Here is a 57,096-nt window from a genome sequence, read left to right as displayed (position 1 = left end):
ACTTCGATCATTCGCCGGCGTTCCACCACTGCCTCAAGACGATCTTCGAAGGTTCGATCCACGAGGCCAATCGCTGGCTCAAGACGAACGGACGCACGCTCTACGTGCCGTTCGGGTAAGGTGCCACGGCGGCGCCCTCCCCGCACACGCCGCATTTGCAAACGCGCGCGTAACGCCTAGATAGCCTACCATGTCCCTGTTCAAGCGCTCCGGTTACTGGAAAGACGTCAGCCCGACCGGCATGGTCGGGGACTTCGTGGAAGTTTGGAAGCAGGCCGGCCACAATCGCTGGCGCATTGCCGCGGTGTCCGCCGCCTGCACGTTCGGCGTATTCTACCTGATGACCACGCAGGAGGGCAAAGCGCCGCACCTGCCTCCCAAGGTCACCTACATCTCGGTGCTCAAGGCCCACCGCACCGACGCCGAAATCGCGGCCGAGAACGCCGCCAACCAGGCCGCCAAGGAAGCGTGGGCCCGCGAGCAGGCGCGCCGCGACAAGGACGTGCGCGAGATGTACAAGACGATCGGGCGCATGTCGGGCATGGACGTCGACAAGATGGCGCGCGACGCCGACGCCGAGGACGCCGCCCGTGAAAAGGCCGAGCGCGACCGTGTCGAGGCGACCTTGCGTCGCTCGGGCGTCGCCAACCCCAAGCTGGCGCCGGACCCCGCCGGACAGTGAGCGACGACGCCCGCTGGCTCGCGGCGGCGGCCGCCCTCGCCGCGCGCGCACGCCCGCTGAGCCGCCCCAATCCCGGCGTCGGGGCGATCATCGTCCGCCACGGCATCGTCGTCGCCCGCGGCTGGACCCAGGCGGGAGGCCGCCCTCATGCCGAAGCCGTGGCGCTTGCCGACGCCGCCGACGCCGCGCGCGGCGCGACGCTCTACGTCACCCTGGAACCTTGCGCGCACCCATCGATACGCGGTCCGGCCTGCGCCGACCTCGTGAGCGCATCGGGCCTGGCGCGCGTGGTCGTCGGCTGCCTCGACCCCGATCCCCGAACGTCCGGTGCCGGCATCGCCCGCATCCGCAAGGCCGGGATCGCGGTCGACGTCCTCGCCTCCGAGCCCTGCATGCGCAGTCTCGCGGGATACCTGGCGACGAAACGCCTGGGCCGTCCCGAAATCACGCTCAAGCTCGCGCTCTCGCTCGATGGCTGCATCGCGCTGGCGAGCGGCGAGAGCCAGTGGATCACCGGAGCCCAAGCCCGCGCCCACACCCACGCCATGCGCGCCCGAGCCGACGCGATCCTCGTCGGCGGCGGCACCTTTCGCGCCGACCTCCCGCGCCTCGACGTGCGCCTGCCGGGCCTAGAACAACGCAGCCCGCAGCGCTGGGTCCTCACGCACGGGACGGCGCCAGAAGGCTGGCACGCCCTGCCCTCGCCCGAGGCGGTCGCCAAGATGGACGGCGTGCTCCACCTCTTCGTCGAGGGCGGCGCGAAGGCCGCGACCGCATTCCTCGCGGCCGGGCTCGTCGACCGCCTGCTGATCTACCGCGCCCCGGTGCTGCTGGGCGGCCGCCCGGCCCTCGGCGATTTCGGTCTTGCCGGCCTTGCGCAGGCCCATGGCAAATGGCGTCTGGCCGAGCGGCGCGTGCTTGGCAGCGACACGCTCGAAGTCTACGACGCGCGCAATCCTACAGAGAGCTAGTCCATGTTCACCGGAATCGTCACTGCCATCGGCACCATCCGCGAAGCCCGCCAGAGTGGCGACTTACGCGCGGTCATCGCCTGTCCGTTCGACCCCGCAGGCATCGCCATGGGCGCCTCGATCGCCTGCTCGGGCGTGTGCCTCACCGTGGTGGACAAGGGCGGCGCCGCCGGCGACGCCTGGTTCGCAGTCGACATCTCGGCCGAATCGGTGGCCCGCACCGTGGCGGGCCGCTGGGACCAGGGAACCTCCCTCAACCTCGAACCCGCGCTCAGGCTGGGGGACGAACTGGGCGGCCACATCGTCACCGGACACGTCGACGGCGTGGGCACCGTTGCCAGCATCACGCCGGTTGGCGATTCGCGTCGTTTCGTGATCGCCGCCCCCCGGGAACTCGCGCCCTACCTCGCGCCGAAGGGCTCGATCACGGTCGACGGCGTCTCGCTGACGGTCAACGAGGTGAGCGACGAGCCGGACGGCACCTGCCACTTCACGCTCAACATCATCCCGCACACCGCCGAAGTCACCACCATCGGCACGCTCGCGGCAGGTGACGGGGTGAACCTGGAGATCGACGTCCTGGCGCGCTACCTCCAGCGAATGCAGTCTCTGCGGGCATAGTACAGCCGCGCCGGAGCCGGAGGGATTGCCCCATTCCATCCCGGCCACATGCCGCATCGGCCTCTTCCACCTTGCCGTGCCGCTCCCCGGCGGCAACCGCAGGCCCGTTCGCGGGTTTTCGGGAGCCGAGCACTGGTGGAGGAGGAACGACCATGGGCAGAACGCTGCTTGCCTGAACCGTTGAGCGAAGAAGCGCGCCGCCGGTCCGATGCGATCCGCGTCGCGCGCGTGATCTGCATCGCCGGCGTCGTCTACGTCCATGCCTGGACCGGCCTCGACGGCTACACCCTGGACCTCGTGCGGGGGACCCCGCAGGAAGTGCTGCGCTGGGTGCTGATGGAGGTCTTCGGGCGCAGCGCCGTGCCCCTGCTGGGGCTGATTTCCGGCTGGCTGGTCGCCGGATCGAGCCGGACGCGCGACTGGCGCAGCCACATCACCCGCAAGGCACGCACGATCCTGCTGCCGATGGCGCTGTGGAACATGCTCGCGATCGTGCTGGTCTCGGGAGCCGCGTGGCAGTTCGGGCTGGCAGCGCCAGTGCCACAATCGCCGGGCTGGCTGCTGGAAGAGATCCTCATCGTCACCCGCCCTCCCGACATCAACGTACAGATGCCGTTCCTGCGCGACCTGTTCCTGTGCATGGTGGCAGCGCCGCTGCTGGTTCGCCTGCCGACGCGCGCGCTCGCCCTCGTTGCGATCGCCGCCGGGACCTGCCAGGTCCTGGGCATCGGGCCGCCGGTGATCCTGCGCGCCTCGATCCTGATGTTCTTCACCCTCGGCGTGATCGCCCGCCGCACCGACCTGGCCGACCGCGTGGCGTCGCGACCGCTACTGCCGGCCTTGCTGCCTTTCCTCGTACTCATGCCGATCCACCTGTACATAACGGTCGGCGACGTCCGGCCCTTCGATACTCTTCGCGAAGCCGCGCTCGACCTGGCGGTGCGGATCGCCGCCTCGCTCGCGGTCTGGCGCCTGGCCTGGGCCATCGCCGGGACGCGCATGGCGCCGGTGCTACAGAAGATCGAACCCTACATGTTCTTCTACTTCTGCGCGCACCTCATCCTGCTGTGGCTGTTGGGCCCCGTGATCGGGGGACTGACGGGCAAGCTCGGCTCGCCGCTCTATCCGATCTACCTGCTGGCGCAGCCGTTCTTGATCCTGGGCGCGGTGATCCTGATCGCCCGGCTTCTCCTGAGCGTTGCACCCGGCGCGGCTAAAGTGTTCAGTGGCGGGCGGCTGACGCGGTCGACGCCGAAAGTCGCGGGGTAATTCCGCTCACGAGTGCTGAAACAGCGGCCCCGGCATGAGCGTGAGCGAAACGAGGCCCCACAGCGCGATCGCCACCAGCACGCCGCCGATCCACTGCGTCAGGTTGGTAGAGGCGGCGCGCCGCGTCACCAGCGCACCCAGCGGCGCGGCGACGACGCCGCCGATCAGCAGGCCCGATGCGGCCAGGGCGAAGGACTGCAGCCCCAGCGTGCCGATGAACGCCGAGAGCACCGTTACCGTCACGAAGAACTCGGCAGCGTTCACGGTGCCCACCGCCATGCGCGGGGTCATCCCCTGCGCAATCAGGCTGCCCGTCGTCACCGGCCCCCAGGCGCCGCCGAACGAATCGAGGAAACCGGCGAGCAGGCCCAGCGGCCCGACCATGCGCATGCGCCGGTAGGCCTGCGCCCGCCGGGACCCGCGCCAGATCAGATAGAGCCCGATCGCGGCGAGATAGACCAGCACCACCGGCCGCACGAAGTCCAGGTGCAGGTGGGTCAGCGCCCAGACCCCCGCGAGCCCCCCGGCGATGCCTGGTATCACGAGGCGTGCGAACAGCGGCCAGTCGACGTTACGCTGCAGGGCGTGGGCCATGCCCGAGACGCTGCTGGTGAAGCCCTCCACCGTATGCGTGACCGAGGACGCCATCGCCGGGGGAAGGCCAAGCACGACGAGCAGCGAATTGGCGATGACCCCGAAGGCCATGCCCAGTGCGCTGTCCACGAGCTGGGCGAGGAACCCCGCGATGATGAACGGCGCCAGTTCCGCCCACGGGATCGCCGAGAAGTCGATCATGCCCCGCCTCCCTTGCGAAGCCGCGACTTGCCAAAACGACCCGCCGGCGCGGTGAGCAGGAACAGCACCGGGAAACTGAGCGCGAAGAACGAAAGCGCCCCGCTCACCACCGGCTCGGCCCCTGCCAGCCAGGGCAGCACCGCCGCCCAGATCGCCACGGCGAGGACGACCATGAGCGTGCGCTCCTGCGCGCGGTCGTCGAGGCCGGTCAGCTCGGAAGCGACGCGGCCTTCGAACAGGCTGCGCAGGCCCACGCCCACCGGACTGCGGCGATCGACCAGCATGCGGGGAAACGAGGCCTGGGCCAGTGCCCCGAGCCCGGCGGCGACCATGCGCAGGCCCACGGCGCTGGCGAAGCGGCGGAATTCGGTGTTGCGGTCGGTGATCGAGCGAAGGCCGGCGCGTCCGCCGAAGACCATGTCGGACAGCGCAGTGCTCTCGGCCGGGAGCGGCGTCCGCTCGCGCGCGGCGTCCTGCGTCGCGACCACCCATTCGAGGATCGCGGTCGGCACGTCCATGCCCGTGGCGCGCTCCAGCCCCTGGAAGCCGGGGGCGGAGTTGGCCTCGCAGATGCGGTAGCCGTCCTCGTCGAAGAGGATGTCGATGCCGGTGATGTCGAGTTCCAGCACGTCGGCGGCCTGCACTGCCAGCTCGGCCATCTCCTGCGGCGGGTTGTAGGCCACGCCGACGCCGCCCAGCGAGACATTGGACTTGAACCCGCCGGTCAGCGAGCGCCGCTCCATCGCCGCGACCACCCGCCCGCCGACCACCAGCACGCGCACGTCGCGCCCGTGGCTGGCGCGCACATAGTGCTGGAGGATGAAGTCGGCCTTCGCCTCGGCGCTTTCGAGCAGCCCTGCAAGATCCTCGAACTGACTGCGGTCCTCGCACTTGAGGACACCGGCACCGCGCGTGCCCTTGAGCGTCTTGACGATCACCGGGAAGCCCAGCTCGCGCTCGACGAGGTCGACGTCGACCGGGAACGTGCCCAGGATCGTGCGCGGAATCGGCAGGCCCGCGCGGTTGAGGGTCTGGAGGGTGTGCAGCTTGTCGGACACCATCTCGATCGTCGCCGGACTGTTGACCAGACGCACGCCGCGGCGCTCGAAGTGGCGCAGCAGGGCGAGCGTAAAGTAGTCGGTCTCGGCGCCGGTGCGGCAGATCACGAAGTCGGGCCGCTGCACGCTCTGGCCCTGGTACTTCATCGCCCAGTCGCTGCCGGTGCCCACGACCAGCTCGAACTGGTGGGGGCGGAAGACGTGCAGCTCGATACCCATCGCGCCCGCCGCCTCCTGGAAGCGGAAGACCTCGGGCACTTCCGGGATTGCCGGGTCGAGTTCATGCTGAAAGAGAATCCAGCCGCGCAATGCGTTACGTCCCCGATAAGTCGCTGACAGGGCGAGTGATGCGAGCCGCCGCGCGTGCGGTTGACCTGCCTTGCGCTCTCATCGCCTGCCACGCACCCGGTTGCAACCCCGCGAGTTGAACGTGCCGCCTGAACAAGGCGTCCCGCTGCCAACGTCTGTCTTTGTCCCTTCACCTGCGCCGCGCCCGTCCCTAGATTGCCCGGGAACCGGCAGGAAAGGCCCGAGCGCTTGCAGACAATCGACAATGCCGCCACCCCGGACGGGACCGTCCACGCAGACATGGTGGCGATCCCCGGCGGGACTTTCACCATGGGGTCGGAGCGCTTCTATCCCGAGGAAGCACCGTTGCGCCGGGTTTCCGTCGACGCCTTCCGGATCGACCGGACGCCGGTGACCAACCGCCAGTTCGCCGCCTTCGTCGCGGCTACCGGCCACACCACCGTCGCCGAGATGGCGCCCGACCCGAAGGACTACCCCGGCATGGCGCCCGGCATGGCCCGCGCCGGATCGCTGGTCTTCCACAAGACCGCGACGCCGGTAGACACCGCCAACCCCGCCAACTGGTGGCGCTTCGAGTTCGGCGCCTGCTGGCGCCACCCGCTCGGCCCCGGCAGCGACGTCGACAGCCTCGGTCTATGGGACCATCCGGTGGTCCAGGTCGCCTATGCCGATGCCGAGGCCTACGCCGCATGGGCGGGCAAGGACCTGCCGACCGAAGCCGAGTTCGAATTCGCCTCACGCGGCGGGCTCGAGGGCAAGGACTATGCCTGGGGCGACGAATTGAACCCCGGTGGCGCGATGCTCGCCAACACCTGGCAAGGCCTGTTCCCCTTCGCCAACCAGATGCTCGACGGCTGGGAACGCACTTCGCCGGTCGGCAGCTTCCCCGCGAACGGCTACGGCCTGTTCGACATGATCGGCAACACCTGGGAATGGACGCGCGACTGGTGGAGCGACAAGCCGGAAGCGCCCAAAGGCAAGTCCTGCTGCGCGCTCGACAATCCGCGCGGAGCCAAACTCAAGGACAGCTTCGATCCGGCGCAGCCGGGGGTGCGGATCGGCCGCAAGGTCATCAAGGGCGGGTCGCACTTGTGCGCCCCCAACTATTGCCAGCGCTACCGCCCCGCCGCCCGCCATCCGGAGATGGTCGATACTTCGACCACCCACATCGGCTTCCGCTGCGTGGTGCGGGGAGGCCAGGGTTCGTCCGCTTGAGGCGGAGGCTCACGAGCCCGCACCCGATCCACGTTTTGTTTAGGAAAATCCCCTAAGCGACCGGAGCAGGTTGGTAGGGTCGGGAATTCATGGGGGCAGACGCGCATACTATGCTGTTGCTGACAGGCGGCATCGCCTTCGTCGCGGCGGCATTCCTTCTCATCGAATGGCAGTCGCTGCGCGAACGCTTCCTTCTGAGCTTCGCCGCCGGCTTCCTGTCGATCACGGTCGGCTGCTCGCTGGCACCGCTGCGGGAGACGGGCTCGTTCGTGCTCGGCATCTGGCTGTCGAACTCGATGTTGCCGTTGGCGCACTTGTGCTTCCTCCACGCCACCGCATCGTTCTCGGGTCGCAGGCTGGCGCGCTCCTGGTGCCTCGTTCCCTTGGGCTGCTCCATCCTGATGGCGCTGCCGGGCATGGGCGACCAGGCGCTGTCGCTGTTCAATGCCGCCGCCGTCGCGCTACTGTCGATCGCCGCCGCACGGCTCCTGCTTGGCAACCAGCGCAAACCGAACCGCTCCGAGACGCGGATGCTGGTCTGCACCTTCCTGTTTCACGGCGGCTTCTACGCGCTCAAGGCGACGTGCGCCTTCGCTCCGGGTGCATTCGTCGATCTTTCCCGTTACGCCGGCACGATGATCCCGATCTCGCTGTTCGAGGGTGTGCTCGTGGCGGTCGCGCTGGCTATGTCGATCGCGAGTGCCCTGCGGCGCCGGCGCGAAGACCACGCCACCCGCCTCGCCGAGAGCGATGCGCTCACCGGCCTGCTCAACCGTCGCGGCTTCGAGCGACGCGCCGACCGGCAACTGGCGCGGCCGAGCGACGGCGGCGCGCTGCTGCTGATCGACATCGACCACTTCAAGACGGTCAACGACTGTTTCGGCCACCAGGAAGGCGACCGGCTTCTCGTTGCGCTGGGCGAGTACCTACGGGCCCGCAGTCCCGTGGGCGCGATCGTCGGGAGGCTGGGCGGGGACGAGTTCGCGGTGATGCTGCCCCGCCTCGACGAGGCCCGGGCGCTGCAGTTCGCGCAGGACCTGTGCGCCGGTTTCGGCCAGCGCGTGGGACCGGGAAACTGCGGCACCCTGAGCATCGGCTGCGCGACCTTCGGAGCCGGCCCGGGCGACTGGTCGGACCTCCATCTGCAGGCCGACCGCGGCCTCTACGTGGCCAAGAGTGGGGGCCGCAACCGTGCCGGCATCACGAGGCTCCACGCCAACGGCCCGGAAAGCGCCAGCAGCTTCCTCTTCCCCCTCGCGGCCAACGGCTGAGCACGGCGCCCCGGCGTCGGCCATTTCACGCAAATCGGCGTCGACCGGGGAACCGCGAGACGCGCAACGGGTTGTTCCGTCCACGGAAGGTGTGCGGGGATGCGCCTACCGGACCGCGAAGGGACAATAAGGGGAATGGCGCGCAGCGAAGAGCAGGGCGACGGGTTCATGGGACTCGGGGGCGATCTGGCGCGTCGCATCGCCAGGCACGACTGGGCCGCGACGCCGATCGGTCCGATCGCGCAGTGGCCCGTCAGCCTGAGCCACACCGTCGGCATGATGCTGCCCTCCCCGGTTCCGATGGTACTGCTCTGGGGCCCTGACGGGGTCATGCTCTATAACGATGCCTACTCCCGCTTCGCGGGCGGGCGCGATGCCAGGCTGCTCGGCTCCAACGTGCGCGATGGCTGGGACGAGATCGCAGAATTCAACGACAACGTGATGCGCGTGGGCCTTGCCGGAGGCACGCTGAGCTATCGCGACCACGCCCTCATGCTCCACCGCGACGGTCGCCCGGAGCAGGTCTGGATGGACCTCGACTATTCGCCCGTCCGCGGCGAGGACGGGCAGCCCGCGGGCGTCATCGCCATCGTCGTCGAAACGACCGAGGCGCACCTGGCCAGCGAGGCGCTCAGGCAAAGCGAAACCCGGCTGCGCTTCCTCGACGACCTGGGCCGCGCCGTCGCCGACTGCCGGAGCGCCGCCCAGGTACTGGAGATCACCACCCGCCTCACCGCCGAACACCTGGGGCTGTCCAACTGCGCCTACGCCGACATGGACGGCAACGGCGACGGCTTCACCATCCGCGGCGACTGGCATGCGCCCGGCTCGCCGTCGATCGTCGGGCACTACAGCCTGGCCGACTTCGGCGTCCTGGCGGTGCGCGAACTGACCGCCGGGCGCCCGCTCATCATCAACGACAACGCGGTGGAGATCGCCCCGGACGAGGCGCGGACGTTCCAGGACATCGGCGTCGCCGCGACGATCTGCATGCCGCTCGTGAAGGAGCGCCGCCTGACCGCCCTCATGGCCATCCACCACAGCCGTCCGCATGACTGGACCGACTACGAGCTGAGCGTGATCCACGAGGTGACCGAACGGTCCTGGGCCCACATCCAGCGCGTCGGGGCCGAAGGGCTGCTGCGCGAGCGGGAGGAATACAACCGCCAGATCCTCGACGGCGCGACCGACTACGGCATCGTGGCCGCAGACATCGACGGAAGGGTCACCTTGTGGAACGCCGGCGCCGCCGCGATGCTGGGATGGACCGAGGCGGAGATGCTGGGCCAGCCGATCGACCTGTTCTTCACGCCCGAGGACCGCGCGGCCGACCGCCCCGCCGCCAAGCGCCGCGAGGCACTGGAGACCGGGCGCGTCCACGACGCGCGCTGGCACTTGCGCAAGTCCGGCGCGCGCTTCTGGGGACTGAGCGAAATGTCCCCGCTGCACGACGAGGCCGGCCGGGCGATCGGCTTCGTCAAGCTCATGCGCGACCGCACCTACGAACACGAGGCGCAGGAAGCTTTGCGCCAGAGCGAGGACCAGTTGCGGCGGGCGCAAGTGGCGGGCGGGGTCGGGCTGTTCTCGATCGACATCGCCCGCAACACCATCGACGGCACGGACGAGTTCCGCCGGATCTTCGGGCTCGAGGCGGGTGCCCCCATCTCGCCCGAGCTGATCGAGCGTATCGTCATCCCCGACGATCGCCACCTCACGTCGAACAGTGCCCGTCGCCATGCCGCGAGCGCGCCCCTCGACGTGGAGTACCGCATTCGTCGCCCCGATACCGGCGAGGAACGGGTGATCGCCCGCAAGGCCGACTTCGAACTCGACGCGGCCGGCAACCCGGTGCGCATGGTCGGCGCGGTGCAGGACGTCACCGAAAAGCGGCAAACCCAGCTTGCCCTGGAGACTAGCGAAGCCCAGTTCGCCGCCCTGGCGCAGAACATGCCCACGCAAGTGTGGACCGCCGGCGCCGACGGCCGCTTCGACTGGTTCAACGACCGGGTCTATGCCTATTCCGGCGAGCCGCGCGGCAGTTTCGACGGTGATCGCTGGACCAGCATCCTCCACCCCGACGACCGCCCCGTCGCGATCGAGCGCTGGTCCGCCTCGCTCGCCACCGGCGACGTCTTCGACGCCGAGTTCCGCCTGCGCGACGCCCATGGGCAGTACCGCTGGCACCTCTCGCGCGCCGTGCCGCTGACCGACGCGCGCGGGCGCATTTCCGCGTGGGTGGGCACCAATACCGAAATCGAGGCGCAGAAGCAGGCCGAGGCCGCCTATGCGCAGGACCGCGACCGCCTGTGGAACATCAGCCGCGACCTGATGCTGGTCTGCGATTTCGCCGGCCAGATCACCGCGGTCAACCCGTCGACCGAGCGCCTGCTGGGCTGGCACGAGGGCGAGATGCTGGGCCGCCGCATCGCCTCGTTCGTCCACCCCGACGATCGCGAGGCGACCGCCGCCGAAGTCGCCAAGCTCTCCACCGGCGTCCGCACGATCGCCTTCGAGAATCGCTACCGCACCAAGGAGGGCGACTATCGCCTGCTCGCCTGGACCGCCGTCCCCGACGAACAGCGCATCCACGCCGTCGGTCGCGACATCACCGACCAGCGAGCGGTCGAGGACGCCCTGCGCCAAAGCCAGAAGATGGAGGCGGTAGGCCAGCTCACCGGCGGCATCGCGCACGATTTCAACAACCTGCTGCAGGGCATCACCGGCAGCCTCGACGTCATGCACAACCGGCTGGCGCAGGGCCGAACCCAGGACCTCGATCGCTGGCTGACCGGCGCGCGCACTTCGGCCGAGCGCGCGGCGGCACTGACCCACCGCCTGCTCGCCTTCTCGCGCCGCCAGCCGCTAGACCCCCGGCCGGTGCGCACCAACCCGCTGGTCGCCTCGATGGAAGACATGCTGCGCCGCACGCTGGGCGAGCACATCGAGCTGGCCTTCGTCCTCGCCGGCGGCCTGTGGCTGACGCGCTGCGATCCCAACCAGCTCGAAAGCGCGATCCTCAATCTCGTCATCAACGCCCGCGACGCCATGCCCGGTGGCGGCAGGCTGACGATCGAGACCTGCAACGCCCATCTCGACGCTCACTACGTGGCCCGCCAGCGCGACGTGAAGCCCGGCCAGTACGTGTGCCTCGCCATCACCGACACGGGCGTGGGCATGAGCCGCGAGACCGCCGCGCGCGCCTTCGAGCCGTTCTTCACCACCAAGCCGATCGGCCAGGGCACGGGCCTTGGCCTGTCGATGATCTACGGTTTCGCGCGCCAGTCCGAGGGTTATGCGCGGATCTATTCCGAGGAGGGAGTGGGCACCACCGTCAAACTCTACCTGCCCCGCCACCTTGGCGCCGAAGGCGCGCAGGACGCGGCCGGCCTGCGCGACAGCCCGCCGACAGCGCGGCAGGGCGAAGTCGTACTGGTGGTCGAGGACGAACCGGTCGTGCGCGGCCTCATCCTCGAAGTGCTGGACGAGCTTGGCTACCAGGCGATCGAGGCCGCCGACGGGCCCTCGGGCCTCGCGATCCTGCAGTCGCAGCGCCGCATCGACCTGCTCGTGACCGATATCGGCCTGCCCGGTCTCAATGGCCGCCAGGTCGCCGATGCGGGGCGTGCAGCGCGCCCCGACCTGAAGGTCCTGTTCATGACCGGCTATGCCGAAAACGCGGCGATGGCCTCGGGATTCCTCGAACCAGGCATGGCGATGATTACCAAACCGTTCGCCATCGACATGCTCGCCGGGCGAATCCGCGAAATCATCGAGAATTGAATGGCCTTGCCCAAGGGCCCGTGCGCTGCCAATACCATTTGCACAATGCGATGCACCGTGCATCGCCAAGGGCCTGCCGATGTCTGAGCAAATACCCAACTTCAACGGAATGCGGGTCCTCGTGGCGGAGGACGAGTTCCTCGTCTCGATGCTGCTCGAGGAAATGCTCGACGACCTGGGATGCCGGGTCGTCGGCCCTTACGCCACGCTGTCGGCCGCGCTCGACGGCGCCCGCAACGAGGCTTTCGACGTCGCCGTGATCGACCTCAACCTGGCCGGCGAGAAAGCCGACCCGATCATCGCCGAAGTCAGCGCGCGCGAGATTCCGCACGCGATCGCCAGCGGCGGCTACGACGCAGGCACCGGCCATCGTCCCACCGTCCTGCTCGACAAGCCCTACAGCTCGGCCCAACTGGAACAGGCGATGCAGGTCCTCCACGCCGCACTGGAAGACCGATAACAGGTATCGCCCGGGCGTCCCGTATGGCCGGCGCCGGTCAGGCGCTGACCAGCACGAACGGGATCGTCACGTAGCCACGCACCGCCATCGCCGTTCCGCCGCTCATCATCGGCGACCAGCGCCAGCGCTTCACTGCCGCGAGCGCCGCACGGTCCAGCCGCTGGCTACCGCTGCTTCCCGCGACCTGGATGTCCTTGACCGCGCCGTCGGTGCCGACCAGCACCAGCAGCTTGACCGTGCCCTGTTCGCGGGCGCGGCGGGATTCGGTGGGATAGGTGGGCGGCTTGGCGAAGAGCACCTTGCTCGACAGGTCCCCGCCTTCCAGCGTCGTCGACGGAGCTGGGGCGACAGCCGGCGGAGCGCCGACCTTGACGCCCTCGCTCGCCGCGACGGGCGGGGCGGGCGGCGGCGGCACGTCGACCATGACCTGGACCGGCCCCTGCGAGGGCAGTTCGATCATCGGCTTGGGCGCGACGGTCTGAATCTTGGCGGCAGGGGTATCGAGCTTGGTCGGTTCGGGCGGCGGTGGCGGCGGAGTGATGTCGAGTTCGTGGATGTCGACAGTCGTCAGGTGCGCCTGCGGCTTGTGTGCGGCCACGATGTTGAGCGTGGCCATGGCTGCGACGATCCCGAGGATCGCCCCCGTAGAGGCCAGCAACGCCACCGCGCGCGAACCCTTCGACGGCTGGTAGGTTGACCGCTCGAAGACGGCAGACGGCAACACCGCCGAGTCGCGCGGGACATGTGGATGCTCCCCGGCCAAATCGACGGACTGGTCCCACGCCCTGTCAGTGGCCGGGATATCGGCGAACTCATCCAGTGCGAAAACCGCGAGTGTCGCCAATTGTAACCTCCTGCCAACCACTATTGCGAGTGATTTGCATATACACTAAGCAGCTGCTCGTCCAGAGGGCACACGGCTCAAAAACGGCATGCGGCGGCACGCCATCTTGCCGGCGTGCACCTCTCCCCAGACACGAAGGATGCGACTCCCTTGGAAGCTGCCGATGCCCTTGACCGACACGCCGACGATCCGCGTGTGACGGGTGCGCCGGCGAACGCCGAACCGGCTCCTGCCACCCGCGCGCGCCGGACGGCCAAGCCCAAGGCCACACCGAAGAAAAACAAGAAGGCCCGGGCTTTCTGGCTCAAGCAATTGCACACCTGGCACTGGGTCAGCGCAGCGATTTCGCTGGCGGCGATGCTGCTGTTCTCGGCGACCGGCATCACGCTGAACCACGCCGCCTCGATCGGCGCGGAGCCGGTGGTGACCAAGAGCGAAGGCAAGCTGCCCGCCGCTCTGCTCGCCCGCCTCCCGGCGCCGGGCGACGCCACCGACCCGCTGCCCGCCGACGTGGCGAAGGCGGTCGCCGGGACCGTGCCGCTCGATCCCGCCGGGCGGGCCGCCGACTGGTCGGCCGACGACGAGGTGTACGTCGCCATGCCTGGGCCCGGGCGAGACGCCTGGGTCAGCATCGACCGCACGACCGGCACCGTCACCGCCGAAGTGACCGACCGCGGCTGGATTTCCTATCTCAACGACTTGCACAAGGGTCGCAACACCGGCAGCGCCTGGTTCTGGTTCATCGACCTGTTCGCCATCGCCTGCGTGATCTTCACCCTGACCGGCCTGCTCCTGCTGCAGCTGCATGCCCGGCACCGGCCGATGACCTGGCCGCTGGTGGGCCTGAGCCTCATCGCGCCGCTGCTGCTGGCGCTCCTTTTCATCCACTGACGAGAAAGCCCGTGATGACCCGATCGAAGATCCTGCCCGCGCTGCCGCTGCTGGCTGCCGGTACGATAGCCACTCCGGCGCTGGCCGCCTCGGTGACCATCACCATCCCGCAGGTCAAGGTGGCCGAATACCACCGTCCTTACGTCGCGGCCTGGGTGGAGCCCGTGGCCGGCGGCAACGCGCGCACGATCTTCGTGTGGTACGACGTCAAGAAGGCCGGCCGCGAGCCCGGCACCAAGTGGCTGGCGGACTTGCGCTCCTGGTGGCGCAAGGGCGGCAGCGCCATGAAGATGCCCGCCGACGGCCTGAGCGGCGCCACCCGTGCGCCCGGCAGCTACACCGTGCCGATCCCTGCCAACCTGCCGGCCGGCCAGTACGTCCTCAAGGTCGAGGCCGCGCGCGAGACGGGCGGGCGCGAACTCGTTTCGGTGCCCTTCTCGATTCCCGCCAAGGGCGGCTCGGCATCGGGCAAGACCGAACTGGGCAGCATCACCATCCGCTGACTTTCACGACCATTTTCCAAACAGGGGAATTGAAATGCGCTTCCGCACCATCCTGATCGCCGTCGCGGCCTCGTCCGCGCTGGCCACGCCGGCGCTCGCCCACCGTCAGTGGCTGCTTCCCTCGACCACCACGCTGGCCGGCGCCAGCGAGTACGTCACCGTCGATGCCGCCGTCTCGAACGACCTGTTCTACGCCGACCATGTCGCCATCGACCCCGCGCAAGTCTCCGTCTGGGCCCCCGACGGGACCGAAGCCAAGATCGAGAACCCGGCCAAGGGGCGCTATCGCGGGACCTTCGACGTCGCCATCAACAAGCCGGGAACATGGAAGATCGGCATGCAGCGCTCCTCGATCGGCGGGACTTTCAAGGTCGGCACCGAAGAATGGCGCGTGGGCGGCCGCATGCGTCCCCCTGGCGCGCCGGGTGCCGGCGGCGGCCCCGGTGCCGGCGCTCCTGCCGGAGGTCCCGGTGGCCCCGGAGGCCCCGGAGGCCCCGGGGGTCCCGGGGGTCCGGGCGGCCGGCCGCCGCGCATGGTCGCCACCGTTTCCGACATCCCGGCCAATGCGACCGACATCAAGCTGAACGAATCGCTCTCCACCTACGCCGTCTACGTCTCGTCCGATGCGCCGACCAAGGGCGTGCTGACCCCGACCGGCAAGGGCCTCGAGTTCGACCCGATCACCCATCCCGACGCACTCGTCTCGGACGAGGAGGCGCAGTTCCGTTTTCTCGTCGATGGCAAGCCGGCGGCAGGCGTGAAGGTCACGATCGTCCCCGGCGGCAAGAAGTACCGCGAATCCGAGGACGCCCAGGAACTGACCACCGGCGCCGACGGCGTGCTGAAGGTCAAGTGGCCGGTCGCCGGCATGTACTGGCTAAACGCCACCGCCGAGGACACAAAGCCCAGCGACAAGCGCGCGCAAACCCGTCGCATGTCGTTCACCAGCACGCTGGAAGTCGTCGCGCCCTGACCGGCGTGACCACGTGACCATGCGTCTTGCCGTCCCGCTTGCGATCGACCCGTCCTGCTTCGCCTCCTGGCGACAGGACGCGCCGGTGGCGGTGCTGGAGGGCGAGACCATGGGCACGACCTGGCGCGTCAAGATCGCCGCGCCTCCCGGATTCGAGCGCGCGACGATTCTCGCCGCCATCGAGGCGCGGCTGGAGACGATCCTCGCGCAGATGAGCCACTGGCGCGCGGAGTCCGTCCTCGGTCGCTTCAACCGCGCACCGGGGGGGGCATGGCACACCCTGCCCGCGGACTTCGCGCTGGTGATGGAGACCGCGCTCGACGTCGCCGAACGCTCCGCCGGTGCTTTCGATCCGGCGATCGGCGCCCTCGTCGACATCTGGGGTCACGGGCCGGTGCAGGTGGCCCGCCCGCCGCAACCCGCCGAAGTGGCCCGGGCCCTGGCCCAGTCCGGCTTCCGTCGCCTCGCCCACGACCGCCACCCTCCGCGGCTGCGCCAGCCTGGCGGCCTGCGCCTCGACCTGTCCGGCATCGCCAAGGGCTTCGCGGTCGACGCCTTGGCCCGCCTCCTGCGCGACCACCGCTGCGAGCATGCCCTCGTCGAGATCGGCGGGGAACTCGCGGGCCTCGGCCTGAGGCCCGACGGCGATCCCTGGTGGGTCGAGCTGGAGACACCTGCCCCAGCAATCGCCCCTCTAGCCATCGCCCCTCTAGCCATCGCCCCCTTGCGCATCGCGCTGCACCAGCTCGCCGTCGCGACCTCGGGCGACTACGTCCGCGGGCGCCACACCATCGATCCCCGCAGCGGGTGCCCAGTCGACCATGCCATGGCAATCAGCGTGATCCATCCTTCGGCGATGCTCGCCGACGCGTGGGCGACCGCACTGGGCGTCCTCGAACCAACCGCGATGCAAGCGCTTTGCCTGCGCGAAAGGCTCGCCGTGCGTGCCCTGGTCCGGCGCGGCGACGAAGCTGTCGAATGGATCAGCCCCGCGCTCGACGCGATGATCGGACCGACCGACGAGACGTAGCCAGGGGCGCCACCCCTCATCGCCCGACGGAAAACCGAGAAATTCCTTATATTTCGAGCGATGAAACAAACTTGAGATAACGCGATACATAATCCTTGCTAATGCGATTAACTCTCAATATCAGCCCCTCGTCAACACATGAGGGGAAATCATGTCCATCAAGCCTTCCAGGTCGGCTGCTCGCCGGACCTTCCTTGCACTGTCCTGCATCGCGCCGGCCTTCGCGCCTGCCGCCCAAGCGCAGGAGGTCGCGCCCGAGCGTAGCCTTGGCGGCGTCACCGTCTCGGATACGGCCATTACCGAACAACCCGGCCGCACCCTGGAATCGCCCAAGCGCACGCGTCCCGTCCGCGATACGCCGCAAACCATCACCGTGCTTTCCAACGAAGTGATCGAGCAGCAGAACCTGCTGACCCTGCGCGACGTGCTGGCCACCGTGCCCGGCATCACCTTCGGCGCCGGCGAAGGCGGTACCGGCCCCGGCGACAACATCACCTTCCGCGGCTACAGCGCGGCAAACGACATCACCATCGACGGCGTTCGCGACAGCGCGCAGATCACGCGCACCGATCCGTTCAATCTCGACCAGGTCGAAGTCACCAACGGCGCCAACTCGGTGATCTCGGGTGCCGGCTCGGTGGGCGGCAACATCAACATCGTCACCAAGCGTCCCAAGGCGGAAGACGCCTACGTCGCCACCGCCGGCGTCGGCACCGACAACTACTATCGCGCCACGGTCGATCTCAACAAGCGCGTCAGCGACCTCGTCGCCTTCCGCCTCAATGCGATGTGGCACCGCAACGACATCCCCGGCCGCGACGTCGAGGACTACAAGCGCTGGGGCGTCGCCCCGTCGATCACCATCGGCATCGACAGCCCGACCCGCCTGACGCTGCAGTATTCGCACCAGGAGGATGACAACATCCCGCAGTACGGCGTCCCGTACTACAACGGCACTGTCCCCGGCGTGCATCGCAGCGACTACTTCGGCTACCGCAACGTCGACAAGCAGCGCATCAACGTCGACCAGCTCACCGCCATCTTCGAGCACGAGTTCAGCGACACCGTCTCGGTCCGCAACCTCGCCCGCTGGCAGGATTCACGCCAGCTCACGATCGTCGATCCGCCGCAGGGCACCTACTGCCTCGCCAGCGGCGTGACCCCGCTCGGCGCCGCCTGCACGGTCAACATCGGCACCACCGCAGCGCCCAACAACGTGCTGGTCCCCGCCGGCTACTACTACCCCACCGGCCCGCGCGGCACCACGCGCGACATCCATAACCAGTTGATGTTCGACCAGATCGACCTCAAGGCGGTGTTCAACACCGGCGCAATCGAGCACACCATCGATCTGGGCGGCGCTGCGACCTGGGAAAAGTACGAGCTGAACAACGGCAACTCACTGCGCAATGCCGACGGCACCGCAGGCTTCACCCGCCTGCCGTTGATCAACATCGACAATCCCAACGATGTGGTGACCGGCCCGGCGAGCCCGAACTTCACCTATGGCAGCAACGTCTACACCGGCGCGGTCAACTTCATCCGCACCGGCCAGACGACCGGCCAGCAGACCAACGTGGCCGGCTACCTGTTCGATACGATGAAGCTGGGTAAATTCGAACTGAACGCCGGCGCCCGCGTCGAGCGGAACACCGGCTTTTCGCGCACCCACACCATCTGCAGCACGGCCACTGGCTGCCTCGTGAACGGCGTCCTCGTGCCTTTCGGACGCCCTTCGGTGATCGGGGCCAAGGCCAGCAACGCCGCGACGCTGTTTTCCTATCGCGTTGGTCTTGTCTACAAACCGGTGGAAGCCGTCAGCCTGTATGCCGCCTACGGCAACTCCGAGACCCCCTCGAGGAACTCGGTCAATGCCGCCTGCACCATCTCGGCCCCCGGCGTCGTCGGCGCAACCTGCAGCATCGACCCCGAAGAGGCCCGCAACTACGAGATCGGCGCCAAGGCGGAACTGTTTGACGGCGGCCTGCTGTTGACGGCATCGGCTTTCCGCAACGAGCGCAACAAGTACGCTGTCGCTTCGGCCAACCCGAGCGTCGAGCCCGAGCAGCAGCTCGACGGCAAGTCGCGCGTGGATGGCATCGCTCTGGGCGCCAGCGGCGCGATCACGCCGAACTGGACGATCACCGCCAACTATACTTACCTCAAGGGCAAGCTGATCCGCTCGATTGATCGCGATTCGACGGCGATCGACTATGCCGCCGGTTCCCGGCTCACCCAGACGCCCAAACACTCGGGCAGCCTGTTCACCACCTATCGCCTGCCCTTCGGCCTGACCATCGGCTACGGTGCCACCTACCAGGGCAAGTTCGCGTTCAACACGCCTTCGGCCACGGTTCCGGGCGTGCTCTACTCGCACGATTATCTCATCCACAACGGCTACCTGTCGTACGACTTCTCGCCCAACGTCTCGGCGCAGCTCAACGTCAAGAACATCGGCAACAAGCTGTACTACCAGCGCATCCGCAACAACGGCTGGGCCACCCCGGGCGACGCCCGCTCGGCCGTCCTGACCCTGACTGCGAAGATGTAACGCTCCCAACGGGCCGGCGGGCGCTCACCGAGTGCGCCCGCCGGGTTCCGGCTTGATCACGATCATTGCAGCCGCCCGATTATTGGGCGAGAGAGACCGCCATGGTCATCGAAATTCCCGAGCTTTTCGACGCGTCCGAAGTGCGCGAGATCCGCGCCGCCCTCGAATCCGCCGACTGGTCAGACGGGGGCGCCACCGCCGGCCATCGCGCCGCCCGCGTCAAGGACAACGAACAGCTTTCCCGCGACCACCCGCTGGCCAAGGAGCTTGGCAACCGTGTGCTCGATCGCCTTGCGCAAACCCCGCTGTTCATCGCCGCAGCCCTGCCCGCCCGAGTGCTGCCACCGCTGTTCAGCCGCTACGCAGGCCAAGGCCACTACGGCAACCACGTCGACAACGCGATCTTCCCCATCCCCGGCACCGGCGAGCATCTGCGCTCGGACGTCTCGAGCACGCTGTTCCTCAGCGATCCCGAGGACTACGACGGCGGCGAACTGGTGATCGAAGACATGTTCGGCACCCACACCGCCAAGCTGCCCGCAGGGCACCTGATCGTCTATCCCGGCTCCAGCCTGCACCGGGTCATGCCGGTGACGCGCGGGACGCGGTTCGTCTCGTTCTTCTGGACCCAGAGCTTCGTCGCCTCGCCCGAGAAGCGACGGCTGATGTTCGAGCTGGACGGCGCCATCCAGGCCGTCGCCACCGATCATCCCGACCATGCCTCGGTCGATACGCTCACGCAGGTCTACCACAATCTCCTGCGCCAGTGGTCGGCGACGTGAGCGAGCCGCTGCCGGCGCTCACCGAGATTCCGGCGGACCTTCGCAGCCTGGCCGACTACGAGCGCCGGGCGCAGCAGCACCTGACACCGCAGGCCTGGCGCCACATTCAGGAAGGCGCCGGCCGCGAGGTGACCCTGCGCGAGAACCGCGCCGCTTTCGACCGCATCGGCCTGCTTCCGCGCGCGATGGCCGACCTCGACGGGAGCACCCGCATCGAGCTGCTGGGCCGCACCCACGCCGCGCCGATCCTGCTGGCGCCGCTGGCCTATCAGGGCCTGGCCCATCCGGAAGCGGAACTGGCCTGCGCCCGCGCGGCCACCGCGCTCGATCTCGGCATGGTGGCCAGCACGCTCGCCAGCGTGCGGATCGAGGACATCGCGACCGCCGCCCGCTCGCTCGGCCGAGACCTCGGCAAGGAGGCAGCGCCGCTCTGGTTCCAGCTCTATCTCCAGCCGGAGCGCGAGCACAGCCTGCAACTCGTCCGCCGCGCCGAGGCCGCCGGCTACGAGGCGATAGTCCTCACCATCGATGCAGCGCTCAAGCCGGCAGGCATGACCCTGCCGCCGGGCGTCGATGCGGTGAACCTCGCCGGAATGCCCCGCCCGCGCCAGACTTCGGTGCCGGGAGGGCGCATCCTGCTCGGCACCGCGCTGACGGACGCGGCACCCAAATGGGCCGACCTCGCCTGGTTGCGCGCCGCGACCACCCTGCCGATCCTCGTCAAGGGTCTGGTCCTGGGCGAGGATGCGCGGCGCACCGTCGAGGAAGGCGCCGACGGCCTCATCGTCTCCAACCACGGCGGCCGGGTGCTCGACGGCCTGCCGAGCGCAATCGAATTGATCCAGGCGGTCGCCGAGGCCACCGCCGGCCGGGTGCCGCTGTTGCTCGACGGCGGGGTGCGACAGGGCACCGACGTGGTCAAGGCTCTGGCGTTGGGTGCGAAGGCGGTGCTGGTCGGGCGCCCCCAGATGCACGCGCTGGCGGTCGCGGGGATGCCGGGCGTGGCGCACATGATCCACCTGCTGCGCACCGAACTGGAAGCGGCGATGGCGCAACTGGGATGCCCGACGGTGGATGCGCTGGGCCCCGAACGCCTGGTGGCGTTCGGCGGCTGAGCCGGGGCGTCATCCCTGGGCGCGACCCGGGACCGTGGGCAGGCGCGCATTCGGACGCTGCGGTGGTTCATCGCAAGCTGTTGCCTCAAGGGTACGTCGCGGTCCCGGGTCAAGCCCGGGACCGCGCTTTCCTAGGGCAAGGCGTAGGCGATCACTTCGTCGCCGATCGGCGTCTCCATGAAGTGATGCCCGCCCGGGGCGATCACCAGGTACTGCTTGCCGTTCACCGAGTACGTCATCGGCGTCGCCTGCCCACCGGCCGGAAGCACGTCCGACCACAAGGTCTTGCCGGTCTTCAGGTCGATCGCGCGGATCAGGTTGTCGGTCGTGGCGGCGACGAAGATCACCCCGCCCGCCGTCACCACCGACCCGCCGTTGTTGGGCGTGCCGATCTCGAACGGCAGCATCGAGGGGATGCCGAAAGGCCCGTTGGTACGCGCCGAGCCAAGCGGACGGTCCCAGATCGTGCGGCCGCTCGCCATGTCGATGGCGCGGATGCCGCCGTAGGGAGGCTGCTTGCACAGCATGCCCGTGAACGGCAGGCGCCAGCCGGCGTTGACGTCGATCGCGTAGGGCGTGTGCGCCTGCGGATCGCCGGCGCCCTCGGCGCCGCCGATCTCGCCGCGTGCCTGGTCACGCGGGGCCCAGCCCTTCTTGTTCGCTTCCGCGCGGGGAACGAGGCGCACGTAGTTGGGCATGTCGTTGTAGTTGGCGACGATGACGCCGCGCCGCGGATCGATGGCCACGCCGCCCCAGTCGGTGCCACCATTGTAGCCAGGATACTCGATCGAGCGGCGATCGCTTTCGGGCGGAGTGAAGAAGCCCTTGTAGCTCGCCTTCCTGAACTGGATGCGGCAGACCATCTGGTCGATCGGGGACATGCCCCACATGTCGTGCTCGGTCAGCATCGGTTTGCGCAGCGTATGCCACAGCGACACGCGCTGGGTCTTCGCCCGCTGCTCGGGCTCGACGCCGCCGCCGGGCGCGCGCAGTTCACCGATCGGGGTCAGCGGCTTGCCGGTCCTGCGGTCGAGAACGTAGATGTCGCCCTGCTTGGACGGCAGCACCAGCGCCGGGGCCCCGCGATAGTCGACCAGGCTGGCCTGGGCGCCGAAGTCGTAGTCCCACACGTCGTTGCGCACGGCCTGGAAGCGCCAGCGCGGCTTGCCGGTCGTCACGTCGAGCGCGACGAGCGAGGTCGCGAACTGCTTTTCCTGCGGACGGCGCAGGCTGGAGTAGTAGTCGGCCGCCGCATTGCCCATCGGCAGGTAGACGAGGCCCAGTTGTTCGTCGCCGCTGGCGATGGTCCACATGTTGGGAGTGCCGCGCGCCCAGGTCTGGCCGGTCGGCGGGTAGCCGTTCCAGTCCGGGTGCATCATGTCCCAGGCCCAGCGCAGCTTGCCGGTAATTGCGTCGAAGGCGCGGATCACGCCCGAGGGCGCCCAGCGGTCCTGCCCGTCGAGGACCTGGTGGCCCGTCACCACCACCCCGCGCACGATCGTCGGTGGCGAGTTGATTGAGACGTAGCCGGCGGGCGTGTTGCCCATGCCGATCTTGGTGTCGACCTCGCCATTGGCACCGAAGCTCGCGCACCGGGCCCCGCTGCGCGCGTCGATGGCGAAGAGGCGTGCGTCGAGCGTGCCGAAGATCAGGCGCTGGCCGCATGGCTGGTCGGCCGAGGCGCCGGGAACGGCGTAGTAGCTCACGCCGCGACAGGCCGCGGTGTAGGGGATGGCATCGTCCGGGACCTTCGGATCGAAGCGCCAGCGCTGCTTGCCCGTCGCGGCATCCAGAGCCAGCACGATGTTCTTGGGCGTGCAGACGTAGAGCATGCTGCCGACCTTGAGCGGCGTGTTCTCGCCGCCATAGGTCTTGGCGATCTTCGGCGACGACGGCATGTCGCCAGTGTGGATCAGCCAGGCCCGCTTGAGCGTGCCGACGTTCTCAGGCGTGATCTGGCCGAGCGGCGAGAAGCGGCGCGCGCTTTCGCTGCCGCCGTAGGCGGGCCAGTCGTCGCCGGCCTTGGCCAGCGCCGGATCGGTCATTTCCTGGCCCAGCGGGGGGAGGTCGAAGGCGGGGCCGGTCTGCGCCATCTGCGCGAAGATCAGCGCCGTGACGGCAGTGAGCGCGACGGCCGCGCCGCTGGCGCCAAGGCCCAGCTTCCAGCGGAGCGGATGGCGCGAGAGAGTGGGCATCACCAGCAGCGTCGCCACCAGCAGCACCAGCGGCGCGATGACGCGCGGCACCAGCGCCCAGTTGTTGGCGCCGACCTCGGCGAAGGCCCAGATGACGGTAAGGACGAACACGGCGATATAGAGCCAGCCGCCCAGGATGTTGCGGCGAAACAGCAGCGCGCCCGAGCCGAGCATGGCGACACCTGCCAGCACGTAGTAGGCCGAGCCCCCCAGGATCGCCAGCCATATGCCCCCGATCGCGAGGACAAGACCGATGGCGCCGATCACCACCCCCAACAGCAAGGGCGACAGTGGCCTCGCCCTACGATCCGAGCGAAAAGCGTCCATGGTTACACTCCGGCAATATTTGGGGGGTTGCGCTCGTTTAAGCTCCCGCAGTAGCCAAAGTTCCGGGATCGAAGGATTTATGCCGCCGGAACAAGGGGCAAGACTGGGTCGTGCGGGGTGGTGCCGTTATGGGCTCCCCCCAATTTCGCGTAGCGACGGGCAGTATCGGGCAAGTCGCCCTCGCAAGGGCGAAGACCGCCCCGCACCCTTCAAGACCTGACCGACAGCCTTTCCACAGGACGGCGGGCGCCCGCCTCAGCCCACCGGCAGCGTCACCGGGCTTGCGGGCGCATCGCGCAGACGCAAGTGCAGGACGCCGTCCGCCGGTCTGGGCACTCGCAGGGTCGAGCCGGTATAGCCGGGCGGCACCGGGACGGCCTTCGAGAAGGCCGCGTCGGTGCTCACCGCATCGACCAGGAACAGGCCGTTCGCGGTGATCGTGCATTCCGCCTCTTCGCAGGCGAGGTTCTGGATGCCCGGCAGGCGCACCAGCGTCGCCAGCGGTTGCCATTCGCCGCCCGTCTCGCCTCGCGCGAGCAGCCGGAACCGCAAGGGGCCGAACGTGCCGGCCGGGATGTCGCCACCCTTGAGCCGGCCGACCAGCACTTCGGAACTGGCCAGAGTCAGGCCCTTGCCCACCGCCAGGCGGACGACGCCGTCGCCATCGGCGGCAGCGATCTCGATCGCGTCGGCAGCACCGAACTTCGTGGCGGCACCGGCCTTGACCGAGAACACCAGCTCACCCGTGTCGGGCAACAGTTCGTTGCTCGAGCCAAGGTCCAGGGTGCGTGCGCCCGATGCCACGGGTGCGACGTTGATCGTGCGGTTCAGCAGCGAGACTTGCGGACGCGGCGGGGAAACCCGCACCGACATCGGCAGGCTGCGCCCGTCCTCCAGCTTGACGAGTGCCTTGGCCGAAGCACCCTGCTCGGGCGCCCGGCCGGTCCCTAGCGCGGTCAGCCGCAGACGGTCGACGGCACCGTCGCGGGTCAGGCCATCGGGCCGGAACTCGACCTCGCCCACCATGACAGACTGCACCTGGTCGAGCCGCTGTCCGGTAAGCGATCCTTGCGTATCGCCCGCGTGCAGTTCGAGCGCGTCGAGCCTGCTCGCCTCTGCCCTGGCCCGCAGCATGACGGCGCCCGGGTCCTTGACGCCCCGGTAGCGGACCTCGATTCGCATGTCGCCGGGGCGCGCACCCTCCAGCGGCACGGTGACGGCGAGGCGATTGCCGTCGCGCACCTGCCACTTGAGCGTCCTCGCGGCGCCGCTGCCCTGACGCAGGGTCACGTCCTCGACACACGATGGCGCCGAGCCTTCGAGCGTGATCTCGTTGTCGCGGCCGACGATCAGGCCGTCCACGCCCTCGGCCGCCTTCCAGGCGCTGCCATCCGGACGCTGGAGGACGAAGTCGGGGCCTTCGAAGGTGGCGAAGCCCCAGAGCCCGTGCAGGTGCGCGCGCACCACGCCGTTGAAGGCGGCTGGCAGGCTCTCGGCCGCCAGCAGGTAGCCGCCCTTGTCGGCCCGCGGCGTCGCGTCCACTTCCAGGATCTGCCCCGAAGCCGAGGTGAGCCTGGCCTTCATGGCGTGCGCTAGCTGTGTTGAGAAGACCAGCGGTGCTCCTTCCACCGGCAGCACGGCCCCGGCCTGGGCCGCGCAGATCGGCCCCTTGGCGGTGCTGCGAAGCTGGGGGGGAATGTCCGCCTCGATCGCCGGTAGCGCCACGACCATCACCGACTTCGGCTTCTGGAACGAAGGCGCGGCATTGAGCAGCAGCGACATCGTCTCGCCATCGCGCACGCTCAGGGTGGGAAGGTAGTTGAAGCTCGGATTGTTGAAGGCCCCGAAGATTCGGGCGATGTCCCGAGCGACGCCGATGTAGGCGCTGTAGTATCCGGCGCCCGCCTCGCGCGTGGCGCTGAGCTGCAGCGCCAGATCGGTCGGAGTGCCGGTAAGCGTGTCGGCGATCGAGCTGGAATGGACATCGCTGAGGACCAGCGATTCGCGGTCCTGCACGAGGCACGACGCCTGCTGCTCGATTACCTTGGAAAGGCAGTCGGCCTGGAGCTTGATCGACAGGCTGTTGGCCAGGGCCGGCGCCACGGTGCGCAGGTATTCCGGGCCGCTGTCCCCCTGGGCGCGGATCGCCGCCATGAAAGTCGCCAGCCGCGAATGGTCGAGCGAGGCCTGGTTGAGGTCCTGGCTGGCGCGGACGAATTCGCCGGGCTTGCCGCGCACCGCATCGACCAGCACGCCCTCGGCGCCGCCGGTCTCGGGCACGATCAGCAGGACCAGTTGCCGCGCGCCCTTGGGCACGGTCAGGGCGAGCGCCTTGTCCTTCTCCTTGGACTTCCAGGTGCGAGCGGTCTGGAGCCAGTCCTTGGGCGGCGGGTTGGTGGCGCCGCGCAGGAAGGCCGAGACGAGCACGAACTTCGCGCCCTGGTCTTCGGAAAAGGCGCCATGCACCACCACCTTGTCGCCGGCAGCGAGGCTGGGCACCCTGGCGATCGGCAGCGTCTCGTCGCCGCGGGTCACCTCGATGCGCAAGTCGGGCCCGGTCAGCTCGAACGGAGCGGGATCGGCAGCCGCCGCGATGGGAACGGCGCAAGCCGTGGCGGCCAGCGCGCTGAACAGCAAGGGCCGGATGTTGCGGTGCTTCGTCGAGTGAATCGGCAAGGAGCGAAAATTCCCGTCGTTGGTCCTGACAATACGCCCCCGCAGCCGCTGTAGCCGCATACGACCCCTGCGTACATGCCCATGCCCATCGAGCCGGCGCGCAATATGTTCCACTCCCGCCGCTCGCCGCCTGCAAAGGCGCGATTCCAGGCGTCGAAAGATTCGCTATTGCGAGTCATTCAAACCGCCATAACCGGCGCGAGTGCATCGACTGCCCGCCCGACCCCGCCCGCTCGGCAGCGCGATCCGCCCGCCCCGGATCACGATGAGACGGCTCATGAGCGCGCCGGTCGGAAAGGGGAGATGACTTTCACCGAAAACCATAGCCGCCCAGAAAAGCCTGCAAATGAACGGCGAACTAGGTGGACAAAACGGCTTTCCCGGCGCGCGATTCCTGCCCCGCATCCGGACGGCCGAGCTGATCCGCCAGTCCTTCGAGGGCCAGCCGACAGTGGCGGTCCCAGCAGAAGTTCTCCGCCGCGAAGGCCCGCGCGTTCTCGCCCAGCTTGCGGCGATAGGCAGGATCGCGCGCAAGGAGCGCGACTGCGGCGCGGATTTCCGAAGGCGTGCGCCCGTCGACCACGAGGCCGTCGACGCCGTCGCGCACCAGTTCGCCCGGCCCGCCGTCGCGACCGACGATGCAGGGAATGCCTTGTGCCATGGCATCCGCCACGCTCAGGCCGAACCCCTCCATTTCGGCGCCCCCCTCCAGCGCGATCTGCGGGTGGAGGAAGATGTCGGCAGTGCGGTAGCGCAGCGCCAGTTCCTCGTCGCTGACGTAGCCGGTCATGACGATACCGCCAGGCCCCTGGATCACGGCGCCATCGGCCACCGCCTCGCGCACGGCGGATTCGTCGTCGCCGCGGCCGATCACCGCGTAGTCGATGGCGACGCCCCCGGCCCGGCAGTCCGACACGGCGCGAACCGCTGCCGCCACGTTCTTGCGCGGCACCAGCCGGCAGACGGTGATGATGCGCGGCACCGCGTTGCCTGTCTCGACCGGCCGCTCCGCCGGAAGGACGACGCCGTTCCAGGCCGCCACGCAGCGATCGGCGAGGGTCGGCATGCGCGAGAGCATCAGTGCCCGCGTCGCATCGCTGACAGCCACCACCCGCGCCGTGCGCGACAGCACCGCGCGCATCAGCAGGAAGGCTATGCCCGCCGGGCGACCGATCTCGCGGCCATGGACAGTGACCACCAGCGGGCGGCGGAACGGCAGCGCCGGGATCGCGGCGCGCCAGGTGCAGGCGTGGATCGCCTCGGGCCGCTCGCCCGCTATCCAGGCGGCGGCCATGGCGCGGGCGAGCCGCATGTAGACGCGCAGCTGCGAGGCAGGTCCGACGTCGACCAGCGTGACCCCGCCCTCGACGGCCCGGCGCGGCCCGGCCGACGACTTGGCGAAGACGGTGACGCGGCGCCCGCTACGCGCATAGGCCTGCGCCACTTGCGCGACATACGTCTGCACCCCGCCTTCGTCGGGACCATGGACCCGCGCGACGACCCAGATGGGCGATCCGGCCTCACTCATGAACGAGCATGTCGCGCTTGGGGCTGCGGGTCGGGGCCATCCGGCTGAGCCTGCGTCCTTCGGCGCGATAGGCCAAAAAATCGCCGACTGCGCGGGCAGCGCGAACGGAGGCCCGCCCCTGCTCGCGATCGAACGTCTCGGCCACGCCGTGCCGCTGCGCCGGTGCGTAGATTTCATGCCAGGCGATCGCCGCCTCGACCTTGTCGACGACATGGTCGCTGGACTGGTGCACCGGGCCGTACTGCCAGTGGCGGTAGTTCGGGTTGCCCTGCCAGTCCGCGCGATGCGCATCGAGGAACAGGCAGGGGCGCGGGCTCACGACGAACTCGTAGACCTGGCTGCTCACGTCGCCGAGGTAGACCGACGCCATCCGGGTATAGCGCATGTCGACGCTCGCCGGGCTGCCGAGATCGATGTGGATGTGCGGCAGGCCGGCGAACTCGGCGAGCCGGCGCTCCATCGCCGCTCGGCGGCGACGGTTGTCGTACATACGGATGTGCGGGGCGACGATCAGGTTGAAGCGATCGTCGCGCGCGAACTGGCGGATCACGTCGAGGCCCATATCGGGCCAGGACGAGAGCCGCGCCGAGAAGTGCGGGTTGTACAGGACGACCGGGCGCTCCTCCGGGAAAAGGCGGTCCGGCAGACGGCCCTCGGTAAGGTCGAACTTGCCGTAGCCGACGATCGCGTAGTGGCCCTCGCGGATCAGGCCCTTGTCGAGCATGCGGCGGCGCTGCTTCTCGCCGGCCAGCAGCACGAAGTCGAACTGGCTGATGCGCTTGTCGTAACCCACCGCGCGATCGCCGGCGCCGTGACAGGTGTGGATGAACGCGGTCTTGCGCAGTCCCGCGAAGCGCAGCAGCAGCGAGGTCCGCTCGGGCACGACGATGGCGTCGTACTCCACGAGAAGCTTGCGGGCAGCCGCCAGCGCGGGAAGCTTGGGCGGCGTGGTGCCGCCGGTCATGCCGGTGATCGCCGACAGCAGCGGCCCGGTCACATGGACGAAATGCAGGTTCGTCGCGCCATGCCTTCGAGCGATGTCCCGGGCCAGCGCGATGTGATCCCCGGTCATCGCCACGATGTCGACCGAGAAGCGCGGATCGCGCGACATCTCGACCGCAAGCGGCATCGCGTGGAAGACATGGTGCAACTGCGCATTGAAAAAGAAGCAGACCTTCTGGGGCGTCGTGAGACCGGCATGAAGCTCGATCGGTCCGTGGAGCATGGCCTTCTCCATTACTGGCCTTGGTGTGTTGCGGCTATTCCATCCCCGTTGCCCTCGGATTTCAGCATGTCTCAGCCGCGGGCAGACGATGCAACAAATGCGCGGCGGCACGCCCCGGGCACCGGCTGGACGAAGTGGCGAGCATATGGCGGCGGCGAATCGTGGCCGACCCGGTTCGTCATTGAAGGCGAGCAGGGGAAACCCCGAGCAACCCCGCGCCGCCGCGCTAGCCCTTGGGAATCGCCAGGATCTGATCGATCGCCACGCCCGGCCGGGGCGCGACGGGAAGGCGCACGGTGAACGTGCTGCCATGGCCCGGGCCCTCGCTCGCCACCGCGATGGTGCCGCCATGTAGCGCGACCAGCCGCCTGACCAGCGCGAGGCCGATGCCGAGGCCACCCTGAGCGCGGCCGAGATGGGTTTCCACCTGGGTGAAAATCTCGAAGATCTGCGCCTGCATTTCGGTGGGAATGCCCACGCCGTTGTCGGTGACGCGGATTTCGACCTCGGCGCCGTCGAGGCGGGCGGACAGGCCGATCGCACCGCCTGCAGGCGTGTATTTCGCCGCGTTGTTGAGAAGGTTGGCGACCACCTGCGAGAGCCGGGTGTAGTCCGCTTCCAGCCAGACCGGCCCGTCCGGCTCCTCAACGGCGAGGTGATGGCCCGCCGCGTCGATGTTGTGCCGGCTCGCCTCGACCGCAGAGCGCAGGATCTCGCCCAGTTCGATCCGCGCGGTCTTGAGCGAGACTTTGCCCTCGCTGATCCGCGAGACGTCCAGCAGGTCCTCGACAAGGCGGGCGAGGTGGAACAGCATCCGCTCCATCTGCGCCCGGATCATGTCCGCCTCTTCCGGCTCGCGCTTGCGGCCCAGCAGGTCGAGCCCGCTCATCAGTGCGGCCACGGGATTGCGCAGTTCGTGCGCCAGGACGGCGAGGAACTGGTCCTTGGTACGGTCGGCCTCGCGCAGGGCGGCAGCGGAGGCCACCAGTTCGTCGCGCTGCGCGGCGATCTGGCGGCGCTGGCGGTAGAGGTCGAAGAAGATGTCCGCCTTGCTGCGCAGAACGTGCGGCTCGATCGGCTTGGCGATGAAGTCCACAGCGCCTGCCTCGTAGCCGCGAAAGCGCCGCTGGGTGTCCGAACTGCCGGCGGTCACGAAGATGATCGGAACGTGGCGGGTGCGTTCGGAACCGCGCATGATCTCGGCGAGCTCGAACCCGTCCATCTCGGGCATCTGCACGTCGAGCAACGCCAGCGCGACATCGTGGCGCAACAGCAGTTCCAGTGCCTCCTCCCCCGAGCCAGCCTTCAGCAGCACGACATCCTCGCGCTTCAGCAGGGCTTCGAGCGCGAGCAGGTTCGCGGGCAGGTCGTCGACCAGCAGGACGTGGACGCGCTCGCTCGCGGGCATCATCGCCCTCCTGCTTCCAGCAATGCCGCCACGATGCCGTCGGGCGACAGCACCCGAGCGGTCCGGCACACCTTGAGCGCAGCCTCGGGCATGGCACGCGCATAGGCGGTCGCCGGGTCCTGCACGATCGCCATTCCCCCCGCCTTTGCGATGGCCCCGAGGCCCCGCGCGCCGTCCTCGTTGGCTCCGGTCAGCACCACGCCGACCAGACCGGGACCATACGCGTCCGCGGCGCTTTCGAACAGGACGTCGATCGAAGGGCGCGAAAAGAACACCGGGTCGTCCGCCGAAAGCGAGATCGTGCCGCCGGCCTCGACCAGCATGTGGTAGTCGGGCGGCGCGAACGTGATGGTCCCCGCCTCGATGGGCTCCTTGTCCTCTCCCTCGATGACCTGCAGCCGGCACCTGGCAGCGAACAGCGTGGTCAGTTCACTACGCCGGCCGGACGGGATGTGGACGACGACGAGCACCGGCAGCGCGAAGTCTTCCGGCAGCGCAGGCAGGAGGTGAAGCAGGACCTGGATCGCGCCGGCCGAGGCGCCGATCGCCACGACTTTTGCCGCCCGTCCGCTCATCCCTTGCGCCTCTGGTAGATCTTTTCCTCGCGCACGAAGTCCGCGAAGGCCTCGGCGTGGGCGGAAAAGCGCAGCGTCTCCTTGGACCCCAACCCCAGGAAACCGCCACGGCCCAGCGAATCGCGGAACAGCCCGACGGCGCGGTCCTGCAGATCGCGGTCGAAGTAGATCATGACGTTGCGACACGAGATCAGCTGCATCTCCGAGAACACCGCGTCGGTGACGAGGCTGTGGTCGGAAAAGACCACCCGTTCGCGCAGGCTCTTGTCGAAGACCGCGCCGCCGTATCCGGTGGTGTAGTAGTCCGACAGTGAACCCTTCCCCCCCGCCAGACGGTAGTTCTCGGTGAAGGCCTTCACCCGGTCGAGCGGATAGATCCCGCGAGCGGCCGCCTCGAGGGCTTCCTGGTTGATGTCGGTGGCGTAGAACAGGGTGCGGTCCTCGAGCCCTTCCTCGCGGAAGAGGATGGCGAAGGAATGCAGTTCCTCGCCCGCACTGCATCCCGCGATCCAGACCTTGAGCGAAGGATAAGTCCGCAAGTGCGGCACCACCTTCTCGCGGATCGCCCGGAAGTAGTCGGGGTCGCGAAAGAAGTCGCTCACCTGGACGGTGAGAAAGCGCAGCACATGCGCCGCGGCGGCCGGATCGTGTAGCAGCTTGTCCTGCAGCGCCGAGAACGTCTTGAGCCCCTGCCGGTCGCGCGCCTGCCTGAGGCGGCGCTTGATCGAGGCCTGGGCGTAGTTGCGGAAGTCGTAATGATAACGCCGATAGAGCGCCTCCAACAGAAGGCGGATCTCGATGTCCTCGATCTTCTCGCTATCGATTCCGTCCGGCCCCATGACGTTCAGCAGCCCCCCTTCACACCGCTACCGGCGGGTATTTGATCGTCTTGGCTGCCATCGTCCCGGTCGTCATGCTCCCTCAAGCGCCTGGCCTCCGGTCTTGTTCCCCTCCTGACGGCCATCTCGCGTCAGCGCGGCATCCAGACGCGAACCAGCGAGAGCAGCTTGTCCACGTCCAGGGGCTTGGCCATGTAGTCGTTGGCGCCGGCCTCGATACAGCGTTCCTGGTCGTCGGGCATGGCCTTGGCGGTCAGGGCGATGACCGGCAGCTTGTTCCAGCGCGGGTCCTCGCGGATGGCGCGGGTGGCGGTCAGGCCATCCATCACCGGCATCATCACGTCCATCAGCACGAGGTCGATCCTGCGGCTGTCGTCGCCCGCGGCGGCGTCGAGCACGTCGAGCGCCTCCTGCCCGTTGCGGGCGATCTCCACCACCGCGCCTTGCGGCTCGAGGATGTTGGTGAGCGAGAAGACGTTGCGCACGTCGTCCTCCACCACGAGGATGCGGCGGCCTTCGAGGATGGCGTCGCGGTTGCGCGCGGCGCGGATCATCGTCTGCTGCTCGGGAGGCAGCTCGGTCACGACCTGATGGAGGAACAGCGAGACCTCGTCCAGCAGGCGCTCGGGCGAGCGGGCGCCCTTGATGATGATCGAATCGGAATAGCGACGCAGGCGCTGCTCGTCGTCAGGCGTCAGGTCGTGGCCGGTGTAGACGATCACCGGCGGGAAGGCATAAGTACCCTCCTTGCTGAGCGTCTCCAGCAGGCTGAACCCGCTGGCGTCCGGCAGGTTGAGGTCGAGGACCATGCAATCGAAGGTCTCGGTGCTCAGCGCTTCGAGGCATTCGGCCGCCGTGGCGACGCCCACCGTCTCGACGCCGCCGGTCGCCAGCAGGCGCCCCACCGCATCGCGCTGGACGTCGTCGTCCTCAACGATGAGCACGCGGCGCGTGTCGGAGGCGAGCTTGGCCGCCAGCGCATCGAGCACGCCGGCCAGTTCCTCGCGCTTCACCGGCTTGACGAGGTAGCCGATGGCGCCGAGCGACAGTGCGGTCTGGGTATGGTCGCTGCCCGAGACGACGTGGACCGGGATGTGCCGCGTCTCGACGTCCCGCTTGAGCCGGTCGAGCAGCGCGAGGCCCGACTGGTCGGGCAGGCCGATGTCGAGCACCACCGCGTGCGGCTTGAACGTGCGCGCCAGGTGCAGCGCTTCCTCGGCCGTGCCGGTGACGAGGCACTGGAAGCCCATCTCGCGCGAAATGTCGCGCACGATACCGGCGAAGGACGCGTCGTCCTCGACCACCAGCAGCACCCGCTGGCTGGACGAAAGCGCATCGCGGTCGTCCTCGACCTGGCGCTGCAGAGGCGCAGGACGGGGCTTGGGTTCGGCAGCGGTGGCAGGGGCCGGCAAGCTCGGCGCCGGAACGCTCTCGTCGCGCGGCTGCACGACGCCGGGGTCGTAGGCGATCGGGAGCGCCAGCGTGAAACGGCTGCCCTTGCCCGGCACGCTGCTCAGGCTGATCGCCCCGCCCAGCAGGCGGGCGAGTTCGCGGGAGATCGACAGGCCAAGCCCGGTGCCGCCGAACTTGCGGCTGATGGTGCCGTCGGCCTGGCGGAAGGCCTCGAAGATGGCTTTCTGCTGGTCCTCGGGAATGCCGATGCCGGTATCGCTGACGGCCAGCAGCAGGCGATCCGCACCGTCCTCTCCCCCGGCAGGTTCGATATCGAGGCGGACACCCCCGGCTTCGGTGAACTTGAAGGCGTTGGACAGCAGGTTCTTGAGGATCTGCTCCAGCCGCTGGCGGTCGGTCTCGATGGAGGGGGCGCAGGCGGGGTCGATGCCGATCTCGAAATCGAGCCCGCGGCTGGTCGCGATCGGCTGGAAGACCTGCCGCAAGTCACCGGCCAGCCGCTCGACGAGGAACGATTCCGGCCTGACCTGGAGGTGCCCGGCCTCGATCTTCGACAAGTCGAGAATGTCGTTGATGAGCGCCAGCAAGTCGTTGCCGGCAGACTCGATGGTGCGGGCGTACTGGACCTGCTCACCGGTGAGATTTTCGCTCCGGTTGTCGCCCAGCAGCTTCGACAGGATCAGCAGCGAATTGAGCGGCGTGCGAAGTTCGTGGCTCATGTTGGCGAGGAAGTCGGACTTGTAGCGGCTCGCCTGTTCCAGCTCGCGCGCCTTGAGTTCGACGGCGGAATTGGACCTCGCGAGATCGTCGCGCTGGTTTTCGAGAAGCTGGGCCTGTTCCTCTAGCTGCGAGTTGGTCTGTTCCAGCTCGACCTGCTGCTGTTCAAGGTTGGCCTGCGATTCCTTGAGGGCGCGGCCCTGCTCTTCCAGTTCCTCGTTGGAAACGCGCAGCTCCTCGCTCTGGACCTGCAGTTCCTCGGTGTGGTGCTGCAACTGCGCCCTATAGCGCGCCGAGCGCAGCGCGACTCCGACCGATGCCGAGATCTCCGACAGGAATGTGAGTATCCGCTCGTCGACCGGCTGCAGGAAGCCCAGCTCGATGACGCCCTGCACCACCTTGTCGGCGAAGACCGGCGCTATCAGGAGGTGGCGCGGCTTGTCGCTACCGAACGTCGAGCCGATGGTGAGGTAGCCGTCGGGAATGTCGGCGAGCAGCACCGGTTCGCCGTCTGCCGCGACCTGCCCGAGCAGGCCCTGGCGCAACGAGAAGCGCTCGACGATCTGCGCGTCCACCGGCACTCCGTAGGCGGCGACGCGGCGATAGTGGCCGCCCTCGGCCGCGAACAGGGCCCCGGCCTGCGCGCCTGCGAAGCGCACGAGGAAGGCCAGCACGCTCTCGCCCAGTTGTTCGCTGTTCTGGTCGCCAAGCATCGTGGCGCTGAGTTCGACCTGGCCGCTCTGCAGCCACTTGAGGCGATCCGCAGCCAGCGCGGCGCGGCGCATCAGCATGCCGATCACCAGCGTCAGCACGATGCCCAGTCCGCACGACAGGATGCCGCTGACCCAGGCGGAGCGATAGGCTTCCTCCATCTCGGCCAGCCGGACCTCGCGCAGGCGCTCCTCCTCGTCCTGCATGACTTCGAGCTGGGAGCGCACCTCGTCCATCTCGATCTTGCCGCGATCGGTACCGACGATCGCCAGCGCCGCCGCGATTCCCGTCGTCTTGCGCGCCGTGATCGTATCGCGCAGTTCGGCCAGCTTGGCGTCGATGTGGTGGCGCAGCGGCCCCATTCGCGCCTGCTGGTCGGGATTGTCCCGCGTCAGGGTGGCGATCCTGTCGAACCGCGCGTCGACGTCCGCGAGCGCGGCGTTGTAAGGATCGAGGTACTTGTCCTTGCCGACCAGCAGGTAGCCGCGCTGGCCGGTCTCCGCATCCTGCACCGAGGACATCAGGTCATGCATGGCCACGATCACGGTGTGCGAGTGGAAGATCTTCGCCGCGTCCTCGCGCAGCGTCTGCACGTTGAGATAGGCGACGGTCCCGCTGACGATGAAGAACACGACCGCGATCGCCAGGCCGATGGCGGTCCAGGGATCGAGTCCTCGCTTCGAAGGGGTAGCAACGCGACTGGAATTGACTTGCATGGACCTGCCGAAATGGGACCGTCGGGATTGCCTCGCTTGCGGTGGATTCGCGGCAAGATCAAGGTATTCCGGCCTGGACCGGCTCCCGGCAGGGCACGCAGCCGCTTTTGCGGCCCGCCAGACGACGCGCTTCAAATTCTTCTGTTGCTGGTAACTCGCAATATTATTTTGTGAAGGCCGCCGCCTTCCAGGCCCGGGCCGGCCGCAGCGAGATTCGCACGGTGCGCAATTTCGAACTCGTGCCGGTCGCCTGGCAGGCGGCCCGCCTCAGCGTCGGCCGCGGCGGGGCTGCAGGGCGTCGCGCATCGCGAAGCTCGAGCTGATCCGGGTCACCCCCGGAAGCCGCGAGAGGACTTCGCCATGGATGGCCTCGTAGGCCGCGACGCTCTCGGTGCGCAGGCGCAGCCAGTAGTCGACATGGCCGGTCATCAGGAAGCACTCGCGCACTTCCGGGCACTGCCGCACAGCGCTTTCGAAGCGCGAGAGGTAGTCGTCGGTCTGCCGTTCCAGCGTGACCTGCACCACCACATCGACCCCGCGCTCGTCATCCTCGTCCGGGCCGGTGATGACGGTGTAGCCGCGGATGACCCCACGATCCTCGAGAATCTTGATACGCCGCAAGCATGCGGAAGGCGACAGGCCCACTTCCTGCGCGATCTCGGAATTGGGGCGACGGCCATCGCTGCGCAGGAGGCGCAGGATGGCACGGTCGATGGCGTCGGATGCTGGCGACATGATATTGCTCTATGCTCGCACGATGTTGCAAGATCGAGAGAAATATAGCGGATCATTCTGCTTTCCGGCAGGAAATTCGCCCGAACTTCCGATAATCTGGATGGAGTAGCCAATCGCGGGGGCCTTCGTGACTGCCGGTGCAATCCTGACTATCGACTTCGAAGCCCTCGCGGCGAACTACCGGCTGCTCTGCCGCCAGGTCGCGCCGGCCCAGGTCGCCGGCGTCGTCAAGGCCGATGGCTACGGCCTGGGCGCGGCGCACGTCGCCCGGACCCTGCTCGACCAGGGCTGCCGACACCTTTTCGTCGCGCTGCTCGGCGAGGCGCGAACTCTCAAGCCGGAACTGCCGCAGGACGTGCCGCTCTACGTGCTCAACGGCCTGATGCCCGGTGCCGAGGCTGAATGCGCCGCCATCGGCGCCATCCCCGTGCTCAACTCGCTGGACCAGATCGCGCGCTGGGCCGCGCTTGCTGCCTCGCGGAACGAGGTCCTGCCCGGCGTGTTGCAGGTGGACACGGGGATGTCGCGCATGGGCCTTCCGGCAGACGAGATCGCTGCCCTCCTGGCCGACCCGTCGCTTCTGGCGGGCATCGAGGTGCGCCTCGTCATGAGCCACCTCGCCTGCGCGGACGAGCCCGCCGACCCCGCGAATGCCGAACAGGTCCGCCGCTTCGAGGCCGTCTGCGCCGGCTTCCCGGGCGTACCGCGCTCGCTCGACAACAGCGGCGGCGCCTTCCTCGGACGCGGGCACCTCGACCTCGTGCGCGCGGGAATCGCGATGTACGGCGGGGCGCCAAACGACGGGCCCAACCCGATGCATGCGGTAGTCGCGCTCGACGCGCGGATCGCGCAACTTCGCACGATCCCTGTCGGAACCCGCGTCGGCTACGGGCTCACCCACCAGGTCCTGCGCGAGAGCCGCATCGCGACGATACCCGTGGGCTATGCCGACGGCTGGCCGCGGTGCCTCGGCAACCGGGGGAGCGCCTTCGTCGCCGGGATGCGCGTGCCGGTGGTCGGACGGGTGTCGATGGACAGTATCACGCTCGACGTCACGGACGTGCCGGCCGAACACCTGTATCCCGGCGCACCCGTGGAACTGATCGGGCCGCACCAGACCCTCGACGCGGTGGCTGCCGATGCCGGGACCATCTCCTACGAGATCCTCACCCAGCTCGGCCACCGCTACGAGCGGGTCCACGTTCCTGCACACGATCGGAGCACTGCACGATGAAGATCGCGATCCTGGGCAGCGGCGTCATCGGGGTCACCTCGGCGTGGTATCTGGCGCAGGCCGGGCACGAGGTCGTCGTCGTCGACCGCCAGAGCGGCCCCGCGCTGGAGACCAGCTTCGCCAATGCCGGCGAGATCTCCCCCGGCTACGCCTCGCCCTGGGCGGCACCGGGCATCCCGATGAAGGCGCTGCGCTGGCTGATGATGAAGCACGCGCCGCTGGTCCTGCGGCCGCACGCCGGACTTGCCGACCACGGAGCGATGCTGCGCTGGCTGGTGGCGATGCTGGGCAACTGCAACGCGCGCGACTATGCGATCAACAAGGGCCGCATGGTGCGCCTCGCCGAGTTCAGCCGCGACCGTCTGATCGAACTGCGCGGCGAGACCGGCATCCGCTACGACGAACGCAGCCAGGGTACGCTCCAGTTGTTCCGCGAGCAGAAGCAGCTCGACAACATCGGCAAGGACATCGCCGTCCTGCGTGCGGACGGGGTGCCGTTCGAAGTGCTCGACCGCGCCGGCTGCATTGCCGCGGAGCCCGGCCTAGCGGGGAGCGCGGCCTCCATCGTCGGCGGCCTGCGCCTGCCCCACGACGAGACCGGGGACTGCTTCAAGTTCACCAATGCGCTTGCGCAAATGGCGGCGACGCGGGGTGTTCGCTTCCTCCACGGCACCTCGATCACGCGGCTGGCCAGCGAAGGCGGGCGTATCACCCACGTCGAGACCGAAGCCGATGGACGCGTGGGCAGGGTGGTCGCCGACGCCTATCTCGTGGCGCTGGGCAGCTATTCGCCGCAGCTGGTGGCGCCGCTGGGCATCCGGCTTCCGGTCTATCCGGTGAAGGGCTATTCGATCACCGTGCCCATCGTCGAGGAAGCACGCGCGCCGGTCTCCACTCTGCTGGACGAGAGCTACAAGGTCGCCATCACGCGCCTGGGCGACCGCATCCGGGTGGGCGGCATGGCCGAAATCTCGGGCTTCACCACGGATCTGCCCCCTGCCCGCCGCGCCACGCTGGAGCATTCGGCAGGCTCGCTGTTCCCCGGCGCCGGGGACATGGCCGCCGCCTCGTTCTGGTGCGGCCTCAGGCCCATGACGCCCGACAGCACGCCGGTGATCGGGCCGACCAAGGTGCCGAACCTCTACCTCAACACCGGCCACGGCACGTTGGGCTGGACGATGGCCTGCGGCTCGGCCCACGTCATCGCCGACATCATCGGCGGCCGCGCCCCGGCGATAGAGGCTGCGGACCTGGCGATCAGCCGCTACTGAACCGCGCACCACTCAAGACGAGGACTGACAATGACCATCACCCGCATCGACCAGGGCCTTCGCATGAGCGAGGCCGTGATCCACGGCGACACGATCTACCTCGCGGGCCAGGTCGGCGATGAAGGCCAGAGCGTGGCCGAGCAGACCAGCACCGCGCTCGCCGAGATCGAGGCTCTGCTGGCCAAGGCAGGCAGCGACAAGGATCATCTGCTGATGACGACCATCTGGCTCGCCGACATCGCCGACTTCGAGGAGATGAACGCGGTATGGGACGCCTGGATCGCCGGCCACCCCGCTCCCGCGCGCGCCACCGGCGAGGCCCGGCTCGCGGCACCCGGCTACAAGGTCGAGATCATCGTCATCGCCGCCCGGGCCTGACGGTTTCGAGCGAGGGTCCGCGCCGATCCCCGCCTACGCCCGCAGCCGTTCGCCGTTGCGCTTCCCGTTCCACGTCTCCAGCCAGTCGCGCACTTCGGCGTAGGGCATCGGGCGGCAGATGCCGTACCCTTGCCCGCAGGTGCAGCCCATGGCCACGAGCATCGCCTGCGTTTCCGGATTCTCCACCCCTTCGGCCACCAGCGGAATGCCGAGGCTCTCGCACAGCACGACGAGCGAGTGGACCAGCGACTGGTCGAAGCGGCTCTCGGTGAAGCGCGCGATGAACGAGCGGTCGATCTTGATCTCGCTCACCGCGAAATCGCGCAAGTAACCGAACGAGGTGAATCCGGCGCCGAAATCGTCGATCGACAGCGAGATCTTGTGGTCCTGCAATTGCTCGATCACGCGCTTGGCCTGCGCGGGATTGGCGATCAGCGCCGTCTCGGTCAGCTCCAGCATGACGCGCGCGGGGTCGACGCCGTGGCGCGCGGTGGTCTCCACGACGTGGCCGACGAAGCCGGGACGCTCGAGCATCCGCGCCGAGACGTTGATGCAGATCGCCGCCTTGTCCAGCACCGGCTGGAGCGCCGCGAACTGTTCGAGCACGAAGTCGAGGCAGAGGTAGGTGAAGGCTTCCAGCAGGTGCGACTGCTCGATCGTCTCGATCAGCACGTCGGCCGGGAGCGGCCCGTCGGTCGGATGGTCCCAGCGCACCAGCGCCTCGAAACCCAGCACCTCGCCGTTGCGCATGTCGACCTTGGGCTGCCAGTGCCAGTCGAGCGTGCGCGTGGCGATCGCCCGCTCGATGTCCTGCATCAGGCCGCCCTGGTCGTAGCGGCGCCGGGGCTGGAGATCGGACGTGGCGGCGAGAACCGCCTTGTCGGTGCCCCGCCCCCCGGCTCGCTTGCTCTCGTACATCGCCTCGTCGGCGGCGGCGAGCAGGCCTTCGGGCGAGAAGCCCAGCAGCGGGCACAGGGCGATTCCGATCGAGCCGCCGACGTGGAGCACGCGCCCGCCGTGGACGATCGGCGCCTGGATCATCTCGGTCAGCTTGGTGGCGACCGCCCGCGCCGATTCCTCGCCGTCGACGTTCTGCAGGAGGATCGCGAACTCGTCGCCGCCCAGCCGCGCGATGGTGTCGACTTCGCGCAAGTGCTCGCGCAGGCGGCGGCCGATGGTGACGAGCACGGCGTCGCCCGCGGCATGGCCGAGGCTGTCGTTGATCTCCTTGAAGCGATCGAGGTCGATCATCACCACCGCGAAGGGATCGCCGCTGCGACGCGCGCGGGCGCAGGCCTGGTCGAGGCGGTCGGAGAACAGCGTGCGGTTAGGCAGGTCGGTGAGCGGATCGTGCAGCGAGCGGTGGGTCAGTTCCTCCTCCTGCCGGCGCAAGTCGTGGCGGTACTGACGCCACGCCATGCCCTCCTCGACCGAGGCTGCCACCCGCTCCGGCGAAAGCGATCGCTTGGTAAGATATTCGGTCATGCCCGACTTGATCGAATCCGCAGCGATCTGCTCGTCGGCATTGCCGGTGACGGCGATGATCGGGCAGTCCGGGTCGATCCCGTCGCGGATCGCGGGAAGCAGGTCGCGCCCGTCGCCGTCGGTCAGGCCGAAGTCGAGGAAGACGATGTCGAAATGCGCTTCCGGCTGACGGATCAGGTCGAGCGCCTGGGCCTGGGAAGCGGCCTGCTCGACGGTAATCGCGCGCGGGCCGCGCCGCAGCATGCGCACGAGCCGCTCGCGGTCCACGTCGTCGTCGTCCACGATCAGGGCATGGATGTTCTGGGTGCCGTTGTGCAGGTGGTCCATGGAGGAGAAGGTCCTTGCAGCCGGAGAGGAGAGCTAGGGAAGCTCCTGGGTATGCGCGTACTTGCCGATGAAGTCGGCGAGCCGCGCGAACTGCGGGCCGACCGCCGATTTCACCATGTAGCCGGCGACATGGCCGTCGTAGGCGCGGGAGCGATCCTGTTCGCGCGCCGAGGTCGACAGCACGAAGACCACCGTGCGCCGCAGCAGCGGGTCGGCGCGGACCGCGTCGAGGAACTGGAAGCCGTCCATGCCCGGCATGTTGAGGTCGAGCAGGACGATGACGGGCGTGTCCAGCCGCTTGGCCGGATGGCACCCGCGCAGGACCGAAAGCGCCTCGGCACCGTCGCCCGCAGTGATCGTGCGGCACGGCACCCGATGCTTGCGGAAGCTGCGCAGCACGCCTTCGGTCGCGACGTCGTCGTCGTCGACCAGCAGGACGGTGCAGTCGGCAAGCTGGCCGCCGACGGTGTCGCATTCGCTGGGAACGAGGGGGAATTCATTCGTCATCGGTTTCTCGCAGGAGAATGCGCGGCCAGTGGACTTCGAACGTCGCACCTCCGAGCGGGCCGTTGCCCTGCACGGTGACCATGCCGCCATGCGCGTTTATCATGCGGCGAGTGAAGGCGAGGCCGACCCCGTCGCCGTCAGTGCCCGGTGAGGCACGATGGAACAGCTTGAAGATGCGTTCCTCGTTGCCCTCGGGAATGCCCTGCCCGTCGTCCTCGACGGTGAAGATCGAGAAGCGCCCTTCCTCGCGCATGGCGATGCGGATGCGGCCAGCGGTGCCACCGTGGTGCTTCACGGCATTGGCGATGAGGTTGCGCAACGAAGTCGACAGCGGCGCCCGCGGGGCCATCAGGTCCTTGCCGTGGACGTCCACCTCGACCTCGAAGCTGTCGGGGATCACCGCCATCGCCATCGCCTCCTCGACCAGTTCGCGGGGGTCGATACGGTGCAGCTTGGTGTCGCGCACGCCGGCGCGGGCGTAGCTGAGCAGGTCGTCGATCATCTGCTCGCAGCGCTCGATACGCTGGGTGATGCGGTCGAAGTTGTGCGTCACGCTCTCGGGCAGCGCGCCTTTTCCCAGCGCCTCGTCGAGGTCCTCGCGAATCCAGGTGACGAGATCGCCGATCCCGCGCAGCGGCGAGCGCAGGTCGTGGCTGGCGACGTAGGTGAACTCTTCCAGTTGCGCATTGGTCTGCTGCAGCGCGGTTTCGGAACGCTTGCGGTGGGTGATGTCGCCGACGATCGCCATGAACAGCGGCTGGCCCGGGTTCTCGAAGCGCGTCAGCGCCACCTCGACGGGAAACTCGCGCCCCGAAGCATGCAGCCCTGTGAGGTCACGGCCCGCCGCCATCATCCGCGATTCAGGCGCGGCGCCATAGTCGGCGACCTGATGGACGTGCGCGTCGCGATAGCGTTCGGGCAGCAGCATGTTGAGCGGCTGGCCGACCATGTCCTCGATCGGATGACCGAACTGGCTGGCGAGCATGGCGTTGGCCTGGGCGATGCGCCCCTTGGCATCGACCACCACCAGACCCAATGGCAGGGTCTCGAACATCTGCGAGAAGCGCCGCTCCGCCGTGATCTCGCGCGTGGTGTTGCGCAAGTACACGACTGCGCGCCCTTCGTCCTCGCCGGCGACGGGCGCCAGCGTCAGCGAGATCACCGGGCGCGAGCCATCGGTCGCATGGAGGACGAACTTGCGGGTCCACGGGTCACGCTGCGCGATGGGCGCGGAGAAGAACACGTCGAACATCTGCCGCAGCGTCTCGGCATCCTGTTCCCCGAACCAGACGAAGACGAGACCGAGGCGCAGGCGATCCGCGTCGGGCTCGGCCATCAGCGTCGCACAGACCGCGTTGGCCCAGGTGATGACGCCGGTGCGCTCGACGATCATCGCGCCGATCGGGGCATGGGTCAGCGGGGCCTCGATATCGGGCGTGATGTGCATTGCCAGCTTCACGTTGCCTGCCTGCCTTCCGCGAGGGGCGGGCCGGAACGCGAGGGAGACGCGATGCCGGCACCTGTTGCCTAGAACAGGTACCGCGGCAGGGTTATCGATCGCACAAGCAACCGCTACGGAGGGTTCCGTAGAAGCCAGGGCTGGCAACGATTGCAGTGGTTAAGGCGCGGGAAGCAAAGGCGCGCGCGGGAGGGGAAAGTTAAAGCGGCAGGAACTTCCCGGCTGCGCGATCCTTGCGGACCTTGAGCCCGTCGAAGACCGAACCGCTCATGGTGATCCACACGCCCGGTCCGGCGGACTGGCACGTGGCGAAGGCCATGCCCAGGTTGAAGGCCGCGTCGCTCTCGGCAAAGCGCGCCGGAGCGAGCGCACCGCACAGCACGACGGTCTTGCCCTCGATGTCGGCCAGCGCCCTGGCAGTCTCGGTCATCGTGTCGGTGCCGTGGGTGAGGACGACGTGGCGCTCGGGCGCGTTGGCGATGGTCGCGGCGATCAGGGTGCGGTCCTCGTCGGTCAGCTCGAGGCTGTCCTTGCGCATCAGTTCGACGATGCGGAACGGGTGGGCGACGCGCGCGGTCTCCAGCAGCTTCTCGATCATGCTCTCGGCAATCTGGTATTCGCTAAGGGCATCGAAATACTGCTTGTCGATGGTGCCGCCGGTGGTGACGACGAGGATGGGGGGCAGTTTCGCGGTTGTCATGGGGATTGCCTTGTCTGTCCTGTTCAAGCGGCACCGGTGCCGCTTCCGCTGCAAGCCGACAGGCTCTAGAGCGCGCGGGCGGGTGGGCCAAGTGTTTGTCCTGCGCCGCCGGCTATCCGCCCTGCGAGTTTGCGGCGGGACGGCAGGTGGCAGCGCTCTTTCCCCGTGCCATGATTGATCGATGACCCATTCCCCCACCCAGGCCCGGGCCGAACTCGCCGCCGGCTGGCCCACCGTCCTGGCCGCGGCGCTGGCGATCGGCGTCGGCATGATGGGCGTGGGCTTCTACTCGCTGGGCCTTTTCGTCGCCCCGCTACAGGCAGAATTCGGCTGGACCCGCGCCGAGGTTTCGGGTGCGGCGACGTTCCAGCAGCTCGGCATCTTCCTATCCGCGCCGATCGTCGGGCGCCTTGCCGACCGTTTCGGCAACCGCCGCATCGCCATCGCCAGCTATCTCGCGACGCCGCTCGGCTTCCTTGCGCTGGCACGGATCGGGCCTTCGCTGGGCGCCTGGTACGCGCTGTGGTTGCTCGTCTCGCTCGTCGCCTGCGGAACCACGCCGGCGATCTGGGCACGCGTCGTCTCGCTGCGCTTCGACCACGGTCGTGGCTTCGCTCTGGGGCTCATGCTGACCGGCACCGGCCTGGCCGCCGTCGTCGCGCCGGCGCTGCTGGGCCCGGTGATCGCCGCGCAAGGGTGGCGCGCCGGGGTCATGACGATGGCGCTGATCGTCGCGGCGATCGGCATCCCGGTGAGCTGGGCGACCGGGCGCGGCGAGCGCTCCGACCGGCAGCCCGGCGAGAGCGGCGGGCGCTCCGGGCGCGGCAGGATCGAGGTGACTCGGCCCACGGTGCAGATCGCGCTGATCGGCTTCCTGCTGGGCGTCATCGTTGCCGCGCTCATCGTCCATCTCGTGCCGATGCTGATCGACCGTGGGGTGCCGGCCGCCCGGGCCGCGAAAGTCGCCGCCTTCATCGGCATCGCCGTCATCCTGGCCCGCGCGATCGTGGGCTGGCTATTCGACCGCTTCCACGCCCCGCGGGTCGCCTGCCTGTTCCTGACCTCGCCGGTGATCGCCTGCGCCATCCTCTTCGTGCATGGACCGGCCATCCCGGCCGCGCTTCTGCTGGGCCTCGCAGCCGGCGCCGAAGTGGACATGCTCGCCTACTTCACCAGCCGTTACGCCGCACTGGAAAACTACGGCGCGACCTATGGCGCCGTGCTTGGCCTGTTCAGTCTCGGCGCAGCCTTCGGTCCGCCGCTGTTCGGCTGGGCGACCGACGCCACCGGCAGCGCCGACCTCGCGCTGGCCTGCTCCGGCACGGTGCTGGTAGGCGTGCTGGCCCTGATCGCGACGCTGGGCCCCTACCGGCGGGCGTAGGCGAAGACCTCAAGCCGCTTCCAGGAACTTGAGCAGGCCGCGCTCCTCGCGGGTCATCCAGCGCGTGCTGCGCGGCAGCTTGTCCGGGAGCGCGGGAGCACCGGCATCGCCCTTGGCGGCGGCGATCACGGCGGGATGGACGTAGGACTTGCGCGCGATCGCCGGGGTGTTGCCCAGGCATTGCGAGACCTCCTCGAGCAAAGTGCGCAACGATACCCCGCGCTGGTCCCACATCAGCGAGAAGGCCAGGGTGCTCGCCGCCCATGTGCGGAAGTGCTTGGCAGTGAAGCCCTCCCCCATCGTCTCGGCCAGATACGCATTGACGTCGTGGCTGTGCACCGGGACCGCATCGCCGTCCTCGTCGAGGTATTGGAACAAGTGCTGGCCGGGCAGGTCCTGCATCTTGCGCACGCAGCGCACCAGCGAGGGATCGTCGCAGGCGATCTCCTGCAGCTTGCCCGACTTGCCCTTGAAGCGCAGACGCAAAGTGCCGCGCTCGATCGTGGCATGGCGGTTGCGCAAGGTCGTCGCGCCGAAGCTCTTGTTCGCCTTGGCATAGCACTCGTTGCCGACGCGGATCGCGCCGGTATCGAGCAGCGCCACGACCGAGGCGATCGCGCGCTCGCGGCCCAGCCTGCGACCGGCGAGGTCTTCGGCGACCCGCTCGCGCAAGGCGGGCAGCGCCGCACCGAAGCGGGGGCACAGTTCGAACTTCATCGCCTCGCGCGATTCCCGCCAGTCCGGATGGTAGCGGTACTGCTTGCGCCCCCGCGCGTCGTAGCCGACGGCCAGCAGGTGAACGTGCGGATCGGCCGAGAACCAGCAGTTCTCGTAGGCCGGCGGCAGGGCGATGCGGTTGAGGCGGTCGATCTCGTCGCGCTCGGTGATCCGCGCACCGTCAGCGCCGTAGTAGGCCCACTTGCTGCCGCGAATCGGCTTGCGAGTGATGCCCGCAGCCGTGTCGTCGGCGAATTTGAGGCGCGTCATTGGTTTTGCGCTTTCCGAACAGTCCCTTGCCCGTGCTGAACGCGCGAGCGACGACGAAGTTGTCGAGGCCGCCGGAAACCGGATGCGCTGCGGGCCGTTCCATTGGCAAAGAAACGGCAATCCACAGGAGTGTACCATGGCAGACGCAAGGATCTTCGAGGACCTCAAGGCAGACCACGACAAGCATCGCATCATGCTCGAGCAGTTGGGCGAGACCAAGGGCGATAGCGAGGAACGTCGCGAGCTTTTCGAAAAGCTGCGCAAGGAGCTGCAGGCGCACGCAGCGGCAGAGGAGGAATCGCTCTATGCGACGATGCTGGCCACTCCCGAGCTGCGCGACGAGGCCCGCCACTCGGTGTCGGAGCACAAGGAGATCGACGATTTCCTCGGCGAACTCTTCGAGATCGACATGAGTTCGTCAGCCTGGCTGGTGAAGTTCAAGGAGATGCGCCACCGCTACCTCCACCACATCGACGAGGAGGAAGAGGAGATGTTCCCCTCCGCCGCCAAGACGCTGTCCACCGAGACCGAGAAGAAGCTCGCCGCGGTGTTCGAGAAGCGCAAGCCCAAGGAACTGGCCGTGGCCGAGAAGGAACTCCCCGGCGACGCGCGCGAATAACGCTGCTGACTCCCGGCAAGGACGGGGCGGGCCTTTCCTGCGGCGAGCGCGGGAGAGGCCCGTCCCGTTTCGGGGGAACGCATGGAGGTGCCGGCGCGTTGTCGGTGCAACAGCCATCTAAGGAGAAGAGCCATGGACAAGGACATTCGCGAAACGTTCTGGAAGTCGTTCCAGGCCAGTCCGTTCATCATGATGAAGCTCGAAGGGGCGCCCGGCCACGCCGAGCCGATGACGGCCCAGCTCGACAAGGAAGCGCATCACGCCGTGTGGTTCTTCACCAAGCGCGACAACCGCATCGGCGGCGGTGGCAGGGCGATGGGCCAGGTCTCGACCAAGGGACACGACGTCTTCGCCTGCATCGACGGCACCCTGGTCGAGGAAACCGATCCGGCAGTGCGCGAGAAGCACTGGAACAACGCGGTCGAAGCCTGGTTCCCCAACGGAAAGCAGGACGCCTCGGTGGTGATGCTGCGTTTCGACATCGACGACGCCGAGGTCTGGACTTCGGACCTGGGCCTCAAGGGCGCGTTCAAGCTGCTGACCGGCAAGCCGATCGCGGAACACGAAGCCGGCGAACACGCGCTCGGCGCGGTCTGATACCCTCTCGGACTTGCGCGAGCAGCGGGGGCGCGGTGGCTTCGGTCACCGCGCCTTTTCCTTGTCGGGCGATGACGCACGGAACATGCGCAAGGCTTGGCCCGCGTGGACAAATCCGACCTCCGCCGGATGACCGAGAAGGGTGGAGGCTGTGTGAAAACGCGTTGTCTGTTTTTGAAGTAGCAGGCGCGTGGTGGCTCCTTCGGCTCAGCCTTTCATCGCCGCGATCATCCTCGGGGCGCCGAGCATGTTGATCGCGCGCTTCATGTTATAGGCGAGGACGTGGAGGCTCATTTCAGTTCCGACCTTCTCCAGGGTCCGGGTCTTGAAGTGGCTTCTTCCCATCCAGTCCTTGATTGTGCCGAACACGTGTTCGACGGTTCGTCGTCGGACGCGCATGGCGTCGGGCATGCGCTCGAGCCTTGCCTGCATCGTCTCGATCACGTGTTCGTGCTCCCACCGCTTGATCCGCCGTTCCTTGCCGGTCGTGCATTGCGGCTTGATCGTGCAAACGCCGCAATGACTGGACCAGTAGGCATGGAGCCGCAGGCCATGTTCGACTGTGGTAAAGCGGCGGGGGAGCGTTTCTCCCGCAGGGCAGCGATAGCTGTCTGTGGCCTGCTCGTAGCGGAAGTCCTGCTTGCCGAACCGTCCGTCAGCCTTGGCTCCGGAGGTAAGCGGCCTGGGACAGATCGCGGTAATGCCTTCTTCCTCGCAGGCCAGCACCTCGACGCCTGAGAAGTAGCCGCGGTCGGCAAGTACGGTCAGTTCGTTCGATCCGATCGCCGCGCGTGCCTTGCGGCCCATGTTCGCCAGTTGCGAGCGGTCATGACCGACATTTGTCACCTCATGCGCCACGATCATGTGACTGTCGGCATCGACCGCCGCCTGGAGGTTGTAGCCGACCAGCCCCGTTCCCTTCCCGGCACTTGCCATCGCCCGTGCATCCGGGTCGGTCAGCGAGATCTGACGGTCAGGTGCGTCCGCCACCACACGCTCCATCTCCTGAAGCTCGCGCATCTGGCGACGTAGCGCCTCGAGCCGTTCGCCAAGTCGCTTGGTGCGGACCTGCGCCACCACGTCCTCCTGCCGGTCAGCAGTGTCGAGCAGGCCGAGATAACGCTCGATGCTCGCCTCGATCTGCTCCATCCGCCGTCGGATTGCTCCAGGGGTGAAGTTCCTGTCGCGCGTGTTCACCGCCTTGAACCGGCTGCCGTCCACCGCCACGGTGCCGCCAGCGATCAGCCCCAGCTCGCGGCACAACACCACGAACCGGTGGCAACTCGCCCGGATCGCCTCGCCGCTGTTGCGGCGGAAGTCTGCGATTGTCTTGAAGTCGGGCGCCAGCTTGCCTGTCAGCCACATCAGCTCCAGATTGCGTCCAGCCTCGCGTTCAAGCCGGCGGCTCGACTGCACCTGGTTGAGATAGCCATAGAGGTAGAGCTTGAGCATCGTTGCCGGATGGTACCCCGGACGGCCTGTCGCCGCCGCATCGCCAAAGCCTAGCGCTGACAAGTCCAGCTCGTCGACGAACACGTCGATCACCCGAACCTGGCTGTCCTCGGCAACGTAATCGTCAATGCAGTCCGGCAGAAGCTGAACCTCCCGCCGATCACAACCCTCGATGAAACGCCCCATCTCACGCCTTCCCAAACAGGCATAAAACATAGCAGATCACCGCGTTTTCACACAGCCTCGGTGGCTAGCTGCCAATCAGAGAGGTAAGGCATATCATAAAGAGCAACGCGAAGGCAAAGTTCAAGCTGTAGGCAAAAACGCCGAACCAATACCTGAACGGTGCTTGCTCCCTCTGGACAAACCACCCGATTCCTCGGAGCTTTCTTGACCGCAGCGCATCAATGGCAAGGAAGCCGAAAATTGCGACCAACGCCGAGCAGAACAATGTTGCGCCAAGATACATGTTGGAAGGTTAGCACCTCATTCTTCGTCCGCAATGGGGCGCTTCCGGACTGTCCAGTTCACGCGGCCTAGCCTTCTTCTTTCCTGCGCCTGGAGAGAAGGTAGCGCCACACGCCCACGCAGTTGATCGCGAACAGGGCGATGTTCTGGACACCGATTCCTTGCGCCTTCTCGTCGAGGAACCCCCAGGCGATCAGCGCCAGCGAACTCGTGACGAAGACCACGAAGCCCCAGCCCGTCCAGCGGACGCCCGAGGTCCAGTGATACGATAAGCGCCGCCACGGTTCCCGCAGCGGCGCCATAGTATTGCAGGCATTGCAGGACGAATTCGCTCATCCTTCCGCCTTCTCTTCTCAGGCCCCGTTTGATTATGGTTCCGGGCCCGGGCTCTTAGTGGCCCCTCTCCTACTCGTGAATGCGGGTCTTGATCTGTACCAACGGCTCCAGTTCGACCGGGCGGTCGGCATGGGCACAGTCGGACAAGGCATAGGAAATCGCCGCTAGGATAGCCTGGCGGGTGAACGGCTTCTGGACGATGCCGATCGCGGTGGGCGCCGGAACGTCGATCTGCCCGGGATTGGCGGTAACGTAGATCACCCGAGCCCCGAACCGTCCGGCAAGATCACGGGCGATCGCCGGACCGGTCAGCCCGTCGCGCAAGTTGAGGTCGACCAGCGCGACGTCGGGTGCATCGCCCAGAAGACCGAGCGAAGCCATGTCCGGCACGGTACCGATGACGGCGTAACCGCCATCGGCAAGAATGTCTTCGAGTTGCAGTGCTACCAGGAATTCATCCTCGACTATGAGGATCTTTCCGGAAACTGGCATCGTCGTCGCACCCAAGGCACGGTGATCCTTGATGGGAGGTGCCGGTCAGGCTGCCAGCAGCTTGCGGCCGTGTGCGCCGGAGTGATCCACGTTGGCCACCTTGACGAGTTCCGCGAAGAAGGCGTCGATCGCCTCGCCCTTGAGGACGAAGTTGTGGCGGAAGTCGGGAAGCTGGCCGGACTCGATGATCTTCGAGAGCATGGCGCGGGCGCGGCAGATGCGGCTCTTCACGGTGCCCAGCGCAATCCCGCAGATATCGGCGATCTCTTCGTAAGAAAGGTTGCCGGCGGCCACGAGCACGAGGGCTTCACGATAGCTTTCGGGAATGGCGGTCAGGGCGCGCAGCACGTCGGCCAGTTCGACCGCGCTCTCCTGGCTGGCTTCGGCGCGCAGGATGCGCTCGGCTGCCAGCTCGTCGTACTCGCCGTGGAAGCGGGCGCGGCGTGCTTCGGAATAGAAGTGGTTGCGCAGGATCGTGAACGTCCAGGCCTTGAAATTGGTGCCGGCGGCATAGCGCTCGCGAGCGGCCCAGGCCCGCAGCATCGCCTCTTGGGCAAGATCGTCGGCGCGATCACGGCAGCCGCACAGGCCGCGGGCAAAAGCGCGCAAATGCGGCGCCACGTCTGCGAGGGCGCGCTTGAAGTCGCGGTCGCTCAAAGCCGTCTTGATTTCGGGCTTCCCCGCCTCGACGCTTGTTTCGATCAATGCCGACATGGCGTTACCCTCCGTAGAAACCTGTCGGGATGAGAACGTGGAACTGTCGCAAAAAGTTCCCGGATTGCGACATTTACCGACAATCAGGTATCGCCGTCGCCGTCTTGAGGGATGGTCGGAAGCCCCGACGAACCAAGCCCCGTGCGGTTTTCGCGACATCTGGCTTCTGGCCCCGGAAAAATTTTTGTCACGCCGCTGGAACAAGCCCGGCCCGAAAACTTTGAGGCCTCCGTCCACCTTGTCGGTGAACGGAGGCCTCGGGATCGGGTCACCGCCGGTTTGCGGGGGGGTGGGGGAGCCAGCGGTGACACTGTGGGAACGTGGGACCAGGAAATTGGTTCCATCATAACCGGCTCATCGCGAAAAATTTTCGGGTTGCCCTAACTGCCTCGCGGAGTCAGACAAATGACATCGGCCCGCAGGCGCAAGGGCGCCCATCGACGTGCAATCGGGAATGATATCCCCAAAGGCCTGAGGAACATGAATGTCCGTCTCTGACCAGATCGCGATCCAGCTGCCCTATCTGCGCCGCTACGCTCGCGCCCTCACCGGCTCGCAGCATTCAGGCGATGCTTACGTGCGCGCGACGCTCGAGGCGGCGCTGGCCGACCGTTCGCTGCGCGAGGCGATCGCCCGCAGCCGTGCCGCGCTCTACGGCGCCTTCACCCGCATCTGGGCCACCGGCCATGTCGACGAGCCCGGCCTTGCCGGCGGCGGCGGCGGGCACGAACAGGCCGCGCAGGAGCGCCTCGCCACGATCGCGCCGACCCATCGCCAGGCGCTGTTGCTCACCACCGTCGAGGAATTCTCGCGCGAGGAGACCGCGCAGATCCTCGATCTCTCGGTCGACGAAGTGGACGCGCTGGTCAGCCAGGCGATCGTCGAGATCGAAGGCGAAAGCGCGACCCGCGTGCTCATCATCGAGGACGAGCCGCTGATTTCGATGCAGCTCGAAGGCCTCGTCACCGACCTTGGCCACACCGTCGTCGGCACCGCCGCGACCCATGCCCAGGCCGTCGAAATCTATGCGCGAGACCCCGCCGGCCTCGTCCTTGCGGACATCCAGCTCGCCGACGGCAGCTCGGGCATCGACGCGGTGGAGGACCTGCTCAAGTTCGGCGACGTGCCGGTGATCTTCATCACCGCCTATCCCGAGCGCCTGCTGACGGGCGAGCGGCCCGAGCCGACCTACCTGGTCACCAAGCCGTTCCAGGAAGCTACCGTGCGCGCCCAGATCAGCCAGGCGCTGTTCTTCAATTCGAGCAAGCCGCTCGGTTGACGGTCGGAAAAGGCTGCAAATCGTACGTCGTCCCGGATTACGTCCGGGACGACGGGGCGACGGCGCCATCCCCGTTCGTCACAACCCCAGATACTGCGCGTCGCCGGGATCGAGCGGCGGCAGGACTCGGCCGAAACGGTCGCGCGGAACCTGTTCCTCGAACGGAATCGCCGGCGGCGTGAAGCCGACGTGACGCACCACGGCCTCGTGCAGCGGCACTGCGAAGCGGACGCCGACGCAACGACCGGACTGCCAGACGATCTCGCCGCGCGCGGTCTCCCGTTCGTAAAGCTCGATCGCCACGGCATGGCCCAGCGCATCGCGCGCATTGCCCAGCTCGATCATGCAGCCGCCTGCGGACAGGTCGTAGAGAAATACCCTGCTCTTCGTCCCGCCGATGCGGCACACAACTTCCTTTTCGACTAGATGTCGACTCCAGTTGCGCTCGTCCATACTTCCCCCCGCCATTGAGATGGACAGGGAATAGTGCGGGTCGACTTAAGCAATCGATAATGCGCAGGCTGCGCTATCGCCGCTCGTTGCGCAACACGAACTCGCGACTGGCCCGCACCGGCACTTTCAGCCGGCACTCGACGCCTCCGGGGCTGAACCGCAGGTCGACCTCGGACTTCAGTTCGTGAGCGACGATCTTCTCGATCAGGTCGCGTCCGAAGCCCCGCTTGCGCGGCTCGCCGACGGGCGGACCGCCCTCCTCGCGCCAGTGGATCTCGGCCAGATCGGGCGAGAGCAGATCCCAATCCACGTGGACGCGCCCCTCGATCGTGCTGAGTGCGCCGTATTTCGCCGCATTGGTCGCCAGTTCGTGGATGGCCAGGCCCAGCGACATGGCATCGTTGGGCGCCAGCTTGATTTCCGGGCCGGACGTGGCGACGTGGCTCTCGTGCCCTTCCATGTAGGGGGCGAGTTCCGAACGAACGACGTCGCCCAGCGCGGCATTGCCCCAGTTGGACTGCGAAAGCAGGTCGTGCGTCGCCGACAGGGCGCGGATGCGCGCGGTCAGGCTGTCGGTGAAATCGTCGATGTCGGTCGAGCGGCGGCGCGTCAGCGCGGCGATCGACAGGACATTGGCCAGCGTGTTTTTGACCCGGTGGTTCAATTCGCGCGTCAGCGAATTGCGGATCGAGGCCTGGCTGGTGAGCCATTCGAGGACGATGCGGTCCTCGGCCGCGCGCTTGGTGATGAGCCGGCCGATCGCCATGACCATGAGCGAGGCGATCGCCCCGAAGAACAGGGTGATGCGCGACAGCGTCGACAGCGCCCCGGCCTTGCGGTCGCCGACCTGGACCACCCAGGCCTGGCCGCCGACGTCGATACGCCGCTCTATCGTGGGGCCGGTGATGCCGTCGGCGCGCTGTTCGGCCAACAACGTCTCGGGCGCCACGTGGTCGTCGTAGATCGCCACGTCGATCGAATCGTTGCGGTACAGCTCGCTGGCGGAAGCCAGGAAAGTCTGGGCGCGGAACGGGCTGAACACGAAGCCCTTGACCGTGCGCCCCCTGCCCCGCTCGGCGAAGACCGGCATGTAAATGAGGAAGCCCGCCGCCTTCGGCTCGCCCCGGTCCTGCACGAGCTGCACCATGCCCGTCGCCGCCGGGCCCCGCCGCGCGATCGCGCGCTCCATCGCCTTGCTGCGCGCGGGGTCGGAGAACATGTCGTAGGCCAGTGCGCGACGGTTCGGCAGCGATTCCGGCTGCAGATAGACGATCGGCGTGGCGTATTTCTGGCCCGGCTCCGGGCGCGGGTCGACGGTGAAGTCGGATTGGCCGGAGGTCTGCAGCCCGAACTCGAATTCCGCCAGGTGGTCGACCGCGATCATCGGTGCCCACCCCATGCCGAGCGAGCCGTAGAGCGTGCCGTCTCCCTGCAGGTCCTGGGCGAATTCGGCGAACTGTTCGGCGGACACCTCCTCCTGGGTGGCGAACAGGGCGCTGCCGGCGCGCAGTAGCGCGACGTTCTCGGTCACGCGGCGCTGCAGGGCGGAGGAAATTTCGGTGAGATTGCGATCCAGTTCGACCGCGCGGGTCTGCCTGTCCGCCCTTTCGATGGCCATGACCGACACGGCGGTGGTCATGCTCGCGATCAGGAAAAGCAGGAATGGCCAGCCGCGCGGGTACTTGTGGAACCACGCCTGCTTCTGCACCCTGTCGAGCAGAGCCTGGTCAATCACCCAGCAAGTTCCTGTACTCCAGACCCCACGCCTACGGTCAAAAGTGACCGCAGCATTTTCACGCTATGCCACAGTTTATGCTCGGGGGAACCATGCTCGGCGTGGATTGTTCCAATCATCAAACGACGTCCGCTCGGCTTGCAGACAGGACGAAACCCGCGAAGCGCCCGACCGCCGGCCCAGTGCCGAAGATCGAGACCGCGCGCCGGGCTTGACCGTTACCCGGTCTCGCAGCAAGTGTGCATCGGTGAAAGGGAGTTCGTGTTGAGTCAGCCCAATGGACGTGGTGACCCCGGCCGGATGCCGGGCCTGCCGCCTGAAGTCCGCAAGGATGGAGAACCCGGCTGGGCCGGGGGGTTGAGGAAGCTCTACAACTCCGTGGTGGAAGAACCGCTGCCGGACAGCTTCAAGGATCTCCTGAAGAAGCTGGACGACAGCGACGATGCCTGAGCGGATCAAGGTCTCTCCCGCCGACGAGGGTTTTCGCAAGGAGCTGCTCTCCGTCCTTCCCCACCTACGCGCGTTCGCACGCGGTCTCTCGGGACGATCGGATTTCGCCGACGACCTGGTCCAGGAAGCCGCGATCAAGGCCTGGACCGCACGCGAACGCTACCAGGCCGGCACCAACATGCGCGCCTGGACCTTCGCGATCCTGCGCAACCACTACCTGTCCGAACTGCGCCGCTCGCGCCGATTGACGGATCTGGACGAGGGCGTGGCCGAGCGCCTGCTGGTGATGGAGGCCGACCAGGAAGGCCCGCTCCATCTGGGCGACATGGAAGATGCCTTGCAGAAGCTCGCTCCCGAACGGCGCGAGGCGGTGCTCCTGGTGGGCGCGTCCGGGTTCAGCTACGAGGAGGCCGCCGAGATCGCAGGCTGCCCGATCGGCACAATGAAAAGCCGCGTTGCCCGCGCCCGCGCGGACCTCGCCCGGATGCTCGACGGCGAGGCCGAGGGCCTGGACGTCAAGGCACGCAAGCCCGGAACCCCCGTCGTCGTCAAGGCGCGCAAGACGGGCTGATGTCGCCGTCCTCGCGCAGCTTTGGCAGCAGCAGCAGGCACAATACCGAAACCACATGAAAGGCCAGCGCCGCCGCAGCGACGGGCACGGTGCCGCGCTCGATCCAAGGCGAGACGAGCGCGGTGCCTGCTGCGGCGGCCGCCAGCACGAAGAGGATGACCAGCGCACTGCCGCGCGCATCGTCGCCATGGCTGGCAAGGATCGCGCGGAAGAAGCCTGGCGGTCCGCGCAGGCCGAGCCCGGTGTTGACCGGCACGAACAGCAGCGTGATCGCCAGCACCGAAGTGCCCCCCGCCAGCGCATAGGCGAACTGCCCCAGCGCCGCCACGGCCGCCAGCCAGGTCCCGGTCGCGAGGACCCGCTCCGCACCGATCCGCGCGACCAGGCTCGACGAGAGGTTGGCGGCAAGGATGAACGTGGCGATGCCGCAGACCTGCATGACGATGAAGTCCGCCAGTGTCCCGCCGTGGACCCGCACGAACACGGTGGGCATGCCGAACACGAAGACCAGGAGCCCTCCCAGCACCAGCGCCTGGCTGATCGCATAGCGCAGGAAAGTCGGGTCGCGCAGCAGCGCCGCGAAGCTGCCCTTGCCGCGTCGGCCGACCTGCGGGACCCCGCCGGTCGCCGCCAACAGCGCCGCGACGACGAGCGCGACACCCGCCATGACCTCGAAGTTCAGGCTCCATCCGCCCAGCGCCAGCAGTCCTGCCCCCGCTATCGGCGCGAGGGCGGGGGCCAGCGATTCTATACTGGCGAGGAACCCAATCGCACGCACCGCCCGGGTTTCGTCGAACATCGCCTTGACCACACCCGGGGCGAAGACTGCCGGTGCGGCGGAAACGACGCCCTGAACCGCCCGCAGGACGATCAGCGCCTCGATGCTCGTGGCCATTGCACAGGCGAGCGACGCCATTGCGGTCGCCAGCAGCGAGCCGACGAACAGCCGCGCGGTCGACACCCGGTCGCCCAGGGCTCCGAAGCCGAGCAGGCCCAGGCATGACCCGCCGACATAGGCCGCCAGCACGAGCTGCGCCCGCGTCGGGTCGCCGCCCAGCGCCTCGGGCAAATGCGGCACCGCGGGCAGCACGAGGTCGGTGCCCATCAGGCCGACGATGGTCCCTCCCACCACCAGCCCCAGCGTGATCCACGCGCGATTCACGATCTATTTCCCCCTGTTGCGCGCCGGTTCTTCGCAGGCGCGGCAGGTGGCGGTCAACCTTGGGTGGCTTTTCGGGAGAGGGCTGTCGCGTGACCATCCCCAGGCGCCGCGACGTACGCGGCGGACAAACGAAAACCCCCGCTTCCCTTGCCGGAAACGGGGGCCTCGATTGCCGCCGGGCGTGGACTTACGCGGGGTAGGTCCAGGGGGTGCCGCGGTCGAAGTTGTCCGACGCGAACTTCCAGTTGATGAGGTTCTCGGTCACCGTCTTCACGTAGGCCGGGCGCTTGTTCATCTGGTCGATGTAGTAGGCATGCTCCCACACGTCGATGGTCAGCAGCGGGTTCACGTCGCTGGTCAGCGGGGTGCCGGCGTCATGGGTCGAAATGACCTTGAGCTTGCCGCCCTCGACGACCAGCCAGGCCCAGCCGCTGGCGAAGTGGTTGACCGCCTCGTTGGAGAGCGCCTCGAGCAGAGCCTCGATCGAGCCGAAGTCGTTGGTGATGGCGGCGGCGAGGCTCTCGCTGGGCTCGGTCTTTTCAGGCGACAGCGAGTACCAGTAGAAACCATGGTTCCAGATCTGCGCCGCGTTGTTGAACTTGGGGCCGGTGGCGGACTTGGCGATCTCCTCGACCGACTTGCCGGCGTCCTCTGTGCCTTCGATCGCGGCGTTCAGCTTGTCGACGTAGGTCTTGTGATGGGCGCCGTGGTGGATTTCCAGCGTCTTGGCGGAGATGTGCGGTTCGAGGGCGTCCTGCGCGTAGGGCAGCGGCATCAGGGCAATGGTCATGGTCACGGTTCCTGTTCAGGTTATCAAAGGCTTGGCTGCGGCGACGGCGCACGAGGCACCGGGA

Annotated in this window: 49 protein-coding genes and 1 pseudogene (1 of these 50 running past the window's edge); 25 read left to right on the top strand and 25 right to left on the bottom strand. The window is 67.8% G+C overall.

Features of this window, described 5'->3' with window-relative positions:
• From ACFFDA_RS27250 to ACFFDA_RS27230, 5 genes are all read left to right on the top strand, one after another.
• Nucleotides 1-119, top strand: the final stretch of a protein-coding gene (locus ACFFDA_RS27250; RefSeq protein ID WP_404480385.1) for a M48 family metallopeptidase. 607 nt of this gene lie to the left of the window's left edge; 119 of the gene's 726 nt are visible here — the last part of the coding sequence; its start codon lies off the left edge, out of view; it ends in the stop codon at nt 117-119.
• 71 nt (nt 120-190) lie between these two features.
• On the top strand, nt 191-682 hold the full coding sequence (locus ACFFDA_RS27245) for a hypothetical protein (RefSeq protein WP_404480384.1): 492 nt from the start codon (nt 191-193) through the stop codon (nt 680-682).
• Nucleotides 679-1,653: a bifunctional diaminohydroxyphosphoribosylaminopyrimidine deaminase/5-amino-6-(5-phosphoribosylamino)uracil reductase RibD gene (gene ribD / locus ACFFDA_RS27240; RefSeq protein ID WP_404480383.1), complete on the top strand. Its 975-nt coding sequence runs from the start codon at nt 679-681 to the stop codon at nt 1,651-1,653. The genes ACFFDA_RS27245 and ribD overlap by 4 nt, the downstream gene beginning before the upstream one ends.
• Before the next feature lie 3 nt (nt 1,654-1,656).
• Nucleotides 1,657-2,274 carry a riboflavin synthase gene (locus ACFFDA_RS27235; protein ID WP_404480382.1) on the top strand — a complete coding sequence of 206 codons (618 nt, stop codon included), beginning with the start codon at nt 1,657-1,659 and terminating at the stop codon, nt 2,272-2,274.
• 168 nt (nt 2,275-2,442) lie between these two features.
• On the top strand, nt 2,443-3,543 hold the full coding sequence (locus tag ACFFDA_RS27230; protein ID WP_404480381.1) for an acyltransferase: 1,101 nt from the start codon (nt 2,443-2,445) through the stop codon (nt 3,541-3,543).
• 6 nt (nt 3,544-3,549) lie between these two features.
• On the opposite strand, the gene ACFFDA_RS27225 is transcribed toward ACFFDA_RS27230, so the two are convergent.
• Together ACFFDA_RS27225 and ACFFDA_RS27220 are read right to left on the bottom strand one after the other, a co-directional pair.
• Nucleotides 3,550-4,338, bottom strand: a complete 789-nt coding sequence (locus ACFFDA_RS27225) for a sulfite exporter TauE/SafE family protein (RefSeq protein WP_404480380.1) — start codon at nt 4,336-4,338, stop codon at nt 3,550-3,552.
• Nucleotides 4,335-5,705, bottom strand: a complete 1,371-nt coding sequence (locus ACFFDA_RS27220) for a RimK family alpha-L-glutamate ligase (protein ID WP_404480379.1) — start codon at nt 5,703-5,705, stop codon at nt 4,335-4,337. The genes ACFFDA_RS27225 and ACFFDA_RS27220 overlap by 4 nt, the downstream gene beginning before the upstream one ends.
• 279 nt (nt 5,706-5,984) lie before the next feature.
• Here ACFFDA_RS27220 and ACFFDA_RS27215 point away from each other — a divergent pair, with 279 nt between their 5' ends.
• The 4 genes from ACFFDA_RS27215 to ACFFDA_RS27200 all read left to right on the top strand — a co-directional run bounded on the left by ACFFDA_RS27215 (nt 5,985) and on the right by ACFFDA_RS27200 (nt 12,431).
• A complete protein-coding gene (locus ACFFDA_RS27215; protein ID WP_404482893.1) occupies nt 5,985-6,920 on the top strand; it encodes a formylglycine-generating enzyme family protein in 936 nt (311 codons plus the stop codon).
• 110 nt (nt 6,921-7,030) lie between these two features.
• The gene (locus ACFFDA_RS27210) at nt 7,031-8,191 is read left to right on the top strand and encodes a GGDEF domain-containing protein (protein ID WP_404480378.1); all 1,161 of its coding nucleotides are present in this window, start codon (nt 7,031-7,033) and stop codon (nt 8,189-8,191) included.
• A gap of 135 nt (nt 8,192-8,326) precedes the next feature.
• Nucleotides 8,327-11,971 carry a PAS domain S-box protein gene (locus tag ACFFDA_RS27205; protein WP_404480377.1) on the top strand — a complete coding sequence of 1,215 codons (3,645 nt, stop codon included), beginning with the start codon at nt 8,327-8,329 and terminating at the stop codon, nt 11,969-11,971.
• A gap of 79 nt (nt 11,972-12,050) precedes the next feature.
• A complete protein-coding gene (locus ACFFDA_RS27200; RefSeq protein ID WP_404480376.1) occupies nt 12,051-12,431 on the top strand; it encodes a response regulator in 381 nt (126 codons plus the stop codon).
• 37 nt (nt 12,432-12,468) lie between these two features.
• Here ACFFDA_RS27200 and ACFFDA_RS27195 read toward each other — a convergent pair whose 3' ends face one another.
• Entirely contained in the window at nt 12,469-13,275 is an 807-nt protein-coding gene (locus ACFFDA_RS27195; RefSeq protein WP_404480375.1) for an energy transducer TonB, read from the bottom strand.
• Between the two features lie 195 nt (nt 13,276-13,470).
• On the opposite strand from ACFFDA_RS27195, the gene ACFFDA_RS27190 reads away from it, so the two are divergent.
• From ACFFDA_RS27190 to ACFFDA_RS27160, 7 genes are all read left to right on the top strand, one after another.
• Entirely contained in the window at nt 13,471-14,166 is a 696-nt protein-coding gene (locus ACFFDA_RS27190; RefSeq protein ID WP_404482892.1) for a PepSY-associated TM helix domain-containing protein, read from the top strand.
• 14 nt (nt 14,167-14,180) lie between these two features.
• Nucleotides 14,181-14,669 (top strand): DUF2271 domain-containing protein, encoded by a 489-nt coding sequence (locus ACFFDA_RS27185; RefSeq protein ID WP_404480374.1) that lies wholly within the window; start codon nt 14,181-14,183, stop codon nt 14,667-14,669.
• A gap of 34 nt (nt 14,670-14,703) precedes the next feature.
• Complete coding sequence (locus ACFFDA_RS27180; protein ID WP_404480373.1) at nt 14,704-15,642, top strand: DUF4198 domain-containing protein; 939 nt, start codon at nt 14,704-14,706, stop codon at nt 15,640-15,642.
• Nucleotides 15,643-15,661: 19 nt separating this feature from the next.
• On the top strand, nt 15,662-16,672 hold the full coding sequence (locus tag ACFFDA_RS27175; RefSeq protein WP_404482891.1) for an FAD:protein FMN transferase: 1,011 nt from the start codon (nt 15,662-15,664) through the stop codon (nt 16,670-16,672).
• Nucleotides 16,673-16,823: 151 nt separating this feature from the next.
• A complete protein-coding gene (locus tag ACFFDA_RS27170; RefSeq protein WP_404480372.1) occupies nt 16,824-19,223 on the top strand; it encodes a TonB-dependent receptor in 2,400 nt (799 codons plus the stop codon).
• A gap of 101 nt (nt 19,224-19,324) precedes the next feature.
• A complete protein-coding gene (locus tag ACFFDA_RS27165) occupies nt 19,325-20,005 on the top strand; it encodes a Fe2+-dependent dioxygenase (RefSeq protein ID WP_404480371.1) in 681 nt (226 codons plus the stop codon).
• A complete protein-coding gene (locus tag ACFFDA_RS27160) occupies nt 20,002-21,120 on the top strand; it encodes an alpha-hydroxy-acid oxidizing protein (protein WP_404480370.1) in 1,119 nt (372 codons plus the stop codon). Before ACFFDA_RS27165 ends, ACFFDA_RS27160 begins: the two co-directional genes overlap by 4 nt.
• A 131-nt stretch (nt 21,121-21,251) precedes the next feature.
• On the opposite strand, the gene ACFFDA_RS27155 is transcribed toward ACFFDA_RS27160, so the two are convergent.
• The 9 genes from ACFFDA_RS27155 to ACFFDA_RS27115 all read right to left on the bottom strand — a co-directional run bounded on the left by ACFFDA_RS27155 (nt 21,252) and on the right by ACFFDA_RS27115 (nt 36,185).
• Entirely contained in the window at nt 21,252-23,642 is a 2,391-nt protein-coding gene (locus tag ACFFDA_RS27155; protein ID WP_404480369.1) for a membrane-bound PQQ-dependent dehydrogenase, glucose/quinate/shikimate family, read from the bottom strand.
• 255 nt (nt 23,643-23,897) lie between these two features.
• A complete protein-coding gene (locus tag ACFFDA_RS27150; protein WP_404480368.1) occupies nt 23,898-26,318 on the bottom strand; it encodes a hypothetical protein in 2,421 nt (806 codons plus the stop codon).
• A gap of 358 nt (nt 26,319-26,676) precedes the next feature.
• The gene (locus tag ACFFDA_RS27145) at nt 26,677-27,846 is read right to left on the bottom strand and encodes a glycosyltransferase family 4 protein (RefSeq protein ID WP_404480367.1); all 1,170 of its coding nucleotides are present in this window, start codon (nt 27,844-27,846) and stop codon (nt 26,677-26,679) included.
• Entirely contained in the window at nt 27,839-29,071 is a 1,233-nt protein-coding gene (locus ACFFDA_RS27140; RefSeq protein WP_404480366.1) for a glycosyl transferase, read from the bottom strand. The genes ACFFDA_RS27145 and ACFFDA_RS27140 overlap by 8 nt, the downstream gene beginning before the upstream one ends.
• A gap of 226 nt (nt 29,072-29,297) precedes the next feature.
• Nucleotides 29,298-30,482 (bottom strand): ATP-binding protein, encoded by a 1,185-nt coding sequence (locus ACFFDA_RS27135; RefSeq protein WP_404480365.1) that lies wholly within the window; start codon nt 30,480-30,482, stop codon nt 29,298-29,300.
• On the bottom strand, nt 30,479-31,054 hold the full coding sequence (locus ACFFDA_RS27130) for a chemotaxis protein CheB (RefSeq protein ID WP_404480364.1): 576 nt from the start codon (nt 31,052-31,054) through the stop codon (nt 30,479-30,481). The genes ACFFDA_RS27135 and ACFFDA_RS27130 overlap by 4 nt, the downstream gene beginning before the upstream one ends.
• Nucleotides 31,051-31,893 carry a CheR family methyltransferase gene (locus ACFFDA_RS27125; protein WP_404480363.1) on the bottom strand — a complete coding sequence of 281 codons (843 nt, stop codon included), beginning with the start codon at nt 31,891-31,893 and terminating at the stop codon, nt 31,051-31,053. The genes ACFFDA_RS27130 and ACFFDA_RS27125 overlap by 4 nt, the downstream gene beginning before the upstream one ends.
• A gap of 131 nt (nt 31,894-32,024) precedes the next feature.
• Complete coding sequence (locus ACFFDA_RS27120) at nt 32,025-35,450, bottom strand: response regulator (protein WP_404480362.1); 3,426 nt, start codon at nt 35,448-35,450, stop codon at nt 32,025-32,027.
• 267 nt (nt 35,451-35,717) lie between these two features.
• The gene (locus tag ACFFDA_RS27115; protein ID WP_404480361.1) at nt 35,718-36,185 is read right to left on the bottom strand and encodes an Lrp/AsnC family transcriptional regulator; all 468 of its coding nucleotides are present in this window, start codon (nt 36,183-36,185) and stop codon (nt 35,718-35,720) included.
• 127 nt (nt 36,186-36,312) lie between these two features.
• Between ACFFDA_RS27115 and alr the strand changes: the two genes are divergently transcribed.
• Genes alr through ACFFDA_RS27100 form a run of 3 tightly spaced genes read left to right on the top strand, consistent with a single transcriptional unit; the run spans nt 36,313 to nt 39,068 of the window.
• Nucleotides 36,313-37,419 (top strand): alanine racemase, encoded by a 1,107-nt coding sequence (gene alr / locus ACFFDA_RS27110; RefSeq protein WP_404480360.1) that lies wholly within the window; start codon nt 36,313-36,315, stop codon nt 37,417-37,419.
• The gene (locus ACFFDA_RS27105; RefSeq protein ID WP_404480359.1) at nt 37,416-38,690 is read left to right on the top strand and encodes a D-amino acid dehydrogenase; all 1,275 of its coding nucleotides are present in this window, start codon (nt 37,416-37,418) and stop codon (nt 38,688-38,690) included. The genes alr and ACFFDA_RS27105 overlap by 4 nt, the downstream gene beginning before the upstream one ends.
• Nucleotides 38,691-38,720: 30 nt before the next feature.
• Nucleotides 38,721-39,068 (top strand): RidA family protein, encoded by a 348-nt coding sequence (locus tag ACFFDA_RS27100; RefSeq protein WP_404480358.1) that lies wholly within the window; start codon nt 38,721-38,723, stop codon nt 39,066-39,068.
• Between the two features lie 33 nt (nt 39,069-39,101).
• Here ACFFDA_RS27100 and ACFFDA_RS27095 read toward each other — a convergent pair whose 3' ends face one another.
• From ACFFDA_RS27095 to ACFFDA_RS27080, 4 genes are all read right to left on the bottom strand, one after another.
• Entirely contained in the window at nt 39,102-40,880 is a 1,779-nt protein-coding gene (locus ACFFDA_RS27095; RefSeq protein ID WP_404480357.1) for a putative bifunctional diguanylate cyclase/phosphodiesterase, read from the bottom strand.
• Between the two features lie 33 nt (nt 40,881-40,913).
• A complete protein-coding gene (locus tag ACFFDA_RS27090) occupies nt 40,914-41,387 on the bottom strand; it encodes a response regulator (protein ID WP_404480356.1) in 474 nt (157 codons plus the stop codon).
• Nucleotides 41,377-42,846, bottom strand: a complete 1,470-nt coding sequence (locus tag ACFFDA_RS27085; RefSeq protein ID WP_404480355.1) for a PAS domain S-box protein — start codon at nt 42,844-42,846, stop codon at nt 41,377-41,379. The genes ACFFDA_RS27090 and ACFFDA_RS27085 overlap by 11 nt, the downstream gene beginning before the upstream one ends.
• A 199-nt stretch (nt 42,847-43,045) precedes the next feature.
• Nucleotides 43,046-43,546 carry an asparaginase domain-containing protein gene (locus ACFFDA_RS27080; RefSeq protein ID WP_404480354.1) on the bottom strand — a complete coding sequence of 167 codons (501 nt, stop codon included), beginning with the start codon at nt 43,544-43,546 and terminating at the stop codon, nt 43,046-43,048.
• Nucleotides 43,547-43,727: 181 nt separating this feature from the next.
• On the opposite strand from ACFFDA_RS27080, the gene ACFFDA_RS27075 reads away from it, so the two are divergent.
• Complete coding sequence (locus tag ACFFDA_RS27075; protein ID WP_404480353.1) at nt 43,728-44,927, top strand: MFS transporter; 1,200 nt, start codon at nt 43,728-43,730, stop codon at nt 44,925-44,927.
• A 9-nt stretch (nt 44,928-44,936) separates the two neighbouring features.
• Here ACFFDA_RS27075 and ACFFDA_RS27070 read toward each other — a convergent pair whose 3' ends face one another.
• Nucleotides 44,937-45,914: a DNA topoisomerase IB gene (locus ACFFDA_RS27070; protein ID WP_404480352.1), complete on the bottom strand. Its 978-nt coding sequence runs from the start codon at nt 45,912-45,914 to the stop codon at nt 44,937-44,939.
• A gap of 136 nt (nt 45,915-46,050) precedes the next feature.
• Between ACFFDA_RS27070 and ACFFDA_RS27065 the strand changes: the two genes are divergently transcribed.
• The gene (locus ACFFDA_RS27065; RefSeq protein WP_404480351.1) at nt 46,051-46,533 is read left to right on the top strand and encodes a hemerythrin domain-containing protein; all 483 of its coding nucleotides are present in this window, start codon (nt 46,051-46,053) and stop codon (nt 46,531-46,533) included.
• A gap of 132 nt (nt 46,534-46,665) precedes the next feature.
• Nucleotides 46,666-47,130 carry a pyridoxamine 5'-phosphate oxidase family protein gene (locus ACFFDA_RS27060; protein ID WP_404480350.1) on the top strand — a complete coding sequence of 155 codons (465 nt, stop codon included), beginning with the start codon at nt 46,666-46,668 and terminating at the stop codon, nt 47,128-47,130.
• A gap of 207 nt (nt 47,131-47,337) precedes the next feature.
• On the opposite strand, the gene ACFFDA_RS27055 is transcribed toward ACFFDA_RS27060, so the two are convergent.
• The 4 genes and pseudogenes from ACFFDA_RS27055 to ACFFDA_RS27040 form a co-directional block, all read right to left on the bottom strand.
• On the bottom strand, nt 47,338-48,768 hold the full coding sequence (locus ACFFDA_RS27055) for an IS1182 family transposase (protein WP_404477461.1): 1,431 nt from the start codon (nt 48,766-48,768) through the stop codon (nt 47,338-47,340).
• Nucleotides 48,769-49,118: 350 nt separating this feature from the next.
• A pseudogene (locus ACFFDA_RS27050) lies at nt 49,119-49,386 on the bottom strand (hypothetical protein).
• Nucleotides 49,387-49,455: 69 nt separating this feature from the next.
• Nucleotides 49,456-49,878, bottom strand: coding sequence for a response regulator (locus ACFFDA_RS27045; protein ID WP_404480349.1), 423 nt, complete (start codon nt 49,876-49,878; stop codon nt 49,456-49,458).
• Between the two features lie 45 nt (nt 49,879-49,923).
• Nucleotides 49,924-50,592 (bottom strand): sigma-70 family RNA polymerase sigma factor, encoded by a 669-nt coding sequence (locus tag ACFFDA_RS27040; protein ID WP_404480348.1) that lies wholly within the window; start codon nt 50,590-50,592, stop codon nt 49,924-49,926.
• A gap of 484 nt (nt 50,593-51,076) precedes the next feature.
• Between ACFFDA_RS27040 and ACFFDA_RS27035 the strand changes: the two genes are divergently transcribed.
• Nucleotides 51,077-51,871: a response regulator gene (locus ACFFDA_RS27035; RefSeq protein ID WP_404480347.1), complete on the top strand. Its 795-nt coding sequence runs from the start codon at nt 51,077-51,079 to the stop codon at nt 51,869-51,871.
• Nucleotides 51,872-51,949: 78 nt separating this feature from the next.
• On the opposite strand, the gene ACFFDA_RS27030 is transcribed toward ACFFDA_RS27035, so the two are convergent.
• Nucleotides 51,950-52,324: a PilZ domain-containing protein gene (locus tag ACFFDA_RS27030; RefSeq protein ID WP_404480346.1), complete on the bottom strand. Its 375-nt coding sequence runs from the start codon at nt 52,322-52,324 to the stop codon at nt 51,950-51,952.
• Between the two features lie 73 nt (nt 52,325-52,397).
• Nucleotides 52,398-54,059, bottom strand: a complete 1,662-nt coding sequence (locus tag ACFFDA_RS27025) for a CHASE domain-containing protein (protein WP_404480345.1) — start codon at nt 54,057-54,059, stop codon at nt 52,398-52,400.
• Nucleotides 54,060-54,323: 264 nt separating this feature from the next.
• Here ACFFDA_RS27025 and ACFFDA_RS27020 point away from each other — a divergent pair, with 264 nt between their 5' ends.
• Both ACFFDA_RS27020 and ACFFDA_RS27015 read left to right on the top strand, forming a co-directional pair.
• Nucleotides 54,324-54,509, top strand: a complete 186-nt coding sequence (locus ACFFDA_RS27020) for a NepR family anti-sigma factor (RefSeq protein ID WP_404480344.1) — start codon at nt 54,324-54,326, stop codon at nt 54,507-54,509.
• Nucleotides 54,502-55,080: a sigma-70 family RNA polymerase sigma factor gene (locus ACFFDA_RS27015; protein WP_404480343.1), complete on the top strand. Its 579-nt coding sequence runs from the start codon at nt 54,502-54,504 to the stop codon at nt 55,078-55,080. Before ACFFDA_RS27020 ends, ACFFDA_RS27015 begins: the two co-directional genes overlap by 8 nt.
• On the opposite strand, the gene ACFFDA_RS27010 is transcribed toward ACFFDA_RS27015, so the two are convergent.
• Both ACFFDA_RS27010 and ACFFDA_RS27005 read right to left on the bottom strand, forming a co-directional pair.
• A complete protein-coding gene (locus ACFFDA_RS27010; RefSeq protein WP_404480342.1) occupies nt 55,058-56,242 on the bottom strand; it encodes an MFS transporter in 1,185 nt (394 codons plus the stop codon). The genes ACFFDA_RS27015 and ACFFDA_RS27010 overlap by 23 nt on opposite strands.
• Before the next feature lie 187 nt (nt 56,243-56,429).
• Nucleotides 56,430-57,032 (bottom strand): superoxide dismutase, encoded by a 603-nt coding sequence (locus ACFFDA_RS27005; RefSeq protein WP_404480341.1) that lies wholly within the window; start codon nt 57,030-57,032, stop codon nt 56,430-56,432.
• Nucleotides 57,033-57,096: the final 64 nt, after the last annotated feature.

The sequence above is a fragment of the Novosphingobium sp. BL-52-GroH genome, from assembly GCF_044813085.1.
Taxonomy (GTDB): Bacteria; Pseudomonadota; Alphaproteobacteria; order Sphingomonadales; family Sphingomonadaceae; genus Novosphingobium.
Note: the sequence above shows the minus strand (reverse complement) of the source record. Positions and strands in the feature narration are given on the sequence as shown.

Bases quoted from the DNA above. Each gene is read 5' to 3' on its own strand.
- ACFFDA_RS27245 (WP_404480384.1), top strand. From the start codon at position 191: ATGTCCCTGTTCAAGCGCTCCGGTTACTGGAAAGACGTCAGCCCGACC.
- ACFFDA_RS27235 (WP_404480382.1), top strand. From the start codon at position 1,657: ATGTTCACCGGAATCGTCACTGCCATCGGCACCATCCGCGAAGCCCGC.
- ACFFDA_RS27225 (WP_404480380.1), bottom strand. From the start codon at position 4,338: ATGATCGACTTCTCGGCGATCCCGTGGGCGGAACTGGCGCCGTTCATC.
- ACFFDA_RS27215 (WP_404482893.1), top strand. From the start codon at position 5,985: ATGGTGGCGATCCCCGGCGGGACTTTCACCATGGGGTCGGAGCGCTTC.
- ACFFDA_RS27210 (WP_404480378.1), top strand. From the start codon at position 7,031: ATGCTGTTGCTGACAGGCGGCATCGCCTTCGTCGCGGCGGCATTCCTT.
- ACFFDA_RS27205 (WP_404480377.1), top strand. From the start codon at position 8,327: ATGGCGCGCAGCGAAGAGCAGGGCGACGGGTTCATGGGACTCGGGGGC.
- ACFFDA_RS27200 (WP_404480376.1), top strand. From the start codon at position 12,051: ATGTCTGAGCAAATACCCAACTTCAACGGAATGCGGGTCCTCGTGGCG.
- ACFFDA_RS27185 (WP_404480374.1), top strand. From the start codon at position 14,181: ATGACCCGATCGAAGATCCTGCCCGCGCTGCCGCTGCTGGCTGCCGGT.
- ACFFDA_RS27180 (WP_404480373.1), top strand. From the start codon at position 14,704: ATGCGCTTCCGCACCATCCTGATCGCCGTCGCGGCCTCGTCCGCGCTG.
- ACFFDA_RS27175 (WP_404482891.1), top strand. From the start codon at position 15,662: ATGCGTCTTGCCGTCCCGCTTGCGATCGACCCGTCCTGCTTCGCCTCC.
- ACFFDA_RS27170 (WP_404480372.1), top strand. From the start codon at position 16,824: ATGTCCATCAAGCCTTCCAGGTCGGCTGCTCGCCGGACCTTCCTTGCA.
- ACFFDA_RS27165 (WP_404480371.1), top strand. From the start codon at position 19,325: ATGGTCATCGAAATTCCCGAGCTTTTCGACGCGTCCGAAGTGCGCGAG.
- ACFFDA_RS27155 (WP_404480369.1), bottom strand. From the start codon at position 23,642: ATGGACGCTTTTCGCTCGGATCGTAGGGCGAGGCCACTGTCGCCCTTG.
- ACFFDA_RS27145 (WP_404480367.1), bottom strand. From the start codon at position 27,846: ATGAGTGAGGCCGGATCGCCCATCTGGGTCGTCGCGCGGGTCCATGGT.
- ACFFDA_RS27140 (WP_404480366.1), bottom strand. From the start codon at position 29,071: ATGCTCCACGGACCGATCGAGCTTCATGCCGGTCTCACGACGCCCCAG.
- ACFFDA_RS27135 (WP_404480365.1), bottom strand. From the start codon at position 30,482: ATGATGCCCGCGAGCGAGCGCGTCCACGTCCTGCTGGTCGACGACCTG.
- ACFFDA_RS27130 (WP_404480364.1), bottom strand. From the start codon at position 31,054: ATGAGCGGACGGGCGGCAAAAGTCGTGGCGATCGGCGCCTCGGCCGGC.
- ACFFDA_RS27125 (WP_404480363.1), bottom strand. From the start codon at position 31,893: ATGGGGCCGGACGGAATCGATAGCGAGAAGATCGAGGACATCGAGATC.
- ACFFDA_RS27120 (WP_404480362.1), bottom strand. From the start codon at position 35,450: ATGCAAGTCAATTCCAGTCGCGTTGCTACCCCTTCGAAGCGAGGACTC.
- ACFFDA_RS27115 (WP_404480361.1), bottom strand. From the start codon at position 36,185: ATGTCGCCAGCATCCGACGCCATCGACCGTGCCATCCTGCGCCTCCTG.
- ACFFDA_RS27105 (WP_404480359.1), top strand. From the start codon at position 37,416: ATGAAGATCGCGATCCTGGGCAGCGGCGTCATCGGGGTCACCTCGGCG.
- ACFFDA_RS27100 (WP_404480358.1), top strand. From the start codon at position 38,721: ATGACCATCACCCGCATCGACCAGGGCCTTCGCATGAGCGAGGCCGTG.
- ACFFDA_RS27095 (WP_404480357.1), bottom strand. From the start codon at position 40,880: ATGGACCACCTGCACAACGGCACCCAGAACATCCATGCCCTGATCGTG.
- ACFFDA_RS27090 (WP_404480356.1), bottom strand. From the start codon at position 41,387: ATGACGAATGAATTCCCCCTCGTTCCCAGCGAATGCGACACCGTCGGC.
- ACFFDA_RS27080 (WP_404480354.1), bottom strand. From the start codon at position 43,546: ATGACAACCGCGAAACTGCCCCCCATCCTCGTCGTCACCACCGGCGGC.
- ACFFDA_RS27075 (WP_404480353.1), top strand. From the start codon at position 43,728: ATGACCCATTCCCCCACCCAGGCCCGGGCCGAACTCGCCGCCGGCTGG.
- ACFFDA_RS27070 (WP_404480352.1), bottom strand. From the start codon at position 45,914: ATGACGCGCCTCAAATTCGCCGACGACACGGCTGCGGGCATCACTCGC.
- ACFFDA_RS27065 (WP_404480351.1), top strand. From the start codon at position 46,051: ATGGCAGACGCAAGGATCTTCGAGGACCTCAAGGCAGACCACGACAAG.
- ACFFDA_RS27060 (WP_404480350.1), top strand. From the start codon at position 46,666: ATGGACAAGGACATTCGCGAAACGTTCTGGAAGTCGTTCCAGGCCAGT.
- ACFFDA_RS27055 (WP_404477461.1), bottom strand. From the start codon at position 48,768: ATGGGGCGTTTCATCGAGGGTTGTGATCGGCGGGAGGTTCAGCTTCTG.
- ACFFDA_RS27045 (WP_404480349.1), bottom strand. From the start codon at position 49,878: ATGCCAGTTTCCGGAAAGATCCTCATAGTCGAGGATGAATTCCTGGTA.
- ACFFDA_RS27040 (WP_404480348.1), bottom strand. From the start codon at position 50,592: ATGTCGGCATTGATCGAAACAAGCGTCGAGGCGGGGAAGCCCGAAATC.
- ACFFDA_RS27035 (WP_404480347.1), top strand. From the start codon at position 51,077: ATGTCCGTCTCTGACCAGATCGCGATCCAGCTGCCCTATCTGCGCCGC.
- ACFFDA_RS27030 (WP_404480346.1), bottom strand. From the start codon at position 52,324: ATGGACGAGCGCAACTGGAGTCGACATCTAGTCGAAAAGGAAGTTGTG.
- ACFFDA_RS27015 (WP_404480343.1), top strand. From the start codon at position 54,502: ATGCCTGAGCGGATCAAGGTCTCTCCCGCCGACGAGGGTTTTCGCAAG.
- ACFFDA_RS27005 (WP_404480341.1), bottom strand. From the start codon at position 57,032: ATGACCATTGCCCTGATGCCGCTGCCCTACGCGCAGGACGCCCTCGAA.